The sequence below is a fragment of the Acidobacteriota bacterium genome (assembly GCA_028875575.1).
In the GTDB taxonomy this organism is placed as follows: Bacteria; Acidobacteriota; Terriglobia; order Versatilivoradales; family Versatilivoraceae; genus Versatilivorator.
This window is the reverse complement of record JAPPDF010000035.1, coordinates 1-57167: the sequence shown is the minus strand read 5'-3', so window position 1 is coordinate 57167 and position 57167 is coordinate 1. Positions and strand designations below refer to the sequence as shown.

At 63.0% G+C, this 57167-nt stretch carries 53 protein-coding genes and 2 tRNA genes (1 of these 55 running past the window's edge); 35 read left to right on the top strand and 20 right to left on the bottom strand.

Going from position 1 to position 57167, the window contains the following annotated elements:
- The 6 genes from der to OXI69_04745 form a co-directional block, all read left to right on the top strand.
- On the top strand, window positions 1-175 hold the final stretch of the coding sequence (gene der, locus OXI69_04770) for a ribosome biogenesis GTPase Der (GenBank protein MDE2665440.1). The gene continues 1148 nt to the left of window position 1, outside the view; only the last 175 of its 1323 coding nucleotides appear in the window; its start codon lies beyond the left edge, outside the window; its stop codon occupies window positions 173-175.
- A 174-nt stretch (window positions 176-349) separates the two neighbouring features.
- Entirely contained in the window at window positions 350-814 is a 465-nt protein-coding gene (locus OXI69_04765; protein MDE2665439.1) for a MerR family transcriptional regulator, read from the top strand.
- Between the two features lie 15 nt (window positions 815-829).
- Window positions 830-906: transfer RNA gene (locus OXI69_04760), tRNA-Pro, on the top strand.
- Between the two features lie 20 nt (window positions 907-926).
- Entirely contained in the window at window positions 927-1691 is a 765-nt protein-coding gene (surE, locus tag OXI69_04755; protein MDE2665438.1) for a 5'/3'-nucleotidase SurE, read from the top strand.
- An 8-nt stretch (window positions 1692-1699) separates the two neighbouring features.
- Window positions 1700-1776, top strand: a tRNA-Pro gene (locus OXI69_04750).
- Window positions 1777-1854: 78 nt separating this feature from the next.
- On the top strand, window positions 1855-2874 hold the full coding sequence (locus tag OXI69_04745; GenBank protein ID MDE2665437.1) for a phytanoyl-CoA dioxygenase family protein: 1020 nt from the start codon (window positions 1855-1857) through the stop codon (window positions 2872-2874).
- Window positions 2875-3145: 271 nt separating this feature from the next.
- On the opposite strand, the gene OXI69_04740 is transcribed toward OXI69_04745, so the two are convergent.
- Window positions 3146-3538 carry a hypothetical protein gene (locus OXI69_04740; GenBank protein MDE2665436.1) on the bottom strand — a complete coding sequence of 131 codons (393 nt, stop codon included), beginning with the start codon at window positions 3536-3538 and terminating at the stop codon, window positions 3146-3148.
- 230 nt (window positions 3539-3768) lie between these two features.
- On the opposite strand from OXI69_04740, the gene OXI69_04735 reads away from it, so the two are divergent.
- From OXI69_04735 to OXI69_04720, 4 genes are all read left to right on the top strand, one after another.
- Window positions 3769-4578, top strand: coding sequence for an RNA polymerase sigma factor (locus OXI69_04735; protein MDE2665435.1), 810 nt, complete (start codon window positions 3769-3771; stop codon window positions 4576-4578).
- Between the two features lie 131 nt (window positions 4579-4709).
- Window positions 4710-5141 carry a hypothetical protein gene (locus tag OXI69_04730; protein MDE2665434.1) on the top strand — a complete coding sequence of 144 codons (432 nt, stop codon included), beginning with the start codon at window positions 4710-4712 and terminating at the stop codon, window positions 5139-5141.
- Between the two features lie 43 nt (window positions 5142-5184).
- Window positions 5185-6114 carry a M23 family metallopeptidase gene (locus OXI69_04725; GenBank protein MDE2665433.1) on the top strand — a complete coding sequence of 310 codons (930 nt, stop codon included), beginning with the start codon at window positions 5185-5187 and terminating at the stop codon, window positions 6112-6114.
- 29 nt (window positions 6115-6143) lie between these two features.
- The gene (locus OXI69_04720; protein ID MDE2665432.1) at window positions 6144-8369 is read left to right on the top strand and encodes a S46 family peptidase; all 2226 of its coding nucleotides are present in this window, start codon (window positions 6144-6146) and stop codon (window positions 8367-8369) included.
- 61 nt (window positions 8370-8430) lie between these two features.
- On the opposite strand, the gene msrP is transcribed toward OXI69_04720, so the two are convergent.
- Window positions 8431-9462, bottom strand: coding sequence for a protein-methionine-sulfoxide reductase catalytic subunit MsrP (gene msrP, locus OXI69_04715; protein ID MDE2665431.1), 1032 nt, complete (start codon window positions 9460-9462; stop codon window positions 8431-8433).
- A gap of 260 nt (window positions 9463-9722) precedes the next feature.
- On the opposite strand from msrP, the gene OXI69_04710 reads away from it, so the two are divergent.
- The gene (locus tag OXI69_04710; GenBank protein MDE2665430.1) at window positions 9723-11111 is read left to right on the top strand and encodes an Nramp family divalent metal transporter; all 1389 of its coding nucleotides are present in this window, start codon (window positions 9723-9725) and stop codon (window positions 11109-11111) included.
- A gap of 32 nt (window positions 11112-11143) precedes the next feature.
- Here the strand turns inward: OXI69_04710 and OXI69_04705 are convergent, their stop codons facing one another.
- Window positions 11144-12211 carry an alcohol dehydrogenase catalytic domain-containing protein gene (locus OXI69_04705; protein MDE2665429.1) on the bottom strand — a complete coding sequence of 356 codons (1068 nt, stop codon included), beginning with the start codon at window positions 12209-12211 and terminating at the stop codon, window positions 11144-11146.
- 272 nt (window positions 12212-12483) lie between these two features.
- On the opposite strand from OXI69_04705, the gene OXI69_04700 reads away from it, so the two are divergent.
- From OXI69_04700 to OXI69_04685, 4 genes are all read left to right on the top strand, one after another.
- Window positions 12484-13449, top strand: a complete 966-nt coding sequence (locus OXI69_04700) for a peptidyl-alpha-hydroxyglycine alpha-amidating lyase family protein (protein ID MDE2665428.1) — start codon at window positions 12484-12486, stop codon at window positions 13447-13449.
- 409 nt (window positions 13450-13858) lie between these two features.
- Complete coding sequence (locus OXI69_04695; protein ID MDE2665427.1) at window positions 13859-15076, top strand: multiheme c-type cytochrome; 1218 nt, start codon at window positions 13859-13861, stop codon at window positions 15074-15076.
- 24 nt (window positions 15077-15100) lie between these two features.
- Window positions 15101-15718, top strand: coding sequence for a NapC/NirT family cytochrome c (locus OXI69_04690; GenBank protein ID MDE2665426.1), 618 nt, complete (start codon window positions 15101-15103; stop codon window positions 15716-15718).
- On the top strand, window positions 15715-15927 hold the full coding sequence (locus OXI69_04685) for a hypothetical protein (GenBank protein ID MDE2665425.1): 213 nt from the start codon (window positions 15715-15717) through the stop codon (window positions 15925-15927). The genes OXI69_04690 and OXI69_04685 overlap by 4 nt, the downstream gene beginning before the upstream one ends.
- Before the next feature lie 381 nt (window positions 15928-16308).
- Here OXI69_04685 and OXI69_04680 read toward each other — a convergent pair whose 3' ends face one another.
- The 3 genes from OXI69_04680 to OXI69_04670 are packed head-to-tail and all read right to left on the bottom strand — an operon-like array spanning window position 16309 to window position 19045.
- The gene (locus OXI69_04680; GenBank protein MDE2665424.1) at window positions 16309-17310 is read right to left on the bottom strand and encodes a dipeptidase; all 1002 of its coding nucleotides are present in this window, start codon (window positions 17308-17310) and stop codon (window positions 16309-16311) included.
- 5 nt (window positions 17311-17315) lie between these two features.
- Window positions 17316-18461, bottom strand: coding sequence for an FAD-dependent oxidoreductase (locus OXI69_04675; GenBank protein MDE2665423.1), 1146 nt, complete (start codon window positions 18459-18461; stop codon window positions 17316-17318).
- A 53-nt stretch (window positions 18462-18514) separates the two neighbouring features.
- The gene (locus tag OXI69_04670) at window positions 18515-19045 is read right to left on the bottom strand and encodes a hypothetical protein (GenBank protein MDE2665422.1); all 531 of its coding nucleotides are present in this window, start codon (window positions 19043-19045) and stop codon (window positions 18515-18517) included.
- 228 nt (window positions 19046-19273) lie between these two features.
- On the opposite strand from OXI69_04670, the gene OXI69_04665 reads away from it, so the two are divergent.
- The 6 genes from OXI69_04665 to OXI69_04640 all read left to right on the top strand — a co-directional run bounded on the left by OXI69_04665 (window position 19274) and on the right by OXI69_04640 (window position 26213).
- Window positions 19274-20533, top strand: coding sequence for a sialidase family protein (locus OXI69_04665; protein MDE2665421.1), 1260 nt, complete (start codon window positions 19274-19276; stop codon window positions 20531-20533).
- A 77-nt stretch (window positions 20534-20610) separates the two neighbouring features.
- Complete coding sequence (locus OXI69_04660) at window positions 20611-21228, top strand: BON domain-containing protein (protein ID MDE2665420.1); 618 nt, start codon at window positions 20611-20613, stop codon at window positions 21226-21228.
- 104 nt (window positions 21229-21332) lie between these two features.
- Window positions 21333-23057, top strand: coding sequence for a hypothetical protein (locus OXI69_04655; GenBank protein ID MDE2665419.1), 1725 nt, complete (start codon window positions 21333-21335; stop codon window positions 23055-23057).
- Window positions 23026-23904, top strand: a complete 879-nt coding sequence (locus OXI69_04650; GenBank protein ID MDE2665418.1) for an amidohydrolase family protein — start codon at window positions 23026-23028, stop codon at window positions 23902-23904. The genes OXI69_04655 and OXI69_04650 overlap by 32 nt, the downstream gene beginning before the upstream one ends.
- A gap of 2 nt (window positions 23905-23906) precedes the next feature.
- Complete coding sequence (locus OXI69_04645) at window positions 23907-24683, top strand: SDR family oxidoreductase (GenBank protein MDE2665417.1); 777 nt, start codon at window positions 23907-23909, stop codon at window positions 24681-24683.
- Window positions 24684-26213: a M81 family metallopeptidase gene (locus tag OXI69_04640; protein ID MDE2665416.1), complete on the top strand. Its 1530-nt coding sequence runs from the start codon at window positions 24684-24686 to the stop codon at window positions 26211-26213.
- Between the two features lie 17 nt (window positions 26214-26230).
- On the opposite strand, the gene OXI69_04635 is transcribed toward OXI69_04640, so the two are convergent.
- Entirely contained in the window at window positions 26231-27271 is a 1041-nt protein-coding gene (locus tag OXI69_04635) for a hypothetical protein (GenBank protein MDE2665415.1), read from the bottom strand.
- Between the two features lie 292 nt (window positions 27272-27563).
- Here OXI69_04635 and OXI69_04630 point away from each other — a divergent pair, with 292 nt between their 5' ends.
- The 6 genes from OXI69_04630 (at window position 27564) to OXI69_04605 (ending at window position 31176) form a co-directional block, all read left to right on the top strand.
- Window positions 27564-27761: a type II toxin-antitoxin system VapB family antitoxin gene (locus OXI69_04630; protein ID MDE2665414.1), complete on the top strand. Its 198-nt coding sequence runs from the start codon at window positions 27564-27566 to the stop codon at window positions 27759-27761.
- A 62-nt stretch (window positions 27762-27823) separates the two neighbouring features.
- The gene (locus OXI69_04625) at window positions 27824-28462 is read left to right on the top strand and encodes a hypothetical protein (GenBank protein ID MDE2665413.1); all 639 of its coding nucleotides are present in this window, start codon (window positions 27824-27826) and stop codon (window positions 28460-28462) included.
- A 142-nt stretch (window positions 28463-28604) separates the two neighbouring features.
- Complete coding sequence (locus tag OXI69_04620; GenBank protein MDE2665412.1) at window positions 28605-28862, top strand: type II toxin-antitoxin system prevent-host-death family antitoxin; 258 nt, start codon at window positions 28605-28607, stop codon at window positions 28860-28862.
- Window positions 28862-29242 carry a type II toxin-antitoxin system VapC family toxin gene (locus OXI69_04615; GenBank protein ID MDE2665411.1) on the top strand — a complete coding sequence of 127 codons (381 nt, stop codon included), beginning with the start codon at window positions 28862-28864 and terminating at the stop codon, window positions 29240-29242. The genes OXI69_04620 and OXI69_04615 overlap by 1 nt, the downstream gene beginning before the upstream one ends.
- Window positions 29243-29431: 189 nt before the next feature.
- Window positions 29432-30379 (top strand): PfkB family carbohydrate kinase, encoded by a 948-nt coding sequence (locus tag OXI69_04610; GenBank protein ID MDE2665410.1) that lies wholly within the window; start codon window positions 29432-29434, stop codon window positions 30377-30379.
- Window positions 30376-31176 carry a 2-amino-3,7-dideoxy-D-threo-hept-6-ulosonate synthase gene (locus OXI69_04605; GenBank protein ID MDE2665409.1) on the top strand — a complete coding sequence of 267 codons (801 nt, stop codon included), beginning with the start codon at window positions 30376-30378 and terminating at the stop codon, window positions 31174-31176. The genes OXI69_04610 and OXI69_04605 overlap by 4 nt, the downstream gene beginning before the upstream one ends.
- A gap of 13 nt (window positions 31177-31189) precedes the next feature.
- Here OXI69_04605 and arfB read toward each other — a convergent pair whose 3' ends face one another.
- The gene (arfB, locus tag OXI69_04600; GenBank protein MDE2665408.1) at window positions 31190-31630 is read right to left on the bottom strand and encodes an alternative ribosome rescue aminoacyl-tRNA hydrolase ArfB; all 441 of its coding nucleotides are present in this window, start codon (window positions 31628-31630) and stop codon (window positions 31190-31192) included.
- 307 nt (window positions 31631-31937) lie between these two features.
- On the opposite strand from arfB, the gene OXI69_04595 reads away from it, so the two are divergent.
- The 3 genes from OXI69_04595 (at window position 31938) to OXI69_04585 (ending at window position 35294) form a co-directional block, all read left to right on the top strand.
- Window positions 31938-32498, top strand: a complete 561-nt coding sequence (locus tag OXI69_04595; GenBank protein ID MDE2665407.1) for a TlpA disulfide reductase family protein — start codon at window positions 31938-31940, stop codon at window positions 32496-32498.
- Between the two features lie 40 nt (window positions 32499-32538).
- Entirely contained in the window at window positions 32539-33849 is a 1311-nt protein-coding gene (locus OXI69_04590) for a hypothetical protein (GenBank protein MDE2665406.1), read from the top strand.
- Window positions 33850-33935: 86 nt separating this feature from the next.
- A complete protein-coding gene (locus OXI69_04585) occupies window positions 33936-35294 on the top strand; it encodes an FAD-dependent oxidoreductase (GenBank protein ID MDE2665405.1) in 1359 nt (452 codons plus the stop codon).
- A 9-nt stretch (window positions 35295-35303) separates the two neighbouring features.
- Here OXI69_04585 and OXI69_04580 read toward each other — a convergent pair whose 3' ends face one another.
- A complete protein-coding gene (locus tag OXI69_04580; protein MDE2665404.1) occupies window positions 35304-36824 on the bottom strand; it encodes a sodium/solute symporter in 1521 nt (506 codons plus the stop codon).
- A 262-nt stretch (window positions 36825-37086) separates the two neighbouring features.
- Between OXI69_04580 and OXI69_04575 the strand changes: the two genes are divergently transcribed.
- A complete protein-coding gene (locus tag OXI69_04575) occupies window positions 37087-37422 on the top strand; it encodes a helix-hairpin-helix domain-containing protein (GenBank protein ID MDE2665403.1) in 336 nt (111 codons plus the stop codon).
- Window positions 37423-37519: 97 nt separating this feature from the next.
- Here the strand turns inward: OXI69_04575 and OXI69_04570 are convergent, their stop codons facing one another.
- From OXI69_04570 to OXI69_04530, 9 genes are all read right to left on the bottom strand, one after another.
- Window positions 37520-39211, bottom strand: coding sequence for a hypothetical protein (locus OXI69_04570; protein MDE2665402.1), 1692 nt, complete (start codon window positions 39209-39211; stop codon window positions 37520-37522).
- 98 nt (window positions 39212-39309) lie between these two features.
- Window positions 39310-40476: a M20 family metallopeptidase gene (locus OXI69_04565; GenBank protein ID MDE2665401.1), complete on the bottom strand. Its 1167-nt coding sequence runs from the start codon at window positions 40474-40476 to the stop codon at window positions 39310-39312.
- Between the two features lie 134 nt (window positions 40477-40610).
- Entirely contained in the window at window positions 40611-41567 is a 957-nt protein-coding gene (locus OXI69_04560) for a dihydrodipicolinate synthase family protein (GenBank protein MDE2665400.1), read from the bottom strand.
- A gap of 162 nt (window positions 41568-41729) precedes the next feature.
- Entirely contained in the window at window positions 41730-42713 is a 984-nt protein-coding gene (locus tag OXI69_04555) for a lysylphosphatidylglycerol synthase domain-containing protein (GenBank protein ID MDE2665399.1), read from the bottom strand.
- Window positions 42714-42721: 8 nt separating this feature from the next.
- The gene (gene ilvC, locus OXI69_04550) at window positions 42722-43705 is read right to left on the bottom strand and encodes a ketol-acid reductoisomerase (GenBank protein MDE2665398.1); all 984 of its coding nucleotides are present in this window, start codon (window positions 43703-43705) and stop codon (window positions 42722-42724) included.
- A 288-nt stretch (window positions 43706-43993) separates the two neighbouring features.
- Window positions 43994-44386, bottom strand: a complete 393-nt coding sequence (locus OXI69_04545; GenBank protein ID MDE2665397.1) for a HEPN domain-containing protein — start codon at window positions 44384-44386, stop codon at window positions 43994-43996.
- On the bottom strand, window positions 44358-44753 hold the full coding sequence (locus tag OXI69_04540; protein MDE2665396.1) for a nucleotidyltransferase domain-containing protein: 396 nt from the start codon (window positions 44751-44753) through the stop codon (window positions 44358-44360). Before OXI69_04540 ends, OXI69_04545 begins: the two co-directional genes overlap by 29 nt.
- On the bottom strand, window positions 44746-45036 hold the full coding sequence (locus OXI69_04535) for a nucleotidyltransferase family protein (protein ID MDE2665395.1): 291 nt from the start codon (window positions 45034-45036) through the stop codon (window positions 44746-44748). The genes OXI69_04540 and OXI69_04535 overlap by 8 nt, the downstream gene beginning before the upstream one ends.
- 181 nt (window positions 45037-45217) lie before the next feature.
- Window positions 45218-46732: a sodium/solute symporter gene (locus tag OXI69_04530; GenBank protein ID MDE2665394.1), complete on the bottom strand. Its 1515-nt coding sequence runs from the start codon at window positions 46730-46732 to the stop codon at window positions 45218-45220.
- A 198-nt stretch (window positions 46733-46930) separates the two neighbouring features.
- Between OXI69_04530 and OXI69_04525 the strand changes: the two genes are divergently transcribed.
- On the top strand, window positions 46931-50314 hold the full coding sequence (locus OXI69_04525) for a PSD1 and planctomycete cytochrome C domain-containing protein (protein MDE2665393.1): 3384 nt from the start codon (window positions 46931-46933) through the stop codon (window positions 50312-50314).
- Between the two features lie 9 nt (window positions 50315-50323).
- Window positions 50324-51766 (top strand): DUF1501 domain-containing protein, encoded by a 1443-nt coding sequence (locus OXI69_04520; protein ID MDE2665392.1) that lies wholly within the window; start codon window positions 50324-50326, stop codon window positions 51764-51766.
- Between the two features lie 175 nt (window positions 51767-51941).
- Here the strand turns inward: OXI69_04520 and OXI69_04515 are convergent, their stop codons facing one another.
- Complete coding sequence (locus OXI69_04515) at window positions 51942-52184, bottom strand: antitoxin (protein MDE2665391.1); 243 nt, start codon at window positions 52182-52184, stop codon at window positions 51942-51944.
- Window positions 52185-52442: 258 nt separating this feature from the next.
- On the opposite strand from OXI69_04515, the gene OXI69_04510 reads away from it, so the two are divergent.
- Window positions 52443-53378, top strand: a complete 936-nt coding sequence (locus OXI69_04510; GenBank protein ID MDE2665390.1) for an alpha/beta hydrolase — start codon at window positions 52443-52445, stop codon at window positions 53376-53378.
- 84 nt (window positions 53379-53462) lie between these two features.
- Window positions 53463-54977: an FGGY family carbohydrate kinase gene (locus OXI69_04505; protein ID MDE2665389.1), complete on the top strand. Its 1515-nt coding sequence runs from the start codon at window positions 53463-53465 to the stop codon at window positions 54975-54977.
- Window positions 54978-55009: 32 nt separating this feature from the next.
- Here OXI69_04505 and OXI69_04500 read toward each other — a convergent pair whose 3' ends face one another.
- On the bottom strand, window positions 55010-56734 hold the full coding sequence (locus OXI69_04500; protein ID MDE2665388.1) for a hypothetical protein: 1725 nt from the start codon (window positions 56732-56734) through the stop codon (window positions 55010-55012).
- Between the last annotated feature and the right edge of the window lie 433 nt (window positions 56735-57167).

The window sequence follows — 57167 nt, the reverse complement described above, 5'->3', positions numbered from 1 at the left end:
GCGATACATGACCCAGGTGCACGATTCTCCGCCGACTTTTGTACTCTTCACGGCTCGGAAATCGCCGCTTCACCCCTCCGTTCAACGATACCTGGTCAACCGGATCAGAGAGCGCTTCGGGTTTGTGGGCACTCCGGTGGTATTGAAGCACAAGGTGGAGAGGAAGGCGGGCTGAGTGTCCAACCATCTGTCGCTGGTCGGGGGAGTGACCCGCATGGCCGGTCGATTCTGAAATGTCGGCATTGGGTCGGGAATTCGACACCCACGGGCAGTGACCCCATGACGGTTTTGTTTTCAATAGCATAGTGTTGCAGTAGTGAGCAGGACCGAAAGGACTGTCGGCTCGATCATGCCGGAACGATCTCTGAAGCTAGTGAATCGCCAGCGAGGAAGCACGGATTCCGAGGCTTCGGTCGAAATTCCCGACAAGTTGTTTTTCAGTATCGGCGAGGTGTGCAAGCTGGTGAAGGTGGAGCCCTACGTCCTGCGTTTCTGGGAATCGGAGTTTCCGCGCCTAAAGCCCGCCAAAGGGCCCAACGGCCGCCGCATGTACCGCAAGCGGGATATCGAGACGGTTCTAACCATCAAGCACCTCCTCTATGACCAGGGGTTCACCATCGCGGGGGCACGGAAAGCTCTCGCCTCCGGAGCCGCTGCCGGCGGGCCTCGCAGGGGCGATCGGGAATCTCCACGGGAGCCGGAAAGACCTCCTTCGGAGGCGGCATCCAGCCCTTCCGCGGGCGCCGCGGAGAGGGTCCGCACGCTCGAGTCGGAGCTCCGCGCCATCTTGACAATCCTGAATCGAAGGTGTTAGATTCCGAGTCGGTTTCGGGACGTAGCGCAGCCAGGTAGCGCACACGCTTGGGGTGCGTGGGGTCGGAGGTTCAAATCCTCTCGTCCCGACCATTTTTCTTCAGAGTCCATCATTGGCTGCAATCTTACTGACCAACGACGACGGGATCCACTCCGCAGGAATCACCTCACTGGCTCGCTCTCTTTCCCACCTGGGACAGGTCATAACCGTGGCGCCCGACCGGGAGAGAAGTGCCTCCAGTCAGGCCCTGACGCTTTGGCGGCCCATCCGATACGAAGAGGTTGGAGTGGATCGCTACTCGGTGGAGGGTACACCGGCGGATTGCGTGATCATTGCCCTGAACCACATCCTCCCGAGCAGGCCGGATCTGGTGATCTCGGGAATCAACCGGGGCTCCAACCTGGGCCATGACATCGCCTATTCCGGTACGGTAGCGGGCGCTATGGAAGCCGCCAGGCACGGGATTCAGGCGGCAGCCGTCTCATTGGGGAGGCAGGCGGAATTCGACTTTGAAGAGGCGGCCCAGTTCACGGCCCATCTGGCCGGACAATTGCTGAACAAGCCGCTTCCGCGGGGTTTCATCCTGAACGTCAACGTTCCCGCCGGAAGATGGCAGGGAGTGCGGGTGACTCGCCAGGACACCAGCCCCATCGGCAACCTGATCGTGGAGAGCCGGGACCCTCGGGGCCGGAAATACTTCTGGCTGGACCAGGAGCTGGAACCCCGAGACCTGCCGGCTGACGGAGACTCCGACTACGTGGCCGTCCGCTCCGGCTGCGTTTCCATCACACCGCTCAAGCTCGACCAGACCGCCCTGGAGTTGAGTTCCGAGTTGAAGTCCTGGGCGGAATTCCTTTCACCGGCAGCTTGCCGCTGATTCAATGACGGGGCGTGGCTCAGCCTGGTAGAGCACCTGGTTCGGGACCAGGGGGTCGGAGGTTCAAATCCTCTCGCCCCGACCATTTGAATCGGTGAGTGCCGCTGAACTTCAATCCTCTGACAGCCGCCGGAGGCCGGAAAACCCCAGGACAGGGAACCCCATGGCCGATCTCTCCCTAGCTCCTCTCCAAGCGGTTGAAACCTCCACAAGAGACCACGCCGTCCTGTCCCAACAACTGCAGGCCGAGGGGTACCTGTTCGTTCGGGGACTGATCGATCCGGGAAAGGTCGCGCGGGTGCGCTCGGATATTGGGCAACTGCTCATCCGACATGGCTTTGCCGTCGACGATCCGCAACAGGAGTTGAAGTGGTCGGGCAGGATGCCGGAATCCACTGAGCTGACTCCCAGCGGTCCCGTCGGCCGCAGGATCGGCGATCTGCCTTCGCTGACCGAGATGATCCATGACCGGGAGCTCTTCAGGTTCCTGGGGGCGCTGTTTGACGGCGAGGTCTTCAGTTGGGTCGAGAACGCCGACCGCGTGCGGATCATCTTCCAGGATCTCTCGCCCGCCAAGACCCGAGGCCAGCACTTCGACTACGTCACTCCGGCCCACCAGGACGGCTACCATTTTCGGGTGTCGTTCGTGACCTGCTGGGTCGCCTTGATGGACATCGACCGGACCACCGGCGGGCTGGCCCTCTGCAAGGGGTCCCATCGAAAGGGAGTCCACCAGCACTGGTACCGGGGAGCCCATTACCTGGGGATCCCGCAGAACCCCGACCAGGCCCGGGAAATGGCTCGCATGGGAGCCATCCCGGTAGCCGGCGAATCGGCTCCCGACGACTCGCCCAAGACCTGGTTGCGATCCGACTACCAGGCCGGCGACGTGCTGATCTTTCACCCCCACATGATCCACTGCGGACTTCCCAACCGGTCGCCTCAATTGCGGGTCTCGGCCGACTTTCGCTACCAGCGCCGTGGCGATCCCACCGTCTGGCAATCCGGCTGCCGCCTCTTCGAATGCCACAAGTTCCTGGACGAATCCCGCGCCTGCCTGGAGGGGATGGACATCGAGCAGGGCGTGGCCGACCGGGCCTGGGAGCTGATGCGCCGCCACGGGCCCAGTCCGGATATGGACCTCCCTACCCAGGCGCGGCAGATGGTGAGTCGCGTCACGTGACCGGCCGCTTCCTCGGGAGCGTCGGCACTCACCAATCTTCTGGTTTCGAGATCGTTGTCCCCGGAATCCGTTCCGGAAACTGCGCGGCCTTCAACATTGCTCGGTGGATGTGCCTCCCATAAGTTGCAGCATTCTTCAATTTTGGGGCCATCTGCCACCGCCCAGGACATACGACAAGCACCGGTTTCTTCCGTTCAATAGTCACCAATCGAATTGGCGTAATTAAATCGGTATCGTTGGATATGACGGTGGCCATGTCGAACAATCCTCTTCAGGCATCGTTCAACAGGTGCGCCGCCAGGTTAACGTCCGAGCCTTTCTCTTCCATCGTGTAGACCTCGGCAATCAACGCATCAGGGAGCGCTCGGTTTCTCTTTCGACGTTTCTTCTTTCCCCTTGTATCTGTTGGATAACTACCCACAGGTAGAATCTGTGAACCTGAAACCGGATGATTGCCGGCGGGCAGCTCTACCGGTGTCGGTGTGTCAATTCGTTTATCGGCGACCGGCAGGTTTGTGAGCGGCCGCCACGCCGTCTTGGCAAGAAAGCTTCCGAAATGGACTGTAACGAGGGGCAAAGTGTTGAGTGCACTCAAATAGGCGTGTTGACGGGCCGACGCCCCCGGTTTCGATGCTCCGGACACTCGGGCGGTGAAGTAGTTCACCCGGTCTACCGTACATCCGGGTGGGAGCACCTGCTCGGCGAGTGCGACAGGATTGAGCTACTTGAATGGTGTTCCCTTTAAGGCTCCGCAATACAGGTTGAATCCGTCAACATAGACTCTCACTCGCAAAGTTTCTCCCCCACAAAAAGCAAGGGCCGCTCCGTGAAGCGGCCCTTGAGCCGACAGCGCGCTGTCGGCGGGTACCTACTTGGAACCATACTTAGGGATTGATGAATGTGCAAACTATTCTGAAGTCAGGGCAGCGTTTCCTGCTTGACTCGGGATACATCCTCAAGCGTAGCTCGATATGCGTCGAGCAGTGTTTTCGTCGCCGCCGCCGGCTGAATTCGGGGCAATACCCTTTTTGCCGCCGCCACGTAGGAGCGAAAGGCAAGCGGGAGTATCGAAGACGTTCCTACGCAACCGGGCGGGGCAAGTCCGTGGCCGGGCGCAAAATACTGTCAGAAATTGCTCCGATGAATGACTACCTATATATGGAGCAAGATTGGTTCCGGCCCGGTGCAAAGTCTACCCAGGATGATCTCTACCAAGAGGTTGCCAAAGCCTATGGAGCCGCGCTGGACCGATTGGCCAGAGCCTATGAAGCTGACGCCGACAAGCGGAAGGATCTCCTACAGGAAATTCACTTTGCACTGTGGCGAAGCTTCGCAGGTTACGGTTTCCGATGTTCACTTCGTACTTGGGTCTACCGTGTCGCTCACAATACGGCTACATCGTATGTCATGCGGCAGCGTCGCCGCCGGTCTGAGACTCTCATCAGTCTGCAGGAGATCGAGATGATTGCGGATAGCGAGGAAGTCGATCTGGCTGCTGACCGACACAAGACCCTGGAGAGGCTTTTGAACTTGATCCAGCGGCTCAAGCCGCTCGACCGCCAGGTGATGCTATCGTACCTCGAGGGAGTGGACGCTGGGTCGATCGGTGAGATCGTTGGTATTTCACCAGCCAACGTCGCAACAAGAATCCATCGATTGAAGAGTATTTTGATCAACCGTTTTCGCCGGAGAATGAAACCATGAGCGGTGGAGCTTCCGAGCATGATGTGAGGACTGTCTGGCAAAACCAAGAGGTAGATACTCGCCCACTTTCGCTAGATCAGATTCGCAAGAAAGCACGGCAGTTCCAGTGGCGCATCCGTTGGAGGAATCGGATGGAATACTTGGCGTCGGCTATCGTGGTGTTGTTATCTGGATACTTTATTTGGAGCGTGGACGATGTAGTAGTGCGGACGGGATTGGGTTTGTTGGTTGCTGGTACTTTGTATATGGTGTACCAGCTTCAACAGCGAGGTGAAGCTCAAATGCTGCCGGCCGACCTTGGCCTGAGAGCCTGTCTCGCCTTCCATCGAGCAGAACTGGTGCGGCAGCGAGATCTGTTGCGGGACGTTTGGCGTTGGTATCTGCTGCCATTCGCACCGGGAATCATAACGATTTTCGTTGCAGCGAGCGGGCTAATGCTTTGGACTCAGTGGATTGGGAAGGTCGTGTTTTTGGTGGGTTTTTTCTGGTTGGTCGCCATGTTGAATCAGTGGGCGGCTCGCCGGCTCCAACGCGAGATCGACGCTCTGGATAAAGAGTCGTGAGCTTTCCGCTAAGTCCCGGCCGGAACGTTGAGACAGCACTGTCATGACCGAAGCACCCGTAAGCCGATTCAGATCCCTGTTGCGTTGGGCTCTGCCCGTCCTGCTGGCCGTCTTGCTGCTTCCCTCCTGGATACTTTTCTTCTCCAGAGGCATGCTGGCCGTCTACGGCTGGCTGGCGCTCATCAGCGTCGGCCAACTCCTCGCTCCCCTGACCATTCTGGTACTGATGATGCATGCCATCCGCAAGCGTCGCTTCAGCCGGCCGATGTGGGTCGCTTCGGCCCTGGCGCTGGTGGCCCTTTGGCCCGGTCTGTGGAGTTTCGGCGTGCTTATGATGGCTTTTCCCTACGATATCGAACGGTCGGTGCCGCCGGCGACCGTTCGCCTACCCTCCAACGAGCCTGTCCGCGTTGCCTGGGGAGGTGATCGCCTGGCTGTCAACTATCACGTATCGACACCCGATCAACGCTGGGCTTATGATCTCGTCGTCGAACCGGCAGCGCACGGCTCGGAAGATCCGGAGGACTACGGTTGTTACGGAACGCCGGTGGTTGCGCCCGTGTCCGCGCGGGTGCACTACTCCACCGATGGAGCGCCCGACCATACGCCGGGCGCTGTCAGCAACGACATGCAAAACCCGACCGGCAATACGGTCGTGCTCGCTCTCGACACGGAGACCTATCTCGTCATCGCGCACCTCAAGACAGGTAGCGTTCTGGTAGGGGCCGGGGACCAGGTTCAGGAGGGCGAACCTATCGGTGCCTGCGGCAACTCGGGCAACACCAGCGAACCCCACATTCACATCCACCATCAACGGCAGGATCCACGGAATCGCCCTCTCAACTTCTCCGAAGGACTGCCACTCTATTTTCGCGACCACGACGGAGCGGCTATGCCGGAGGGTGGTGTCAAAATCAGCAATGGAAAAGTCACTTTGGCCGGAGCCAAGGTGAAACACTCTCTGACCGAATGAGCTTACAATCAACCGCAGAGGTTCCTTCCATGAAGCAAGCGGCTGTCTCTTGCCTGGTTCTCCTGGTCTCTCTCGTTTTCCTTCCTGCCATTATCCTGGCCGAAGAGGGTATGTGGAGGCCCGGGCAGCTTCCCGCCTTGGCAGAAGAGCTGAGGTCCTTGGATCCGGAGGTGGATGCCGTGGCCCTGTCGGACCTGACCGGCCACCCCATGAACGCCGTGATCTGGCTGGGCGGCTGCACGGCCTCCTTCGTCTCGCCCCAGGGCCTGGTGATCACCAACCACCACTGTGCCTACGGGTCCATTCAGCACAACTCCAGCGAGGGACGGAACCTGCTGGAGGAGGGCTTTCTGGCCGGCGGCCGGGATCGGGAGCTTCCGGCGGCTCCGGGAACCCACGTCCTGGTGACGGTGGCGGTGGAGGACGTCACCCGCTCGGTGTTGGCGGCGGTTCCCGATGGAGCCGGCCCCCGGGAACGCTATCAGGCCATCGAAGACAGGCAGAAGGCCCTGGTTGCCGAGTGCGAGCAGGACCCGGGGCATCGATGCCGAGTGGCCGCCTACTCCGGCGGGCTGGAGTATGAGTTGATCAAGCAGTTGGAAATCCGGGATGTTCGCCTGGTGTATGCACCGGCACTTTCAATCGGCAAGTATGGGGGCGACATCGACAACTGGATGTGGCCCCGCCACACCGGGGACTATGCCTTCTATCGCGCCTACATGGGCCCGGAAGGGAAGCCGGCGGACTATGCGGAAGTGAATGTTCCCTACCGGCCCCGGCATCACCTGAGAGTCTCCACCCGGGGAGTCGACACCGGAGACCTGGTCCTGGTGGCCGGCTATCCGGGGGGCACCGACCGTTACCGCCTGGCCAGCGAGGTCGAGGGGGTTATCCGGTGGGATTACCCCCGCCGCATCAAGGCCTTCCAGCAGTGGCACGACATCATCGAACGCACGGTGGCCGGCCGGGAAGACAAAGCCCTCAAGTATGCGTCGCTGCAGGCCAGCCTGAACAACGTCATCAAGAACTACAAGGGAATGCTGGAGGGTTTCGCCAAGAGCGATATCCTGGAGCGAAAACGGGCCCTGGAGCGGGACCTGCAGGCCTGGATCGAAGCCGGTCCGCCTTCGCGGTCCGGGATGAAGACCGCTGCCGGCGATCTGGGAAAACTGGTGGCCGAGTCCCAGTCCGGGCGGGAGGCGGCCCTTCACTACGACTTTCTCGGAGGCCGGTCTTCGCTGCTGAGAGCCGCCCGCAGGCTGTACCGGCTCAGCCGGGAGCGTCAGAAACCCGACGAGCACCGGGAACCCGGCTACCAGGAACGCGACTTGACCCGCATCCGAGAGAGGCTGAAGCGCATCGATCGGACCTTCGATCCGCAGGTGGACCGTGCCTGCTGGCGCCAGTTTGTCCTGGACTACGCCAAGCTCCCGGCAGAACAGCACGTCCAGGCCTTCGACGACTGGTTCGGGATTCGACCGACCGGGGTGCAGGAAGCCAAGCTGGACCGGCGCCTGGACGAGATGTATGGGCAGACCCGACTGGGGGATCTTGAAACCCGGATTTCCTGGATGGAGGCGGCGCCCCGGGACTTCGAAGCCAGCCTGGATCCCTTCATCCGGATGGCCGTCAGCCTCTATGACAGCGATATGGAACGCGAGGAGAGCGACAAGGAGCTTCAGGGACGATTCGACCAGGCACGGCCGCGCTTCATGGAGGCCCTGATCGCCTACAACCAAAGCCGGGGGAAGTCGGTCTATCCCGACGCCAACTCGACCCTCAGGGTCACCTACGGCACGGTCAAGGGGTACTCAGCCAGGGATGGCCTTCGCTATCTCCCTTTCACCACCCTGCGCGGCATCCTGGAGAAATACACGGGACAAGAACCCTTCAATGCCCCCCTCGGACAGCTCAAGCTGATTCGCGGCCGGGAATTCGGCGACTACTACGTGAAAGCGCTGGATTCGGTGCCCGTGAATTTTCTGAGCACCCTGGATGCGACCGGAGGCAACTCGGGCTCCCCCACCTTGAACGGGCGCGGGGAGCTGGTGGGACTGCTGTTTGACGGCAACTGGGAGAGCATCGTTGCCGACTGGGATTTCATTCCGGCCATCACCCGGTCCATTCACGTGGACATCCGTTACGCCCTCTGGATCATGGAGCACCTGGACGCAGCCCACCACCTTCTGAGCGAGATGGGGGTGAAGGCCGTCTCCGCGGACACAGAGTCCCGTCCGGAGCAGACCGGGCGGTAAAATCCTTGGGTGGTGGAGTCGGACTCAGCGCAGGACGGTGAAAGCGGCGGGAGCCGCTCCGTCAGCGGGCAGTCTGCCCGCGTCTCAGAGAGCGCTGGGGCTTGGTGGGTTCGTCCGGGTAGAGGTGCCCCACCTGGTCCGCGTAGCCGTTGAACATCAGGGTGGGGCGCCGAGGTCCCCGGCGCGGCGCCGCGTTGGCCACCAGCATGTAGTCCCATTCCTGGGACCATCGGGGATGGGGAACGTTGGGGTTCACGTTGCTCAGGTAGCCGTACTCGTGCTGGTAAGGCTTGGCCGACCAGAAGGTCCCCGGCTTCTTGGCGACCAGCTCGATCTTCACGATGGACTTGGGTGACTTGTAGCCGTACTTCCAGGGCACGATGATGCGCACGGGGGCCCCGTGCTGTTTGAGCAGAGGCTTGCCGTAGACTCCGGTCACCGCCAGGGTCAGGTCGTTCATGGCCTCGTCCAGGCGCAGGGCTTCGTAATAGGGCCACGGGTAGTGCCTTTCACTGAGTCCCGGCATCTGTGCGGGCCGGTGGGCGGTAATGAAGCGGACGTGTCGGGCCTTGGCGGTGGGCTGGACGTCCTTGAGCAGCTTGCTCAGGGGGAATCCCGTCCAGGGAATGTTCATGGCCCAGGTTTCCACGCAACGAAAGCGGTAGACCCGCTCTTCCTGCTCGAATCCGAACAGGTCGTCCAGATCGAAGGTGCGGGGCTTTTGACACTCGCCGCTCACCTCAACCTTCCAGGGCTCCACTTCAAACCTGCTGGTATATTTCCAGACCGGTCCCCCGCGATTGGGCAGAAACTCGTAGAAATTGTTGTGGGTGGCTGCCACCAGGCGGTCGGTCAATTCGAGGTTCGGGGGATCGAAACCGGCGTTGCGCTTGGCCGGGAACACCTCCGGTCGCTCGAAGGGAAGGGCCAGGGGGCCGCCTTCCGGAGGCGGAGGCGGTTGGGAGCAGCCGAGGGAGGGATACAGGCAGGTGCCGGCGCCAGCCAGCAGGGCCGTCTGTACGAACCTGCGGCGGTTCAGGAACACCGATTCCTCTGTCGGCTCCAAACGCGGAAGCTGAAGGACTTTGCTCACCGTGTTACCTCCACTGTTTCCCGATTGGGGGCCGGGGCATCCGATCGGCGGCTATGACTGTTCCTCCGGCGAGGATGGAATCAGCGGGAAGCCGCCGCCCCTGATTGAATCTTAGCACGTGAGATGGATGCAGACTGCCGAATTGCAGTTGGCTGGCGACGGACAGCATGGAGGCTGCCCCGACCCGCTCAGCTCCAACGAATGACAGCTTGCGGGGCCGCCCCTCAGACCCACAAGTGGGGAAAAGGATTCCCACCCAGGTGCATCGAAGGACCACCAAGAAGATGACGCCAACCGGCCGATCCGCCGACAATGGGCCTTCAGAGACCCTTCCTCCTCCCAGGCACTTCCTGGGTCGTCTTCGCCAGGTCGGTCCGTCTCTCATCCTGACCGCGGGGATCGTCGGCTCGGGCGAGCTGATCGTGACCACCACGCTGGGAGCCAGGCTGGGCTTTGCAGCGCTCTGGCTGATCCTGTTGAGCTGCGCCTCCAAGGTGGTTCTGCAGGTGGAGATCGGACGCTACGCCATCTCCTCGGGAGACTCCTCGCTCAGGTCGGTGGACCGGATTCCGGGACCGCGCTGGCGAGCCTCCTGGGTGGTTTGGGGCTGGCTCTTGAGCACCTTGATCTCCGCCAGCCTGGTGGGAGGGATCGTCGGCGGCGTGGCTCAATGCCTCCACCTGATCCTTCCACACCTGAGTGTCACTGCCTGGGGAGTCCTCGCCTGCCTGGTGACCTTGGGGATCCTGCTCAGCGGCGGCTACAGCGTGGTGGAGCGTGGGGCCATGTTGATGGTGGTGGCTTTCAGCCTGACCACGGTGGTGGCGGCAGGGGCCCTGCAGTGGTCGGGCCACGCCCTGTCTCCCGAAAATATCTGGGAAGGGCTGACGTTTCAACTACCGGCCCAGGGGGGGCTGGCCCTGGCTTTTGCCCTGTTCGGGCTGACCGGGGTGGGTACGTCCGATCTGTTTGCCTATCCCAACTGGTGCCTGGAGAAAGGGTACGCTCGCCATATCGGACCCCGCAGCGGCCGGCCGGACTGGAACAAGCGAGCGCGGGGCTGGATCCGGGTGATGCAACTGGATGCCTTGCTGGCCATGGGCATCTATACCACCATCACGGTTGCCTTCTACTTGCTGGGAGCCGCCGTTCTTCACGGCCAGGGCCTGGTGCCCGAGGGCGGCCAGATGATCGCTACCCTTTCCAGGACCTTTACCGGAATTTTCGGTCCCTGGGGCTACTTCGTTTTTCTTACCGGAGCCCTGGTCACCCTCTACTCCACCCTGTTCGCCTCGGTGGCGGCCAACGCCATCATGGGACTGGATTGTCTGACCGTCTTCGGCTTTCTTTCGCGTGATCGCCCGCTGCAGCGGATCCGCTGGCGAAGGGGTATGCAGGTCTTCTGGGCAGCGGTTTTCGCCACCATCTTCCTGGCTTTTCCGGAACAGCCGGTTCACCTCATCGTTGTGGGAGGCGTGGTGCAGACCGGCATGTTGCCCGTGATTGCCTGCTCCATCCTCTACCTGCGCTACCGCCGGCTGGATCGCGGGATCGGTCCCTCCCCCTGGATCGACTGGCTGCTGTGGCTGTCCGCCGGACTTACGCTCTGCGTGGCCTCTTATACGCTGTTGGGGCACCTGGGTGGATGAGGAAGAGGAGAGGGTGGTGAATCGGCCGGAACTCAGGAACCGCTTGACGGGGTTGCCGTCTGGCCACTGGCTTCCCGTCCGGCCGGCGTCAGCAGGACGGCCCGGCCCAGCACCTTGCCGGACCTCAGGTCCGCCATGGCGCGGTTGATCTCCTCCAGCGGATAGGGGTGGGTGACCAGGGGTTTCAACTTGTTCTCCGCCAACAGTCGGGCCGCACCTACCAGGTCCTGCAAGCGGCCGCAACGGGTGCCGACGATTTCCAGCTCATTCTGTGCCAGCCGTTTTCCGTTCAGCCCGTAGGTCTCGGGCGTGTAGCCGACCACGGTGAGGCGTCCCCCGGGGCGAAGGCCGTCCACCCCGGCTGCCAGGGTCTGCTCCACCCCGACGCAGTCAATCACGCCGTCGGCCCCCTCGCCCCGTGTAAATTCCCGGATGGCCTCCTGGACGTCCGTACGGGTGGAGTCGATGGCGAAGTCGGCTCCCATCCGGATGGCGAAATCGGTCTTTTCCCCGACCCGGTCCACGGCCAGGACGCTGGCACCGGCCAGTTTGGAGATCTGAATGGCCGAGAGGCCCACGCCCCCGGCACCGAAGATGACGATGCGGTCGTTCAGCCCCACTCCGGCCCGGTCCACGGCGTGCAGGGCCGTGATGCGGGCATCGGCCAGCACGGCCGCTTCCGCCCAGGGGATGTTGTCGGGCAACGGGACCAGTTGTCGGGCCGGAATGGCCAAAAACTCTGCGTGGCCGCCCCGGTCCTTGGCTCCCAGGACTCCCGTCATGTGGGGACAGAGTTGTTCGCGGTGGGTCCGGCACAAGCGGCAGCGGCCGCAGGTGGAGAAGTTGTAGACCACCACCCGGTCCCCCGGCTTCACCCGGGTGACCCGCTCTCCCACCTCGAAGACCACGCCGGCCACCTCATGGCCCAGGATGGCGGGGAGTTCGGGGGTGTAGCCGAACCCGTCCACGATTTTGAGGTCGGTGCCGTCGGTGCCGCAGGCCATTACCTGGATCAGGACTTCCTCTTCCCCGAAAGAGGGCCGGGGCCTTTCCTCGATCTCCAGAGGCCGGCCCAGTTGTTTGAGAACGGCCGCGAGCATCACTTCCCTCCTTGATCGGGCCTGCCGGGGAGGCTCTCTCGCCTGTTTCAGGCTTCAACGGACATCGGAACGGTGCCTCGAAAGCGGTGCGGGTTGGTTGCGAGCGAGTTTAGGGGATGGCGCCGCCGGGTGTCAAACCGGGGCACCCCATGGATTGCTCCTCCGTCGTTGACACTCCCGTGTCAACCTCCTAGTATGGCCTTTCCGGCCCGTTCCACTCAGCGGCAATTGCTGCAGGCACGGGCCAATTCCAACAGGGAGGAGCGACACCATTGAAACTTGGATCCGGTCAGTTGACATTTGAAGAGGCGGAGGGTTGGGCCAGGCTTCCCGAAGGGTGGGACCTGGGAGAGGTCCCCGGGATTGCGGTGGACTCCCGGGACCGCGTCTACGCTTTCTGCCGCGCCGAGAATCCCGTGGTCATCTTCGACCGGGACGGCAGCTACCTGGACTCCTGGGGGAAGGGGCTCTTCGTGAGGCCCCACATGATCTTCATCGGCCCCGACGACTCCGTTTACTGCGTGGACGACAACGGGCACCGGGTTCACAAGTTCACGACGGAGGGAGAACTGCTGATGACCCTGGCGCCCACCGGCGGAGTGGCCGACACCGGCTACAACGGCACCGACGTCCAGTCCATCCTGCGTTCGGGTCCCCCTTTCAACACTCCCACCGATGTGGCCCTGGCTCCCGACGGCAACCTGTTCGTCTCCGACGGATACGGCAATGCCCGGGTTCACAAGTTCAGCCCGGATGGCCAATTGCTGCTCTCCTGGGGAGACCCCGGAGATGGACCCTCTCAGTTCAGACAGCCTCACGGCGTCTACGTGGGTCCGGAGGGAAAGGTCTATGTGGCCGACCGCCAGAACTGCCGCATCCAGATCTTCTCGCCCGAGGGAGAGTTTTTGGACCAGTGGACCGAAGTGTGGTGGCCCAACGATCTGTGCCAGGATCGGGAGCAGAACTTCTGCGTGGCCGAGATCGGCGGCATCTTCATGTACGGCCGCGAGGCCCGGCTGGACAAGCCCGCCGCACGCATGACCGTCAGGTCAGCCGACGGAAGCATCCTGGCCGAGTGGTGCGAGGAGGACCCCTACGGCACGGGACGCTATTTCTCTCCCCATTCGGTGGCGGTGGACTCCCACGGAGACATTTACGTCGGCCAGGTCACCTTTTCCTACACCAAGCGCCAGGCCCCGCCCGGCTCCAAGGTGCTGCGCAAATACGTGAGGCAGTAAGCCTTGAGGCTGGTTTGGCCTGAAGATCCCGGTGAGGCAAGCGGCCATCCGCCCAATCCGGCAACCCGTCAGTGAACGCCAGACCCCGAGCGTTGAACCGCCCGGGGTCTTGTCGTTTATGGCCTGTTTTTTGGACGGGGACTGTCCTACTTTTCCATGTCTGTTCTGATTTTCGAACCGGGTTCCGGCGATGGGTTCCGGCCGGAGCGGCAGCTTGCCAGTCGGTGCCACTTCCGGATCAGGTTGCGGAATCGCGCGCGGCATATTATGTAATGTCCATGGGAACGCCAGTCGAGGGCGGGGAACGCAATTCCGGAGAATGACCGGAGGGCGTCAACCGTGGTCCTTTACCGGCCGGAAAGGAGCAAGACCAGTGTGCTGGAAACGCGGATGCCTGCTGGTGGTCGTTCTGGCGCTGGCAGCCTGTGGCGGCGGAAAAGATACGCCCCGCGCCGCTTCGGATTGTGTCCAGTGCCATCGTGACGTGACGCCCAACATCGTCACCGATTGGGAATTGAGCCGGCATAGCACGGAAGGCGTGGACTGCTCCCTTTGTCATGGAGACAAGCATCGCTCCGCGGACGATGTGGCGTTGGTCAAGACGGCGACGCCCGAGGTCTGTGCAACCTGCCATCCGATCCAGACCAGGCAGTTCGAAGGCGGCAAGCACGCTCTGGCCTGGGTCAGCATGAACGCCATGCCGACGACGCATTGGCTGCCGATGGCGATGACCGAAGGCATGAAGGGCTGCGGCGGTTGCCATCGTCTGGGGCTGAAGAGCGAAGAGGAAATCCGGGAGTTGAAGGCGGAGGGGGTGATGTTCGGGCTCGCCTCCTGCGACGTCTGCCATACGCGCCACCTGTTTTCCGTCAAGGAAGCTCGCGAGCCGCAGGCATGCCGCACCTGCCACATGGGCATCGATCACCCGCAATGGGAAATGTACTCCTCATCCAAGCACGGCGTTCGGCACCTGCTCAAGCAGACCGGAACGCTGCCGAAGGAGGCCGCGGCGCCCACCTGCCAGACCTGTCACATGCCGCAGGGGAACCACGGCGTACGGACCGCCTGGGGCTTCCTGGCGGTGCGATTGCCCTTGCCGGAAGATCCGCAGTGGGCGGCGGACCGCACGACCATTCTTCAGGCGCTGGGGGTCCTGGACCCTCAGGGGAAACCGACCGCGCGTCTGGAGACCGTCAAGCAAGCGGACGTCGCCCGGCTGACCCACGAGGAGTGGCAGGCGGAGCGCGACCGCATGATCGAGGTTTGCGAGCAGTGCCACTCGGCGAACCTGGTGCGGGCGGAGCTCAAGAAGGGCGACGAGATGATCCGGGAGACCGACCGTTTGCTGGCCGAGGCGATTCGCATTGTCGGCGCACTCTATCGGGACGGGGTGTTGCGCAAGCCGGATCACTATGCCTACAACTTCCCGGACTTGCTGGCTTTCCACGATGCGCCCTCGGTGATCGAACAGCGACTCTTCAAGATGCACCTGGAACACCGGATGCGAGCATTTCAGGGTGTGTTCCACAACAATCCCGATTACGCGCTTTGGTACGGTTGGAGTGAGATGCTGCAGGATCTGACCGAGATCAAGACGCTGGCGGCGGAGCTGCGCAAGAGCCGGTAGCCGAGGCCGCGGGGGCCTTTTCCAATGACCGGTTACGCCATAAGCCTGGGTTTCCTGGCGGTCGTGACAATCGCCCTGATCGGGTTTCTGGTGCGCAGGCCCGAGTCGACCGGCACGCTCGGGGGCAGGATACTGGCATTCCTGGCTCTCTTCATTCTGCCGGGGCTGCTGCTTCTGGGTGGTGCCGGACGACATTACGAGCAGGCAAAGTCGACTCGGTTCTGTCTCTCTTGCCACATCATTCAACCCTATGGGGAGAGCCTGTATATTGACCATGCCGCCTTTCTTCCCGCATCGCACTATCAGAACAAGCGCATCCCTGCCGACCGGGCCTGTTACACCTGCCACACCAACTACACCATGTTCGGCGACTTCGATGACAAGATCCGTGGCGTGAAGCACGTGTGGCACAACTTCTGGGGCTCGGCATCCGACCCTGTGGAGTTGTATGAGCCCTATGAGAACCGGGCCTGCCTGGAGTGCCACGACGGGGCCAGGTCCTATGAGGAGCAGGCAGTCCATGCTCCTTTTCGAGCCCGCCTGCTCAGCGGCGAAAAGTCATGCCTGATGTGCCATAACCTGGTTCACGAGGTCACAAAGCTGGACCGGTTCGGGCGATGGGACCCGGAGGCGGCGCCATGAGCTTCTTTCGACTATCGGGGGTACGATCGGGGTTGGAGGGCCGGTTGCAACTGTCCGGACTGCTGATCGCAGCGGGGCTGGGAATCGAAGTGGCCACCCTCTACTGGAACCATCCGGTTTCGTTCTTCCTGTTCCTGTGCCTGGGGAGTCTGCTGGTGGGTGCCGGGATGCTTCTCTACTTGTGGTCGGTTGTGACGCGCAGCGAGTGACTGTGCGGAGAGAAAGCCGGTTGTTTCGCCAAGGATTGAGTCGACGATCTCTTCGTTCCTTGAACAGACCGAGATCTTTCGACAAGTCCTGGCAAACATGAAAGCCTATTGCAAAATTCGGCAGCGGGACGTTTACCGGGAATGGCCACAAAAGTCACAAAAACACAATTTGTGCCTTTTGTGCTTGGACAGCATTTTGACCAGGTCGCACCCGATATTGAACAAGGTAGAACCTCAGGTTTGCGTGCAAGATTACCTGCCCCGCTGGGAATTTTGCAAAAGGCTCAGGAAAGCTGCCAACCGCTGATTCCAGCGCCCTGCTAAACGCGGACATCCACTCTACCTGCAGTGGTGGACGACCTGTTTCCAGGTTCCCCTGCTTCAGGGATTCCACACCTTCTCGAAGAGCTTCAGCCAGTTTCCGCCCAGCAGCTTGGTGATGTCTTCGGCGCTGTAGCCGCGATTGGCCAGTGCCTCGGCCAGGTTGGGAAACTCCGCCGGGGTGTCGATCCCCTTGGGTTGAAAGTTGATCTCGGTGTAGGGTACCGAGCCGTCGGCGAAGGTGGAGGGGAACTTGGTGCCCTGCTGGGAGACGATGAAGTGCCAGAACTCCAGCGGCTGATCGTGGGTGGAGTCGGTTCCGATGGCTACGTGGTCCAGGCCGATCCGCTCCACCATGTTGTCGAGGGCGTCCACGAAATCCTCCAGCGTCGAATCGTATCCCTTGGGGAGGAAGGGAGTGTATGAGGTGGCGCCCACGACACCTCCCTTTTCGGCCAGCAACTTGAGCGCGTCTTCCTCCTTGTTGCGCGGGTGGTTGTAGAAACTGCGGGCGTTGGCGTGGGTGATGGCGACCGGCTGTTCCGACATCTCGATGGCTTCCATGGTGGTCTTGGGGCCCACGTGGGACAGGTCGATGAGGATGCCCAGCCGGTTCATTTCACGCACCGCATCCACGCCGAAGTTGCTCAAGCCGCTGTCGAATCGCTCCCAGCAACCGCTCCCCAGCAAATTGGTCTCGTGATAGGTGAGCTGGATGACCCGCACCCCCAGGGCCAGGAACAGTCCGAGCCGGTCCAGCTCGTTCTCTATGGGCGAGGCATTCTGAAATCCCAGGATGATCCCGGTCTTTCCCAGCTTCTTGGCGGTGTGGATATCGGCCGTCTCCTTGACCTGCAGGATGTCCTGGCGCTCGCGAAAGCGCCGCATCCACTTGGCCAGGTGAGCCATGGTCTGCTGGAAGTTCTCCCAGGTGGCCACGGTGGCGTTGATGGCGGTGATGTTGCCGGCCCGCAGGCGCTGGAAGACGGCATCGCTCTCCCAGTTGCTGATGCTCAGGCCGTCGATCACGATGGCTTCGTCGTAGACCTTGCTGGCGTCCATAACAATCACTCCTTTTCTTCCTGATTGAACCGGCTTCCAATCCGGAACAGATCCCCCAGGGGATTCTCCCGGTCCTCCAAGGCATCGGCGATCACCGGCCCGATGGAGCCGCCGAACTTGAAGCCGTGGCCGCAGCCGCACCCGGCGATCAGCACCCGTTCCCGCCCCGGGGCCCAGTCGATGACGAACTGCTCGTCTTCCATGTCGGCCCTGTTGGTGTAGAGACAGGAGCGGCCACCCGCCAGTTCTCCCCGGCTGAGAGCAGGGATGTGCCGGGCCACGAACTCCCGCGCCCAGTCCAGGAACTCGGCCGTGGGTTCACGCGAGACATCCGCGCGGGTGTCGTCCACCTTGCTGTCTTCGGCCACCTTTACCCATCCCTCGTGCAGGTAGGGAAAGCCGTACCAGAGATTGCCCGGCGAAAGAATCGACCAGACGGGAAAGCGTCCCCGCCGGAAGGGCGCTGGATCGGTGGGGACGAAGAAAGCCATCTGCTGCCGGGTGAGGCGTATCCGGGTTCTCATGGCCGGCAGCAGCTCCGCCAGCCATGGCCCGGCCGCCACCACCACCCGGTCGCAGTCCTGGCGGCCGGAATCCCAGCAAACCCTGACGCCGGCGCCGGTCTCCTCCACGGCCTCCACCGGAGTGTCTTCGCGAAGAGTGACTCCCGAGTCCCGGGCCAGCCCGGCCAGGTCCTCCAGCGCCTGGCCGCTGCGCAGGTAGCCGGCCCAGGGGTCGTAGAAGAGGCGGTCCTGGCCGGTCAGAACCAACTGGGGGAAACGATCTTCCGCCTCCTTCGCCGTCAACTCCCGGATATCGGTTGCCAGGCGGCTCAGTGTCTCCCAGCCGGTCAGGGACGGGTGCTCCGGTCCGAAGCCGCTCAGGGCGATCACCTGGCCGGTCTGGAAGTAGATGGAGCGACTGGTGCGTTGGTGCCACTCCTGCCACTGGACGGCGGCCCGGGTCGCCAGCTCCACGTAGGTCTGGTGCGGGTAGTTGGTGCGGCGAATGCACTTGGAAACGTCAGTGCTGGAGGCCTCGGGGTTGGGGATGCGGCCGCGCTCGAACAGGGTCACCCGGTGGCCGCGACGGCGCAGCTCCAGCGCGGCCGCCATGCCGAAGATGCCTGCTCCGACGATGCCAATGTTCATGGAGGCATTCATGAGTGTGGGGAATGATTTCGGTTGCAACCGATGGTCAGAGACTACTCAGCCTGCTTCCCGGTGCGAACATGTTCGGCGCGAATATCCAGGAGCACGGTGCCCGCACGGTCCTTCATCATAACCGTCGACTCGTATTTCCCGTCGCTGGTGAATCGATCCACAATTTTTCCTTCGACGCCTGCGCCGAAATCGACGTACTTCCAGGTCATGGTCGAGGTTGCTTCGACCCAATCGCCAATCCAGAAGCTGTGCGAGCCATCGGAATTGAAGGCCCACTTGTGGTACTTCCTGCTGCCGGAGTCATAGCGATGTATCTCGCGCGTTTCATGGGCGCCGCTCCGGCTGGACGCCTGCTGAAAATGGCCGTCCAGAATCCACACCGACGTTGAAGTGCCCGAAAGTTCCTCGGACTTGGGCGACCAGGCTGCAGGCTTGAGAACGGTGTGGGACTTCCAGGTGCCGAGCCATTTGTTCAGTATCTTCGCAGCGGCTGCCTGCGGTGGGGGTTCCGCGGTGGCGTTCAATGCCATTGCGACACCAAGCAAGGCCGGCAGTATCCACAACCGTTTCATTTTTCTCTCCTTGTCGGCGAAGCGCCTGATTTGAGCGGGACCGGCAATTGTCCGTCTGAACCCGCACTTCCCACCGGGGCGCCGGGGCGCCATTGTAACGGTGAATGGCAGTTTATCTTCAGTGCCTTGGCCAGCGCCATTTAAAAGGCTCGTGGGTACAGACTGTGCTAGGCTTTGATGGCCTTGATTCCTTCTGTTTCCATTGCCCGTTCCCTCATGGGTGCCCACATGTTTTCTCGAACGCTAGTCCCCTTTTTCCTGGCTGCCGCCATTCTATTGCCCGGTAGCCTGACCGCCCAGGAAAACCCGCTCACCAGCCGGGCCGCCCCTTCCCTGGATTATGCGATCCGCGTGGTCGAGGCCGAGCCCTATCTGAGGCCCGGAACCAACATGCCGGGCGAGGGGGATTTCAGGCCGGTGCACCGGGAGCTGGGCACCCTGCCGGCGCAACGCCTGCGCCTGCCAGTGCCAGGCTCCACCTGGCGGCTCGACGGCCGGGTGGTCAGGACCGAGGATGGAACCCTCTACGCTGGCTTCGGCACCTATCTCTACCGGTCGGATGATGACGGCAGGAGCTGGACCGGCAGGCGGCTTGAGGGGTTGCCCGACACGGGGGGCGAACCGGTTGCCGCCCAGGCCTTCGGCGCGGCCGGACCCTACATCCTGGTCTGCCACGCCGCCACCGGTCTACCGCCCGTGATGTCCGAGCTGGTGGAAAATCCGGCGGTCACTGCCGGCAAGCACGAACTGCGTCCCCTGGTGGTCTCCCGTTCCAAGGACGGCGGAGAGCACTGGGAGAGCAGCCATCCGCTCAGCCCGCCTCCCGGCTATCGAGCGCTGACCGGCGACGGCAACTCCATCATCGCCCTGGGAGACGGAACCCTGCTGGCGGCCCTGGACGCCTACAATCCCGGGTTGGAGGGGGAGCACTCGGATCGCTTCGCTGAAGTGTTTTTGCGCAGCCGGGACCAGGGGCTCACCTGGGGAGAGCCGACCCTGATCCGGGGAACCGCCGCCGAAACCGGCCTGGTTTCCCTGGGGGGGCTGCGGGTGCTGGCAGCCATACGAGGCGTTCCCAATTCCCGGCTGGGCGGCAAGACCATCCAGTTGGCCAATTCCAACGACGGCGGACGCACCTGGCGCCACTTCAGGCCCTTGACCCGGACCTTCGGCCAGGCTCACGGCACCCTGGCTCCTCTTCCCGGGGGAGGGATCGTGGCCGTCTACGAAAACCGCTACCCCTACCATAAAGGGGGCGATGTTCGGGCCAGGATCAGTTGGAACCGGGGCAGGTCCTGGGAGCCGGAGGTCTACATCCTGATGAAGGGCCACGGCTACGGCAGTGCGGTAGCCGGCAGTGACGGGACCATCATCACCGTTGCGGGCGATGGCGCCCTGGGAAGGAATGGCCGGCCCGGGAGCGAAGGTCACACGCTGCAGGCCGTGCGCTGGAAGCCGTGGCGCAAGAGCGGCAGGATCGTGCACTGACCCGGTCGTTGGGAACGTCAACCCCGGCACGCTCTCCAGGCTTGTGGCCCGCCCCGAGGAGATCTCAGGGAGAAACCATGCGGCAATCGAGCGCTTTCGCTGGTCTGGCCGTGGCAGCGGCTCTGCTGTGGTGGGGGGGAGTCGGTCAGGCCCTTCCCCAACAGCCGGTCCGGGCACAACTGGTGGAAAAAATCCAGAAGGTGCTGGCGGAGCTTCCTTACTACGGCATGTTCGACCACCTGGTCTTTGAACTGGAAGAAGACCGCGTCACTCTGGGCGGCTACGCCTTTCAAACCGTCTTGAAGACCTGGGCGGAGCGGGAAGTGTCCAGAGTCGGAGGCGTGGCAATGGTGGACAATCAGATCGAAGTGCTCCCCGCCTCAACCAACGACGACCGCATACGCATGGCCGTCTTCCGGGCCATCTACAAGGATCCGGACCTGGCCGGCTACGGGTTTGGCGGCGAGACCTGGAGAGCCTTTACTCGCAACGAGCACGAGGTCCTCTACTTTCAGCGAGAGCCACTGGGGATCTATCCCGTACACATCATTGTCAAACACGGCAATGTCATCCTGGTGGGTCTGGTCGCCAGCCAGGAAGACAAGACCCTCGCCGGCATCAAGGCCAACGGGGTCAGCGGAGTCTTCTCGGTGACCAACAATCTGCGGGTCGACACCAGGATGCAGTCGCCGTAGAACACGGGATCGAAAAACCCCGGCTTGGGGGCGACGCCTCCTCTGCGAACCGCCTGCCGAGCTTCCTGTTGCATGTCCCATCCGATTGGGGAAAGGAGAACTCCATGATCAGAAGAGACTTCGTGAAGCGCACCCTGGGTGCCGGCCTGGTGTCCAGCCTGGCGGCTTCCGCTGCCACGGCCGGCCCAGCCGTCGCTGTGGCCAAGCGCACCAGTTCGGGGAGAAGAAAGCCGCGCATCCTCTACTTCAACGACAGCCGGCACGATCTGGTCTACCACTACGAGCCGCCCATGTCCAAGCGCCAGTTCCAGGCGCCGGTGGACGAGTTGGTGGGTACTTCGGTGGAGGCGGTCTGTCTGGGCCTGGGCGACGGGCGCACCGTCTTTCACGACACCAAGGTGAGCGAGGTGTGGGGGGACCCGGTGGACAAGTGGACCCACGCCGTCTTCCACCGCGCCGGGCAGAACGTGCGTGCGGCCCTGGACCAGGGCGTCGATCCGCTGGGGGTCTGCTGCGAACGAGCCCATGCCAAGGGGATGCTGCTCTACCCCACCCTGTTGCTCAATCAGGGACAGCGCGGCGCCTCCATCGAGGAGGATGTGCGCACCTCGAAGTTTCGCCTTGAAAACAGGCACCTGGAGATTGGAGCCAAGGGAGATCTACCCAATTTCCCGGGGGCATCCAATCTGGATTTCAAGCACGAGGAGGTACGCAGTGAGCGCTTGGCGCTGATTGAAGAGGTGGCCCGGAATTACCCCATCGACGGCCTCGAGCTCCAGCTCAACTACATCAGTCCGGGACCCTACTTCTTTCACCCCAGCGAAGTGGCGGCAGGCCGCCCCCTCATGACCGCCTGGCTCAAGAGGGTCTATGAGGCACTGAAGGCCGACGACCCGGAACGGGAACTGGTGCTGCGCGTTCCCAACGACATCGACCAGGCCTATTCCCTGGGACTCGACTACCGGGAATGGATCCGGCAAGGTATCGTCGACGTTCTCGTGGGGGAGACCTATTGGGGGCGGCTGGACACCATGGCCGATTTCCGGCCGCTGGTGGAAGCCGTCAAGGGGTCCGACTGCCGCGCCTTCGCCACCATCAACAGCATTGTCAGCTCCGACCGCCTGCTGAGCGGCACCATCGAAATGACGCGGGCCACCGCTTGCAATTACTGGCAGCAGGGCGTCGACGGGCTTTACCTGGCCCAGTGGTTCGCGGGAGCCAACTGGCCCTATCGGGCCGATTTCTACGCCCAGTTGCGGGAGATCGACCATCCCGACATCATGGCCCCCAAGGACAAGTTCTATACGGTGATGACCAAGGGGGACTACGGGGGGACCCGGGGCATCCCGGCCTCCGAGGCGCAACCGACCTTGCCGGTCGAGCTGAAACCCGGCCAGACCAGCAGGGTCGAGTTCACCATCGCGGACGACCTGATGCACTGGGACCGGGAGGGCATTGTCCGGGAGGTCCTGTTGCGTCTGCGCATCGGGGTCAACGAGCGGGAACGGCTGGCCATCAGCCTCAACGGCAAGACCCTGCCGGATTCGTCGTTGAAAAAGATCAACCAGATGTACAAGATGTACGCGCCCGCCAAGCGGATCGGAGGCTACTGGTTTGTCTACAAGCTGGATCGTCAATACTGGCCCAGGCAGGGGAACAATCTGCTCGAGGTGACCCTCACCCATCGGGACCCGGACCTCGCTACCGGCCACGTTCGGCTCGGCGACATCGAACTCGAGACCAAGTATCTGATCAGCAGAAACTTCTGGGTGGACGACGATCCAGATGTCGGCCCCTATGAAAAAACGGGACGCAACTCCAGGCGTTAGCCCCCGCTCGCGGATCGACAGCCACCAACACTTCTGGCTGGCCGACGGCTTCGACTACCCCTGGATGGATCGAAACAATCCGGTGCTGTTCCGCGACTATTTGCCGCAGGACCTGGCGCCGGCACTCGAGCGCCACCGAATCGATCTCACCGTGGCCGTTCAGGCTTCCCCGAGCCTGGAGGAAACCGAATTCCTGCTGACCCTGGCGCAAGAGCACTCCTTCATCGCGGGCGTGGTCGGGTGGCTGGACCTGGAGAGCCGGGACTTCCCGCGGCAGTTGGACACCTACAGGAAGCGATCGGGATTTGTCGGGGTCCGGCCGGCAGTGGAGTTTCTGGAAGACGACCGGTGGCTGCTGCGGCCACGGGTCCTCGACAGTCTCAAGAGTATCGCTGACCTCCAGGTTCCTCTCGACCTGATCGTCTGGCCCAGGCATCTGCCCGTCGTCATTGAATTGCTGGAGCGCATCCCGGGGTTGCGGGCCGTGGTCGACCATCTGGCCAAGCCCGACATCACGGACCGCAAACTGCAACCCTGGCAAAACCATATGGCCGAGATCGCGTGCTATCGGGGTCTTTACTGCAAGCTTTCCGGGATGGCCCCCCACGGGGGGCCGGCTCCGGACCTGGCCAGGCGGGCGCAACCCTTCGTGGATCACGTGCTGGGTTGCTTCGGCGTGGAGCGGGTCATGTTTGGCAGCGACTGGCCGATTTGCCTGAACGGCAGCAGCTATGAAGAGGCGGTCGACCTGGTGCGCACCACGCTGGCTTCCGGTTGGAGTCCATCGGTCGAGTCGGCGGTGTTTGGACGGAATGCGGCCAGGTTCTATGGGCTCGAGGATGAATGAGCATGCCTGACTACTTGAGCCGTCAGTTCGGACTGGAGGGGAAGCGGGCCCTGGTGACCGGAGCCGGTCGAGGCATCGGACAAGCGGTGGCTCTAGCACTGGCCGGCAGCGGTGCCCAGGTGGCCGTGCACTACCGTCGGTCCAAACAGGGGGCAGAAGACACGGTCGATCGGATCAGGCGAGCCGGGGGAAAGGGATGGACTGTACAGGCGGATCTCGAGGGCTCGGCCGGAGCCCGGCATCTGCTGGAGCAGGTGAGTCGGCGCTGGGACGGGCTGGACGTTCTGGTCAACAACGCCGGGGACATGGTGAGCCGAAGCCTGCTGCAGCAGGCCGAAGACGACTGGATCGAAACGGTCTTAAGGGTGAACCTGCACAGCACGCTCTACGTGACTCGAGAATCCATTCCCCTGCTGCAAAGAGGTTCCGATCCCTCCATCATCAACACATCCTCGATTTCCGCTCACACCGGTGGCGCCGGGCGCGTTGCCATCTATGCGGCAGCCAAGGGGGCAATTCTCAGCCTGACTCGGAGTCTCGCCAAGGAACTGGCGCCCCGGGTGCGAGTGAATACCATTTCGCCGGGTGTCATTCTGACCGATATTCATGACCGCCTGAATACCCCTGAAGCGCTGGAAGCCCTTGCCCGCCAGACACCTCTGGGCCGAAACGGCCACCCCGACGAATGCGCCGGGGCGGTGCTCTTCCTGGCAGGAGCGGCCTCTTCGTTCATTACCGGACAGGTCATCGAGATCAACGGTGGATTGTGGATGGGATAGATGAGCCTGCGAATCGCTGTCGCTCAGATTTCATCCGAGTCCAACCATTTCGTGACGGGTCTGGCCGGGCTGGACTTCTTTCGCACCACCGGCTACCTGCTGGAGGGCCCCGAACTCCTGGACCTGGGCCGGTCGGACACCGAGGTCGGCGGTTTTCTTTCCATCCTCCAGTCCGAGGAGCAGGTCGAGGTGGTCCCGCTGGTGGCTGCCCGGGCCAACTCCGGCAATCCGCTTTCGGCGGAATGCTACCGCTCCCTGAAGCGGCTGCTGCTTGAAGGGTTGCGCCGGAATCGGCCCGTTCACGGCATCCTCCTCTCCTGTCACGGCTCCATGGGGGTGCAGGACCTGGACGACCCCGAGGGGGACCTGGCCGGAGCCCTCCGCGATATCATCGGCCCCCGGGTTCCCCTGGCCCTCACGCTCGACCTCCATGGCAACCTGACCCGGTCCATGGTTCAGTCGGCGGATAGTGTGGTCGGTTACCATCCCTATCCTCACCGGGACGCCTTCCAGACAGGTCAACACGCGGCCGGCCTGTTGCTGCGGGCCGTCAAAGGTCAGAGCCGCCCGGCCATGGCGCTGGCCCGCTTGCCCCTGATTCTGACCAGCTTCAACGCCTCCACCGAGGGGGACGGCCCCTTTGCCCGGCTTCGGCGTGAAGCGGACCGGATGGAGCAGACGCGGCCGCAGGTGCTCTCGGCCTCGGTCTTCAACCTGGGCGCCTATATCGACGTTCCGGAAATGGGTTGCAGCTCGCTGGTGATAACCGAGGGCGATGAGGCCCTGGCCGGGGAGTTGGCCCGCCGGCTGGCCCTTCGCCACTGGAACGAGCGCGAGGCCTATCGAGTCGAGCCACTGACCGTGGCCGATGCCGTGGAGCGCGGACGCCGCATTCAGGGAGGCCCCGTCCTCCTGCTGGACACTGCCGATACCACCGGGGGCGGCGCCGCCGGCGACGGCATCGCGCTGGTCCGAGAGCTGATCGGGCTCGGCGTCGAGGAGTCCTGCCTGGCCATGGCGGTCGATCCCCAAGCCGTTGGCGACTGCTGGCATCGGGAGCCCGGCAGCCGGTTCCAGGTGGAGTTGGGACACCGCCTGGACCCCCAGTGGGGCAAGCCCCTGGCGCTCGGGGCGATGCTGCGGCGGAAGTCGGAGGGCCGCTTCCGTTACCGGGGCGGCATCCTGGGAGGCACCGAAGTCTCCATGGGGCGCTCGCTGGTCCTGCAGACCGGCAACCTCCAGTTGCTGGTCACGAGCCGTCCCACCTACGAATGGGCCGACGAGCAGTACCGTTCGCTGGGACTGGATCCCCGCCAGGCCAAGTTTGTCTGCGTCAAGAACATGATGAACTTCCGGGTGGGCTACGCCGGCATCATGAAGGACTTCTTCGTGGTGGCCGTTCCCGGACCCACGCCCGCCGATATGCGCATGCTGCCCTTCCGGCGCATTGGCAGGCCGGTTTACCCGCTGGATGCCATGCCCGAGACCATTGAGCCTGAGATGACGCTTCGGCGCTATCCCGGTCGGTGACGACTGGCGCTCGTCGGTCAGGCCGCGGATTCGCTCTTGAGAAAGGCCTCCCGCTGGCGGCGAAAGAAGTTGACGAGGTGGTAGCCGGTCAGGTAGCTGAACGGCGGTCTTCCCCCGGTATAGTGCCCGCAGGGAAGAAAGACCTTTTGCACCCGGATTTGCTCACGCTCCACCTGGTCGAAGAGCCGCCGCGAGAGGTCGGGAGGGAAAGACAGGTCGTAGAGGGTCGAAAGCATCAGCATGGGGCGTGAATTGCCTCTGAGCCTGGAGACGTAGGCAATCGGGCTCAGCGCCAGCCAGGCTTCGCGAACTTCCTCCAGGGTCATGTGCCGTTCCAGGGTCTTGCGGATATGGGAGGTGGTGATTCCCCGCCACACCACGTCTCCAAAGTAACTCGACACGTGGTTGAAGGCCCCCAGGTCGAGCCGCGGATCGTGCACAAAGGCCAGCCAGCCCACGCAGGAACCGATGCTGGTTCCCAGCAGCCCGATGCGACGAATCCCCTGGACTGCCAGCCAGTCGGCGGCTCGACGCACGTCCAGGACTGCCTGCCGGACTGCCTGGATGGTGCGGCCGATGTTGGGGCCCACCATGTAGTCGGCGCGTTCCAGGCCGTCCGGGCGGCGCCGGTCGTGGTAGGGCAGGCTGAGACGCAGGGCGCCGACACCGAAGCGCTGCAATGCCTTGCAGAGTCCGACGTGGGCCTGCTCGTCGCCGTTCCACTGTGGAAGGACGATGGCGGCCATCTCGCCTCCCGGATAGTAGCGCGCATGCACGGTGTTGTTTTCGGGATAGGGCGTCCGGATGGCGCTGGGAAAGCGCAGCCAGAAGCCGTCGAAATCGAATTGGCCGGGCTCGGAGGGTGGAGGGGCGAAGTAGGTTTGGCTGGCGGCCAGGGCCTGCCGGTTGTGCTCTTGAATGCGTTGGAGCGGGTCGCCGCCCGGGTGCGCGCCACCGAGGAATTCTTCTCCCCATTCGAAGGGTCTGACCAGGCGGCGGTCGATGTCCCTCTGGTGGAACCGCCTCTCCAGAGTGTGAATGAGTGGGCGCAGGAGCATGGAGTCGGGTTCTCTCTTGTCCCAATGCTGCAGGGACTGTGCAGGCCCTGACCTCGGGCGGCGGTCCCAGCCGAGTCCATTGCTCTGCGCCGCCGCGGAGCCGCGACAAGGCTATGCCAACGAGCCATGGCCATCAAGCCCAATCGGTGGAGCAATCACCGGGCATTCCTGCTGATTCTTCGAAGACTTTCCGAACACCAACCAGGAATGAATGCCATCACCAAGATGTTGTAATCTTAGATGTATACGACCCATGCGGCGCGTGGTTAACACCTTGAGACAGGGGAATCGGATGAAAACTACCGTCAACATTGATGACCGCTTGCTGGAAGAAGCTCAACGCCTTACCGGCCTGACGAGCAAGTCGGCACTGATCCGGGAAGGGTTGGGTGCGCTCAATGAGCGTGAAAGCGCTCGGCGGTTGGCGCGTCTTGTCGGAACCGAGCCACAACTGAAATCGGTCCCGCGCCGGCAGGTTCGCTTGAGATGATTCAGGTCGGTACTCGGTCTGGATTCGCCATCTGAGTGCCGAGCAATTTATGGGAAGGGACTATGAGGGTTTCGGTTACCGAGCTGGCCGACTTCAGGAGGTTCAGGGAAACCGACCAGGCGTTCGAAGAGTGGTTGGCGCGCTGGAAGCGACTGATTCCTCCGACGCCGGCAATGCGGGCCGGCACCAGGTTTCACAGGTTTCTGGAGACTGGAGGTCGCGACTACGCCGACCGGATTGTATTCAAACTGGATTTCATTCCGATCAAGCCCGATTCCTGCGAGGTGTCCTTGTCCCGGGAGTTTGCCATTGGCGGGGAGACTGTGAGGCTGGTTGGCCGTCTGGATGCCATTCGGGGCAAGACCATTCTGGATTACAAGTTGCTGAGTCGTTACCCCAAGGTGGAGAAGTATTCGGGGAGTGTTCAGTGGCGCTCCTATTTCGTGCTCTATCCGCAGGCGGAGCGGTTTCGGTATCAGTTCTTCATCCGCGGTTATTCCGGGGACCCTCAAGTGGTTGTGGTGCGGGGCGTTCGGGAGTGTGCCTTCTCCCGGTATCCGGCTGTGGAGGATGACGTGACCGCATTGTTGGGGGACTATCGAGCCTTTATTCGCGAGATGGAAGCCATAGGCAAGATTACCCCGGAAGATCATGCGGCCCGGCAATCGCGTCGCCGCAGGTCGAAACCGAAGTCGGAGTGACAGCGGCTTATCGGTAGTTAACGCACCGGAGGGTCAATCCAGGGATGGGTTGGGAGGAAGGCGACAAGCGGTTGAAGTATCGCTTCGATTCCCTTCTTCCGGCTTGACAGCCTTAGCTAGACTTAGCTATATTGGATTTCCCATGAAGAAAGTCAACATGCACGAAGCCAAGTCGCAGCTCTCGCGGCTGGGAAAGTTGGCCTGGGACGGCGAGCAGATCGTGATCGCCAAGGCCGGCGAGCCTTATCTGCGCCTGGTGCCCTACCGTGAGCGGAAAGTCAGGCGCAAACCTGGGGCGCTGAAGGGACAAATCTGGATTGCTCCGGATTTTGACGAGACTCCCCAGGAAGTGATCGATTCGTTCTACAACTCCAAAATCTTTCCGGACGAAGACGAATAGTGGCGCGTCTACTGCTGGATACTCACACCGTCCTATGGTGGTTGACCGACCCCGATGAACTACACAGAGACGCTTTTCAATCCATTGAGTGCCAACAGAACGAGGTTTTTGTCAGCTCGGTCAGCGGCTGGGAGATCGCCGTCAAGCGGGCGCTGGGGAAACTGAAGGCTCCAGATAATCTGGAAGCGGCGGTCAAGGCACAAGACTTCATCCCTCTGAATCTCACGTTTCTTCACGCCGAGCAGGCGGGCGCGCTTCCGCCGCATCACGGAGACCCGTTCGACCGAATGCTGATCGCGCAGGCTCAGGTGGAGGGACTGATCCTCGTCACCCGGGATATTCGAATTCCCCGCTATGGGATTCGCACGATGAGCGCCTGAAATAAGTCAGGAGTTTGAAGGTAGAAGTAAGAAAAAGGAAGCGGGAAGTCGGATCTGCCGGATCAAGGAAATGAAGAACAGACAGCAGTGACTCTAAACTTCTCACTATGTCCTTCCTCCTTCAAACTTCCTCCTTCAAACTTCAAACTTCCCCCTTCAAACTTCATCCTTCAAACTTCGCGAGGCGTGATGGTTGACGTGGTGGGATTGGGGTGTTGCTGCTTCGACCTGCTGGGTGTGGTGCCGCACATGCCGGGGCCGGATGAGGAGATCCGCATGCTCGAGACCCGGCAGCAGGGAGGTGGCGAGGTGGCCACCGCCCTGGTCACCCTGGCGCGATTGGGGTGCTCGGTGGCCTGCGCCGGCAAGGTCGGTGACGACGCCTTCGGCAACTTCATTCGCAGGGAACTGGATCAATTCGGGGTCGACACCAGCCACCTCCTGGTGGAGCCAGGCGCTCTCTCCCAGGCCTCGGTCGTGCTGGTGGACCGAGCCACCGGGCAGCGCAGCATTCTGGCCTGCGTGCCCACCTTTAGCGAGTTGCTGCCGTCGCAGTTGCCGCCGGGGTTGATCGAGCAGGCCAGGGTCCTGCACCTGGACGGGATTCACCGAGCAGCCGCAGTGGCAGCCGCCGGGCGGGCCCGGCGGGCGGGGGTGCCGGTGGTGCTGGATGCCGATGTTCTGGCCCTGGAAGGCGACATCTCCGAGGTGCTGCGGCGGACAGACGTCCTGATTGCCTCGCTGGCCTTTGCCGGCTCTTTTGCCAAAACAGAAGACCCGGACCGGGCCATCGACCGCTTGCTGGACTACGGACCTTCGGTGGTGCTGGTCACCCTGGGGGAACAGGGCTGTCGCGGACAGGCTGAGGGGCGGAGGTTCCAGCATCCCGCCTTTCCGGTGGAGGCGGTGGATACCACCGGGGCGGGCGATGTCTTCCACGGTGCCTTTATCTACGGGATGCTGCAGCAGTGGGAACTGATGAAAACGGTCGAGTTCGCCTCGGCGGTGGCGGCCATCAAGTGCAGGCGGCTGGGGGGCCGAACCGGCATTCCCGATCGACAACAGGCCCTTCGATTTCTCCGGGACAGGAATTCACGCTACTTTCAAACGGATGGGCCGGAAGGGAGCCAGCCATGAGCAAGGAACGAACCGTCGACGTCGGCAAGAAGGTCCGCTACGATCGCATTGTCAATCCCGGTACCGGCAAAACAGTGATGATCCCTCTGGACCATGGCGTCATCCTGGGCCCCATGGCGGGTATCGAGGACCCCCGTGAAACGGTGCGGCGAGTGGTGGCCGGGGGGGCCGACGCCGTCATCTTCAACGCGGGAATGGCGGGGAACCTCTACCCCAAGTACGCGAACCGCTGCGGCTCGGTCTTCAATCTGAGCAATATCATCACCGGCGAAAACGACCTCACCCTGATCAGCAGCGTCGAGTACGCCCTGAAGCAGGCCGCCGACGCCATTTCGGTTCAGGTCATGGTGGGCTCGCCCCACGAGAGGCACATGCTCGACAACTTCCGCCGGGTGACCGAGGAGTGCCAACGCTGGAGCCTCCCCCTGCTGGCCATGATGTACCCGACCGAGGAGCTGCTGAAGCAGCGTGGCGCCGAGGCCGAGTTGCTGGCGGCTCGCGCCGGGGCCGAGTTGGGCGCCGACATCGTCAAGACCTCCTATACGGGAGACCCGCGGACTTTCGAGAAGCTGGTGGCCACCTGCCCGGTACCGGTGGTGGTGGCGGGGGGACCCAGGAAGGGGACCACCCTTGACATGCTGGAGATGGTCAGGGCGGCCATGGATTGCGGAGCCGCCGGGGTGGCTCTGGGGCGAAACGTCTGGCAGAGTTCCGACCCGGCCCGAACCACCCGCGCCTTGGCGGACATCATCCATCGGGGGAAGAAACCGGACGAGCTTGAGGGTGCATGGGAGTGAGAGGGAGGTTAGCCTACTCCTCAGGCGGCGTGGTGCGGTCCTTCTTCAGCCGCCCCCTGCGCTTCTTGTCGGCAAGGCGGCGCTCGCGGCTCCCTCCGGTGGGTTCGGTGGGGAGGCGCTTGCGGGGCCGGGCCAGAGCCTCCCGGATCAGGGTCTCCATCCTGTCCAGGGCTGCTTCCAGGTTTTGACCCTGGAGGCGATGCTTGCCGCTGACGACCCGCAGATTGCCCTGCCGGTCGAGCCGAGTCGCCAGCTTGGTTCGGATGCGTTCCACCGAGGGATTGCCGATTACTTCGGCGGCGCCTTCAAGGTCCAACCGAAGGTCCACCCTGGTCTCCACCTTGTTGACGTGCTGGCCTCCCGGCCCTCCCGAGCGGGAGAATGTCGTACTCAGCAGTCCGGCAGGCAGCAGACGCCTCGGTGAAATCCGCAGGTCTCGCAGCTTCGATGCCATCTCAACTGTCTCTCGATCGATGATTCGGTCGTTCAGCGATAACAGGATTGTTCCTTATGGGAGAGTATCACCCGGCCTGTCTGTCGCATAGTTTCTGAGAGGGGGCCCCACCTTTTTGAGCCGATTTCGGTGTTGGCGAATCTCTGCGCAGAGCAGGCAGAAGGGTTGAATGAGGCCACCTCCGCTCGCCGGCCTCCTGACGATTTCTGGCTGGAACAACCATACCTGAAGCCTTATGCTAGAGTTTTTTGGTGGCCGTTTCCGAGGTGAGACACCTTTCCATCCTGGTGCCAAGTCGACTGCGATCATGACATTCCAGCTATCTCACCCCATCCTCCGCTTTCTGACGGTGGCAGCCTTGGTGCTGTTGCTGCTCCCCGCGGTCAGTCTCTCCGGTACTGCCGAGAACCGAAGGCCCGATCGCTCGAAAAGGCTGAGGTTCGAGCGACCGCTGCCCGAGTTCGAGCTGAAGGACCTGAAGGGAAGGACCTGGACGCTGTCTGACCTGAAGGGAAGGGTGACCCTGATCAACGTCTGGGCCACCTGGTGCGCTCCCTGCCGGGTGGAGCTCCCCTACGTGCAGAGGCTCCACGAGGCTTTCGAGAACGTCCCCGGGTTGCAGGTGCTGACTCTCAACCTGGACGAGGACCCAAGACTGGTCCCGGGATACATGCAAGCCGGCGGTTACACCTTTCCGGTGATCCGCTCCTTCCAGTTGGCCGAGAAGATTCATCCCGTCAGCGAGGTTCCGCAGAACTGGCTCATCGATCCCAAGGGGAGGCGGTCGGTGCAGAGCTTGAATGGGCATGGGGAAGTGTGGCTGCGGCGGGTTCGGGCCCTGATGGAAAGGGTGCTGGGGAAGCCGTAGTCTCAAACACGCCCGGACTCTCCTCAAGGAGGCAAGCGTCATGCTCAACCGCAGGGAGATTCTCAAGACGGCCCTGGTGAACCCCTGGTGGGCCGGCGAGCCCTACGCCCAGGCCACCCGCGGATTGCCTCCGCTGAAGATCCGGGAGGTCAAGGTCATCGCCACCAGCCCGCGGCCCCACTATTCCTGGGTTTTCGTCAAGGTCATCACCAGCGAGCCCGGACTCTACGGGCTGGGGTCGGCCAACAACGCCTACCTTTCCTGGGCCGTCAAGGCCGCCATCGAAAAACACCTGGGTCCCTTCTGGGTTGGCAAGGATCCCGAGCGCATCGAGGACCTGTGGCAGTGGACCCATGTCCGTTCCTACTGGCGCAACGGAAGCGTCACCAACGTTGCCCAGGCGGCTCTGGATATGGCCCTCTGGGACATCAAGGGCAAGCGGGCCAACATGCCGCTCTATCAGCTTCTGGGCGGAAAAGTCCGGGACGCGGTGCCTCTCTACGCCCACGCCAGCGGCGAGACCCCCGAAGCCTGCGTGGAAGGTGTGCAGTCGTACATGGAGCAGGGTTTTCGGCACATTCGTGTTCAGATGGGAGGCGGCTACGGTGGAGGCGGCTTCGTGCCGCCGGGAGAGGGGAGCCGACCCGAGAGCGGTTTCCGGGGTCCGGCCTTCGACGAGGAACGCTACCTGGAGACGGTCCCCAAAATGTTTGAGCAGGTGAGGGAAAAGCTGGGCTGGCAGGTCAAGCTTCTCCACGACGTCCACGAACACCTGACGCCGACGCTGGCCCTGGAGTTCGCCAGGCGCATGCAGCCCATTCGCATGTTCTTTGTGGAAGACATTCTCCCGCCCGAGCAGATCGATTACTTTCGGCAAATCCGGGCTCTCACCTCCACCCCCATGGCCATGGGGGAGTTGTTCACTCACCCCCATGAATGGCGGCCCCTGATTTCCGAGCGCCTGATCGACTTCATCCGTTGTCGGGTCTGCGCCATTGGAGGGATCACCCAGGCCAGGAAGATTGCAGCTCTGTGCGAGCAGTTTGGGGTCCGGACGGCCTGGCAGGAAGGCGGCGAGAACGATCCGGTGAATCAGTTGGCGGCCTACCACGTGGACTTGACCATCCCCAGCTTCGGCATCCAGGAGGACAATGTCTTTCCGGAAGAAGTTCACGAGCTGATGCCGGGGACGGCCCGCATTCGCGGCGGCTACCTCTACGGCAGCGACGGTCCGGGCCTGGGCATCGACATCGACGAGGCCATGGCCGGCCGCTACCCCCTGGCGGACGACCACCGCAACGCCGATTGGACCACGGTCCGGGCAGTGGACGGCTCCCTGGTGAAGCCTTGAGGGTCCGTCACGGTATGCACCTGCGGTTTGGTCATCAAGAAATTTTCGAGCGATAGCCACCTGGGCGCCAGCCCCTGGAATGCTCCATGCCCAAGAGAATAGCCATCATCGGCGCCGGGATCTCCGGCCTGGGGGTCGCCTGGGCGCTGAACAGGCATCCGGACCGATTCGACTTTCGGCTCTACGAAGCCAACGACCGCATCGGCGGCAATGCGGTTACGGTCGACATGCCTCAGGCGGATGGGACTTCCATCCCCTTCGACATTTCGGTGACTGCCTGCATCCCCAGGGTGTATCACCACATCGTTCAATTCATGAAACAGCACCGGATCCAACTCATCGACACCAGGTTCAGCTACAGCGTGAAGTATCAGGATGAGATCTACGCCCACGATCTGGACACGACCATTCGGCGGAAGCTGCAGCCGGAGATCGTCAAGTTTCAAAAGGTGCTTGCATTTCTGAAGACCTTCAATTGGCTGAATCGCTCCAGGTCCACCCTTCTGGCCATGCTCAATCCCTTCAACTACGTGAGCATGGGGACCGTCCTCAACTGGGGAAGATTTTCCGGGGACTTCCGGTACAAGATCCTGAAACCCATGTTCGTGAATTTCCTGATGGCAACCAACGTGTTCGACATGCCGGCAGCGCTGTTCTCCTACTACCTGGAGTTTTTCGATATCGAGCGCGCCACCCCCATGAAGACCTGGGATCAGGGCACCCGGCGCATCTATGAGGCCATGTCAGCCGATTTCAGGGAGAAGATTCTGCTGAACTGCCCGGTGCGAAAAGTGTATCGAGGGGAGACGGGGGTAAAGGTGGAGGATGCGCAAGGCCGCACCACAACCTTCGATGAAGTGGTATTTGCCTGCAATGCCAATCAAACCCTGATGATGCTGGATAAGCCGACCCGGTTCGAAACCTTCCTCCTTTCGACCATACGTTACGAAAGCGAGCTTCATAACCATACGATCGTTCACTCGGATGCGTCGGTTCTGCCCGAGAACGAGGCCCGGCCGCTGGAAACCCGAAGCAACCACATCGAGCAATACGGAGCCAGGCCCGACAACTACGAAATCACCTACATCATGCACAACCAGCAGCCCTGGGCTCACAACTCGGACAAGCCCTGCCTGGTGACCTACAATCCCCTCAAGCCGGTGGATGAAGGGAAAATCATTCGGAAGCGGTGGTTTCAGCACATCGTTCACGATGTCCGGCATATTGCCCTGCTGGTGTTCTTGTTCCGGTTCATTCAAGGGAAGCGGAGATCCTGGCACTGCGGGGCCCACACGCTGATCAACAGCCAGGAAACCTGCTTCGTGACAGGTCTTGCCGCAGCCAGACAGATGGGCGCCGGTTATCCCTTCGAAGATCCCGAAGCCAGGAAGTGGTTCAATTTCTACGGTCAAACCCTGTACGGCTGGCGATTCAGGCGGATCTGAGCGGGTGTCTCATCTGGAATCCCGGGGCTTGCGGATGTCCGGGAGGATCAGACTGGCGGCCCAGCCGACGGTAAAGGAGACCAGGTTGGCCAGGAAGAGGGTCAGCCAGGGATGGAAGGGGTAGCGCAGGGTCTCGGCGAGCTGGGCCGCCCAGGCCATTCCCAGCTCGGCGCCAGCCCAGGCAAGGGCCTGGTCGATCAGGGTCCAGGCCGAGATCAACACGCCGCAGGCCAGGCCGACATACACCCCCAGGGCATGGGCCCGCTTCACGAAGAAGGCCAGCAGGAACATCCCGAACAAACCCCCGCCCAGAATCGAGAAGACGGTAAAGCTGAACTGCAGCGCCTGCTCCACGCCCAGCAGCAGCACCAGTCCCACCCCCAGGCCGAGCAGCCCCCAAAAGGCCGAGGCGGCCCTGCCCAGGATCAACTGGGAGCGGTCGCTGGCCTTGGGCCGGAAGTGGAGGTAGAAGTCCCGCACCGTGACCATGGCCATGCTGTTGATCATGGTGTCCAGGCTGGACATGGCCGCGGCGCACATGCCGGCCAGGATGACCCCGGTCATCCCCGCCGGAATGTGGGTCACCACGAACCAGGGGAACACCTCGGTCTCGCTGGCCGCGATGTGGGCCGGCAGCTCGGCGGGGTGCAAGCTGTAATAGGAAAAAAGTAAGCTGCCGATCAACATGAAGAGGTTCCAGGTCACCACGCAACCGATGGCTCCGAACCAGATGGCTTTCTGGGCTTCGCGAGTCGAAGGCGAAGCCAGGTACCGCTGGGCGGCATCTTGCTGGACGGTGTAGTTGCTGAGGAAGCCGAAGACGCCGTAGGCGACGGTGACCAGCACGGTCATTTCGCTCAGATCCAGCGACCAGTCCACCATCCTGAACTTGTCCGATTCATTGGCAACACTCAGAAGCTGGGAGCTTCCGTCCTCTCCGAACCACAGCATGGCCAGACAGAAGAGTCCCCCGCCGAACAGGGTCACCGACTGGATCACGTCGGTCCAGATCACGGCCTCCAGACCCCCCAGTATGGTGTAGACCAGGGCGATCACGCCGCTGACCAGCACGATGGTGAAGGGGCTCCATCCGGTCATGGCGCTGATGGCCTTTGCCATCAGGAACAGGACCAGTCCGGAGCGGAACAGACGGCTGATCAGGTAGAAGCAGGAGGTGTAGCAGCGGGCGCCGTAGCCGAAGCGCTCCTCCAGGAACTCGTAGGCGCTCATGCGGACGCGCTGCCGGTAGAAGGGGATCACCACCAGGGCAATGAAGATGGCGGCCAGCGGAAACATCATGTTGCCGAGATGGGGTCGCCAGTCACCGCCGTAGGCCTGTCCCGGTAGGGCAATGAAGGTCGCAGTGCTGATGGAGGTTCCAAAGAAGGAGCAGCCGACGGCCCACCAGGGGATGGACCGCCCGCCGATGAAGTAGGCCTCGGTGTCGGTCTGCCGTCGGGCCAGGCGGGTTCCCAGCCAGGCGACCACTGCCAGGTAGGCTGCGACCACGATCCAGTCAATAGGGGCCATGGGTTAACTCAACCGGTCAGGTGGAACGAAAAACAGAAAGGGGAAGCGGCCGGACCTTCCCCCTTCCCGCGGCCTTTTTCGTTGACATCCCCAAAGGCCGGATATAGCCTAGCGCTCCTCCCTCAAAAACCATACACCTTCCATCACTCGGCAGTGAGGTACGCCTTTGCGACCTGCGCTTCAGGGCCGCTTGTCCGGTTTGCGCCCGAGTGCGTCCGCGGGCCGATGCTTCCCTGCCAACCGAAGCAAAAGGGGGATCTGCATGAGAAAGCACACTTTGACGATCGTCTGTTTGACCTTGCTGCTCGCTCTGGCGAGCAGCGCCGGCCCGACTCAGGCGGAGCCGATCAAGAGTCAAGCCAACACGCCTCAGAAGAATGGGGCCGGGAAAATGCCTTCCAAGGCCGTCGACATCAACACGGCCACCGAAAAGCAACTGTCCTCGCTGCCCGGGATCGGGCCCCGAATGGCCAAGCGGATCATCGAGGCCCGGCCCTTCAAGTCGATTCAGGGGCTGAAGCGGGTGAAGGGCATCGGTGACAAGAAGTTCGAGCGGCTCAAGTCTCACGTGGTCTGCGAAGCCAAAGCGAGCCAATGAGGCCGCACCTCTGTATTACTTTCTGCCCTTGGGCCCGGCGATCTGCCGGGCCTTTTTTTGCCGACCTAGCCGTCGCAGCTCTCCACTCCCGACGCCATCACCAGAGCACCACCAGGACCAGGTAGGCCACCAGCGCCAGAAACAGACCGTTCCAGGTCGAGGGTTGACCGTACCAGGGCAATCCGCCGGGCGGGACGTCGAAGGGGTACTCGGGCGCAGAGGAAAGCTCCTGGCGCGATTGCTCCAGCCAGCTTCCCCGGGTTGCTGCCAGGGGTTCAGGGACCCAGTCCCGGCGCTCGGAGGGATCCCGATGGCCAAAGCGGACGGTGAGCCCCCGCAGCTCCCGGCCCGACATCCATCCCCATCGCCAACTGAGCCCCACCATGGTTCCGGCGGTAACCAGCGGGCTCCAGAGATAGGCCCACCAGGTATTGGTCCACCACAGGGGCAGGGGCCATTGCAGGGCTTCTCCCAGCAGGGCGCTGAGGCCGTAGCCGATCCCGGCCAACAGGCCCGCCAACCCGGCGCGGCGATGGACCGGAGTCAGGGTTCCCATGACGTACATGGTGAACAGGGGCATCACGGTCACGCTGGTGATGCGCAGATAGAATCGGACCATGCCGTCCTGCAGAAAGGGAATGTAGAGGAAAGAGGCGGCGATGATGAAGGGTGTCGCCCAGCGGGAAACCCAGAGGTAGTGGGCGTCGTTTCGTCCCTTCACCAAAAACCGGGCGTAGACGTCTCGGGTGAAGACGGCCGCCAGCGAGGAGCCGATGGAGTCGTAGGTGGAAATCCCTCCCGCCAGCACCCCCGCCACCACCAGCCCCACCAGTCCGGGGGTCAGGTACTCCTGCACCAGGAGCGGGTAGATCTGGTCGGGGGCCGGAAGCTCCGGCATGACCGCTCTCCCCAGAATTCCCAGGGTGATGTTGAACCACATCACTCCCACGGTCACCACGCTGGCGGTCAGGGCGGCGGTCTTGAGGTCCCACTCCGAACGGGCCGCCAGCAGACGCATGGACTGGGAGTGGTTCACCAGGCAATAAGCTATCAGGACGATGACCCAGCCGAAGATGATCAGGGGGGCCGGCACCCCCGGCTGGTCCCGGCCGATGTGCAGCATGGATTCCGCCAGTTGGGGATCGATCTGCTGGAATCGGCTCTCCAGGCCCGACCACCCCCCGACCGCGCTCCACAGAGCCCACCACAGGATGACCGATGCCATCAGCATCACGATGGACTGCAGCGCGTCGGTGGCGGCGACCGATCGGAGTCCGCCGGTGGCCGTGTAGAGGGCGGCCGCCATGGCGATGGCAGCGACCAGCCACCAGGCGGAGCTCCCCCATTGGGTCAGGATCGAGAAGGTAAGATAGAGCGAGAAGGCGATATTGCCCAGGACGTTGGTGCGGTTCTGGATCTGAATGAAGGCGCTCAACAGGCGGGCACCCGGACCGAAGCGGTATTCCAGGTACTCGGCATTGGTGAACATGCCGCCGCGGTAGAGCGGCAGGAATACGAAGTAGGCCGCCACCATCCAGCCGATGGGCAGCCCCAGCCACCAGGTCGCCAGGTTGGAGAGCCCGAAGGTATAGGCGCCGCCGACCACGGCCACGTAATCCCCGCTGTCCACGGCGGTGGCGAACATCGACAGCCCCACCATCCACCAGGGCAGGCTCTTGGCGGCCAGCAGCCAGTCGGAGGAACGCCGGGTGCGACGGGAGAGCCGCAGCCCGTAGCCGACGATGGCGCCGTTGGCGGCAACCACGATGAACCAGTCCAGCAGGGTCATGAGAAGAGGATCGAGTGTTTGGGGGAAGTGGCGACCCCGGGTTCAGCCGGAGGCCGACGGTCGTCCCTGGGGCGAAAGCCGCCGCCCGTTCGGGATAGTTAGCTGAAGTTCACCATCATGGACTGATAGATCTCGGTGGCCTGCAGGACTTGCCGGCACTCCACCCATTCCACGGCCCCGTGCGCCTGGTCGATGCTGCCGGGACCCAGCACGATGGCCGGAGTTCCCACCGAAGTGAACTTGCTGGCGTCGGTGCCGTAGGGGACGCCCGCAACGGTGGAGTTGCCCAGGACCGCTTGGGAGGCCTGGCAGGCTGCTTGCACGACGGGGGAATCCTCGGAAGTTTCCATGGCGTTGTCCAGAAGGAAGGGCTCTTCCAGGCTCACCTTCAACTCGGGGTCGGCCGCCCGAGCCCGCTCCAGCGCTTCTTCGAATTCCGCCAGCGTGTCTTGGGGGGACTCTCCCGGAATGGTGCGGCGGTCCACCTCCACCACGCACTCGTGAGGCACGAAATTCACCTGGGCGCCCCCGTGGATCACCCCGATGTTGAGGGTGGGGCCGCCGGTCAGGGGGTGGTCTTTCCGCTGCAGGCTGGGCAGGATGTCTCTTTCGATGTCGGTGATCAGCCGGGCCATCTTGACGATGGCGTTGATCCCCAGATAGGGCTTGGAGCTGTGGGCCGCCACTCCCTCCACCCGGATGCGAAAACGGGCCAATCCCTTGTGGGCGCGGATCACCGCCAGGTCGGTGGGCTCGGCCACCACCACTGCCTCCGATTTCACCGTGGCCGCCAGGCTAAGGGCGCCGCGAAAGAGATACTCCTCGTCCACCGCCCCCGCAAACTGAATGGTGCAGGGGGGGACTTGGCCCGATTCCTTGAGGCGCTTCATGGCGTGGATCATGGCCACGCCGCCGGCCTTGGTGTCGCAGGACCCCCGTCCGTAAAGGAGACCGTCCCGTATATGGGGCTCGAAGGGAGGGATGGTCATGACCCCCACCGAGGCCGTGTCCATGTGACACTCGAACAGGAGCACCCGTTGGGGGTCCCGGCCTTCCAGGGTGCCGATGAAGTTGCTTCGCCCCGGCAGCACCTCCCGGGTTTCGCAGCTCATTCCGGCCGCGTCGAAGAATTCGGAGAGGTATTCTACCATCGCCGATTCGCCCCTCTGGCCGCCGGGCAATCCGGGATTGACGCTTTCAATGGCCACCACGTCCTGCAGCGTGGCCAGCACCTCGTCTTGGCTGCGAGTCCAGGTTTCCCCCATCGTTTCCTCTCCTTGTGCGGATCTTCGGCTCGGACCACCGGTCCGGCCCAATCCTAGCAGTTTCTGTTCGTCAACGGTTTCCGCAAACGGAGCTCCCGGACGACTTCTCTTCTCGGACACTTGCCCGAACGCGTTCAGGCAGACCCCTGGACCCTGGGCACTCCGGCCTGAAGGAGCATTCGGCGAGCCGCTTCCCGGTAGCGTTCCCGGACGTCGCGGGTGGGAGGGCGGCAGCGGCTGGAAGGCAGGCCCACCAGCTCCATGCACAGCTTGTCCAGATAGCCGTCGCCCGAGGTGTACTCCTGCTCGATCTGCGACCAAAGCTTCATGAAGGGTTGCGCTGCCCGGGTCAACATGTCCTGAACCTCCGGGTAGTCCTTCCGTTTCATTTGCTCGATCAGCCGGGCTCCCCACTCCGGCCAGTAGTTGCAGACGTGGACCTCGAAGCCTCGGGCCCCCAGTATGTGGCTTGCCACGAAGTGCATCTGGTTGTCGATCACCGAAAACCGCCGGCCGTAGGCTTGCACCACCTGCTCGAAGGACATCCAGTTCGGGTGGGGCGTGGCCCACTTGAGACCCACCACGTTGGGTATTTCCGCCAGCCTGCCGACCAGGCCCAGAGAGACCCCGGTGCTGGTCCAGAAGGTGTTGTAGACGATGATGCCGACATCGGCGGCTTCAGCGGCCGCGACCACGTATTCGTAGAAGTCCTCTTCGGAATGGCCGAAGTAGAAGGGACAGGAGACTTGGATGTAGTTGGCGCCGAGGTCCCGGGCGGCCCGGGCCAAACGGCGCAGCTCGGCGGTGCTGGTGGTCTGGGCTCCCATGGCTACCGGGGCCCGTCCCTCCACCGCCTCGACCACCGTTTTGGCCACGACCACCCGCTCCTCAAAGGTCATGGTGGAGAAATCGCCGGCGGCGCCCCCAGCCAGGAAGACGGCGTTGCCGCTCTTGAGGCCTCCCCCCAGCAGGAAACCCACGTGCCTCCGGATTCCTTCCAGGTTCAACGACAGCTCGGCGTCGTCGTGAAACAGTGTGGGGACGGTGACGTAGCAACCGGACAAGCGTCGTCGGGCCTTATCGAAATCCATGGGTGATGGTTCTCCTGGTCAGTCTGTTGCGAACGTTGGGGATGCAGGGGCGTTCGGGGCGAAGTTCCCTCCGGCCGCTCCCTGGCGCCCAGATTTTACGTCATCCGCGGCCGAATGCGCTGTGCTGGTTTGCAAACTTTTCCAGTTTGTCCGCTATGCGGACTACTGCCGGCCCAGGGCCCACCAGCAGAGCAGGCCCACTCCGGCAACCAACAGGCTTCGCAGGCGGCGGACCAGGGAGAGGGTCACGCCTACGGCGGCGGGAAGACCCAGCAGGACAAGCACAAAGGCATAAGCCCCCTCGGCCACCCCCAACTGCATGGGAACGAACACAAAGAGGAGGCTGATGAACTTGCTGGCGGTTTCAATCAACAGCGGATGGAGCAGCGGAGGCGGGTCCCCCAGCACCGCCAGCACCCAGTACACCTCCAGTATCAGCAGCAAGTGGGCCGCAGCTTCCAACGTGACGACCGTCAGGAACCGGGCCGGCCGGTCGTAGACCACCCGGAAGAGAACCTCTTCCATCTGCCTCACCCGTTCCAGATGGGGCGTCACCCGGCTGGAAAGCCAGGGTCGCCGGCTGAGCCGTTTTAGAGTGGAACAAAAGAGATAGGACCGGCGGACGAAGGCGACTACAGCCACCAGCAGGATGCCGCCGAGCAGGAGCACGCCGCCCCAGACCGAAGCCCGCAGGGAGGGCTCCATGGGGAACTGGAGCGCCAGGACGGCAAACCCGACGGCGGCGATGGCCGCGGCGCTGAGGTTGTAGAAGAGGATCTCGGACAGGGTGGAGGCGAAGGCCTGGTGGAGAGCCAACCCTCTCCGCTTGAGCAACCAGGCCTTGGCGGGTTCCGCCAGCAAGGGTCCGGTGGAGGTCAGCACTCGTACGGCTTCCCCGGAGATTCGAATCCACAGGACATCCCGATAGGACATCTGGATGTCGAGCAGGCAGCGCGAAAACGCTGCCGCCCGCACACCCTGATAGAGGGCGTGGATACCTGCCAGGGCCGCCAGGTGCCAGCCGATCTGGAGCAACAGGGAGAGAATCCGGCCGGGACCGAGCCGGTAGACCAGGTAGCCTGCCAGGCCCAAGCCCAGCAGCATCAGCAGGGCGCGCAGGGTTCTGCGGCCGGTCGCGTGCATCATTGGCGGGGTCAGCGCGGGGTCAAGGGCCGGATGTTCTTCTCGACCCGATTCAGGGGATGACGGAAAGCTTGCCGCCGCAGCCTCTTGAGATTGGGGTAGCCATCGGCCTGCTCGCGGGCCCACTCTTCGGCGAAGCGCCCGTTGCGAATGTCCCTCAGAGTGTCTTTCATACGCTGCCTGACCTCTTCGGCGGGGAGTTGTTCGTGCCGGGTCAGCGTTCCATACTGGGAGGTAGGTGAGTGATAGCGGGTCTGCTCGAACATTCCCTCGACCGCCATCTTGTGGAAAATCTCGCCAGCCTCTCCGGAGGCGTAATACTCCAGGGCAACCAGCTCGGGAGGCACTCCCGCCTCCACCAGCACCTCGTAGGAGAGCAGCAGGGCTTGATTGAAGAGCGGCCACAAAGCCTGCTCGCCAAAGAGGTTCACGTCGGCCTCGTCCTGGAAGGTGCACTCCAGGACACCGGCGCGGGTGCACCCCACTCCCTTGGCCAGCGCCAGCGCGACTTGGCGGGCCTGGCCGGAGGCGTCGTGGCCCACGGCCACGAAGGCCGGAACGCCCTTCCCCTTCACGAACAGCTCACGCACGGTGACGCCCATGGCGCGGGGGGACATCATCACCACGTCGACGTCGGGAGGAGGCTGGATGCACTTGAAGCGGTAGCCGTAGCTGCTGGCGAAGTCCAGCACCTGCCCGCCGCGGATGTGCTTCTGCATGTGCCGTTCGTAGACCTGCTGCTGGATTTCGTCCGGTATCCCCACCAGCACCAGGTCGGCCCTGGAGGTCGCCTGAGCGATGGAGAAAACCGGGAACCCGTCTCTTTGGGCTTCCTGGTAGTAGGCATCCCGGCGGTTGCCCACGATCACTTCCAGCCCGCTGTCCCGCAGGTTGCGGGCCTGGGCGCTCCCCTGGTTGCCGTATCCGATCACGCCGATGAGGCGGTCTTTCAGGGGAGCCAGGTCAACGTCTTCATCGAAATAGATCTTGCGCACGGGTTCGCCTCCTTATTCAACAGAGCCTTTTGCAAAATTCGCAGCGGGGCAGGTCACTTTGTCGGCAAACCTGAGTATCTGCCTTTTTCGATATCGGGTGCGACCTGGTGAGCCATGCGTGTTAAACACAAAACGCACAAAAGTCACAAAGCGAATTTTCTGAGATCGTTCTGCTCTCTATGTGTTTTTGTGCCTTTTGTGGCCATTCCCGAAAACGATCCCGCTGCCGAATTTTGCAAAAGGCTCAACAAACTTCCCTGTTCTGTTCTCCCCGTCCCTCAATGGAATTTACAGGTGATCCCCTGCCCATAGAACGACCGCTTCAGCAATCTCAACCGTTTCCCTGTACTCCGACTCGGTTACCGGTCTGGCGAGGCCAGGGTAACGCGTAATCAGGGCAAATGGTGTTAACTCTTCCGCTTTGCGAACCTCATCCGGGATGGTTTCTCCGGCTTCTTCCAACAGTGACAGAAGACGAGTCAAGTCGTGCACGTATGGGAACTCGATATTTCGCCGGATCATCATGGCCTTGATTGCCTTTTCCGCTGCCTGCTGGGCCTCAAAGCACAGGTCTTCCAGATAGGCCTCAGCAACACGGTTCTTCGCCAGGGCCAGATTGCTCCTGGCGCGGTTCATCCATTCCCGCGGGTCATCAGGTGGGAGACGCTCGGGACGCTTCATACACTACCCTTCCTTCCTTGAGGGCGGGCTTGATGACCAGAGCGTGACTGTCCTTGAAACGCTCCACATCCCCAGCGTCGACCACGAGCGCGTCAACCGCGGCTCCTACCCCGTGCAGCTTTCGGTAGATGCGAGCCATGAGGTGGAGTGCGTCCGCTCCCCGCTTAATGATGAGAAGGTCCACATCGCTGTTGGGGTTCATTCGTCCCGCGGCGGCCGATCCGAAGAGAATGATCTTTTCCGGCTGGGCCACATCCACGATTCGCCGGATGATGTCGTCCAAGGTCTTTTGTTCGAGTATGGGACTACTTTCCGTTGGAGCGAGGCTGCGTCTGAACTCCCTTGATCCTTCACCAGCGCTAGACATGGACGGCCTCCCGCTCGACGTACGGACGCAGTTCCGCCCGCAGCGCCTTGTGAGTTACCAGATCGACGGAGCGTCCCAGCAGATCCTCCAGGTAAAACTGGGTGCCGAAATAGCCCTTGGAGGTTGCCGGTCCGTCGAAACGAACCAGGATGTCGATGTCGCTGTCTTCCGATGCCTGGTCGCGAGCCACGGAGCCGAAGAGGACGAGATCGGTGACCCCGAACCGTTGCGAAAGGGTCGCCTTATGCGCTCGCAGCACCTTCAGGACTTCATCTCTGGTCATTGGTGTTCCCGTGGAGTCGTCGAGCTCCCTTTGGCTGAACCGCCGTCCTGACCCGGCTTGGCGAGGCTTTTCCCGAATGCCCATTCTATCACTCCCGGCCTCGCCTGATGGTCGTCGGCCGGGATCCGTGCCGAGCGCGGGAATGGACATCAGCATGTAGCCTGGGGCCCGAGCCTGACGATCAACCCGGAGAGTCTTCCATCTGCCGGTGCTGGCCCCACACCAGCCCCTTCAACCTGGACTCGGGCGGTGCCTGGAAATAACGGCTGGCCAGCCAGCCCACCGCCACCGTGGGCAGGCAGGTGAAAGCGCCGTACCATTGGCCGCCGACGTGGGTCCAGGCCAGGGCCAGGGTCAGCGAGCCCGCCGCCAGGCCGATCAGCACGCCCGCCGCATTGGCCCGTTTGGACAGCATTCCCAGCAGGAAGATGCCCAGCAGCAGACCCAGAAAGGTTCCCGAAAGGCTGATGATGAGCTGGTAGACCTCGGACTGCTGGTAGAGGATCAGCACCGCCGCCACAATGCCGCCGGCGCCGAACAGGGCGCAGAGCAGGCGGCTGAACCCCACCTTGAGCTGGCGGTTGGACATCCAGTCGCAGACCACGGTGGCGGTCAGGGCGTTGATGCCGCTGTCGATGCTGCTCATGGCCGCCGCAAACAACCCCGACAGCAACAGCCCCAGCAGGCCTACCTGGGCGATCTCGGTCAGCACGAAGTTGGGCAGGATCTGGTTCTGATGGAGCGGGGGGAAGCCTGCGGCGGCCCCCGGGACGTCCTGGTGGTAGAAGGCGTACAGGGTGGAGCCCACCAGGAAGAAGATCAGGCATACGGCGCCCGACATCACCCCGTTGACGATCAGGGAGCGCTGGGCCGCGCGCGGCGTGGGCATGGACACGTACCGCTGCACCGCCGTCAGCGTCACCGCGTACCAGGGGAAGAAGGCGAACAGCCCGATGGCCAGGGAGGAGTAGACGTTGTCCACGCCGGGCGACATGTCGAAGCGAAGGTCGAACATCTCGAACTTGCCGTGGGTCTGCCCCATCTCGATCATTCCGGCCCAGCCTCCGTCGATCCGCCCCAGCGCCAGCCACAGCACGGCCAGCATGCCCCCTCCCAGGGCGACGGCCTGAAAGATGTCGGTCCAGATCACGGCCTTGAACCCTCCCAGGGCCGTGTAGAGGGTGGCGAAGGCGCCGATGCCCACCAGAAGCCAGGCCGTGGTGGCAAGGTCGTCCGTGCTCAACCCCAGCACCGGCTCGATGACGTGGCTGACGGCGTAGAGCAGATTCCCCATCCAGGCGAACGTGTAGATCATGAAGAGCGAACTGCCGATCAGCCGGATGGGGCGGTTGAAGCGCAGCTCCAGGTATTCGTAGGCGCTGGTCACGCCCAGGCGGTGGAAGAGCGGCACGAAGATCCAGCCCACCACCGGCACCACCAGGAACGGAATGGTGATGATGGCGAAGTAGATGTGGAAATTGCCGAAGGCCGCCTGGGTGGGAAGGCCCACGAAGGAGTTGGAACTGAAGATGGAGGCGAACATGGAGAGGCCCACCGGCATCCAGGACATTTTCCGCCCCCCCAGGAAAAAGTCCTCGTTGGAGTGCTGCTTGCGGGCGAACCACAGGCCCAGAGCCAGCACCGCCACCAGGTAGCCGCCAAAGAGGGTCCAGTCCAAAGGGTGCAGGAGTCCCAAGGGCTCAGCTCCAATCCGATCCGAATTCGGTCAAGGCCGTCAGCCCCGGGATTCTAGAAACGCCCGTCGTGCGAGTCAAGCGGCTCGTGGCCTGCCGAAAAGCGGCCTTGAGCCCCCGCATGGGCTTGGTTAGACTATGCATGAGGCGCCGGAGTGTCGGGGACTCGCGGACGCCTCTTCCCACGGAGAACCCTCGGCATGTCGTTCCATCGGCTCAGTATCGCCGCCTGGCTGGTTGTTTTTTCGGCGCCGGTCGGGCTGGGCGCGTCGGATTCCGGCCAGGCCGAGTTTTTCGAGAAGCGGATCCGGCCGCTGCTGGTCGAACGCTGCCATGCCTGCCACAGCGGCGAAACCTCCAGTCCCATGGGAGGGTTAAGGCTCGATTCGGCCGATGCCATGCTGGCAGGCGGAAGCCGAGGCCCGTCCGTTACTCCCGGCAGTCCGGAAGAGAGCTTGCTGATCCGGGCCGTCTTCTTCGAGGACGCAGATCTCAAGATGCCTCCCACGGGCCGGCTGAGCGATCGGGAAATCGCCGACCTGGTTCAGTGGGTGAAGTCGGGGGCCTTCTTTCCCCAAGCCGAATCGACCTCGACCGACCAGGGTGGAGGTATCGACTGGGAAGCAGGCCGCCAATTCTGGTCTTTCCGGCCCATCGAGCCCCCCCGGCTTCCGGCGGTCGAAGATAGCCGCTGGGTTTCCTCTCCCGTCGACACCTTCGTGCTCTCCAGGCTGGAGGCCAAGGGACTGACGCCGGCCCCGCCCGCCGACAAGCGAAGCTGGCTCCGCCGGGTGACCTTCGGTCTGACCGGCCTGCCGCCCTCGGCGAGCGAGGTCGAACGGTTCGAGGCCGATCATTCCCCCGAGAGCTTTCGGAAGGTCGTGGACCGGTTGCTCTCCTCTCCCCACTACGGTGAGCGCTGGGGACGCCATTGGCTGGATCTGGTCAGCTTTGCCGAAACCAACGGTCACGAGTTCGACCACACCAAGGCCGATGTCTGGCGGTACCGGGACGCCGTCGTTCGGGCCTTCAACCAGGACGTTCCCTATGACCACTTCGTTCGCGAGCACCTGGCCGGAGACCTTTTGCCGGAAAAGCGCTTGGGGCCGGACGGGATCCACTGGGAATCTCCGGTCAGCACCAGTTTTTTCTGGTTGGGGGAACGCCTCAACGGCGCCATTGACTCCGTCAAGGCCCGGGCCGACGAAGTCGACAACCAGATCGACGTTCTCTCCAAGGCCTTCCTGGGCTTGACAGTAGCCTGCGCCCGCTGCCACGACCACAAGTTCGATCCCATTCCCACCGCCGACTACTATGCCTTGGCCGGGGTTCTGCACAGCACCGATTTCGCCCAGGCGGTCATCGATTCGGCCGCCCGGCGGCAAGAGATTGCCTCCCTCCGGCGGCAGATCCAGGATCGGAACTCCGGTATGGAGGCTCTGCTGAAACCCGCACGCTGGAGCATGGCCCGCCAGATCGAGCCCTACTTGCTGGCGGCGGCCGAGCTGGCCTCCCCTCGGACCTCGGCCGAGCCCTCCGCGGTGGCTGAGCTGGCCGGCCGGCGTCTGTTGGATGCCGGCCTGTTGCAAGCCTGGGTGGAGACCCTCCGGCAGGCCTGCGGGGAGCCGGAGGATCTGTTCTACCCCCTGGCCGCCCTGATCGACGGACTGGCCAGCCGCCGTTTCGGCTCCTTTGCCGAGGGGATGGAGGCCGTTCGCGGCCAATTGGGCGGGAAGTTTCATCCGGATCGGAATGACAAGGCCGCAGGTCCGGAGCGAGTCGATGTGCTCTTCGAGGATTTCGGCAAACCGGACTTCGAGGGATGGACCGTGCGGGGACAGGCCTTCGGGACCGGACCGGCGCGGGGGATTGCGTCCAACCAACCACTCCGCGACTTTCAGGGCCAGTCCCTGGCCAACTCCTTTGGAGCTGGATCCGATCGATTCATGGGCAGCCTGACGTCCCGCAAGTTCACCCTGCCCGAGCTGCCCAGGGACTACCGGGATCATGGCATCTACCTGCATGTGAGGCTGGCCGGCAGCCAACCGGAGGAGTCTTCCGGCGGCCAACCCTTCCCTGCCCTGGCCCTAAGCCTGATTGCGGACGGAGTGAGAAGCTCGACCTACGTTCCGCAGGGCAGTCGACTGCGGTGGAAGACCTCCCGCATGACCATTCAGGTGGGACGAATCTGCCATTTCGAGATCCTGGACCGCAGTGCCGGCGGGCATATCGTTGTGGACAAGATCGTCTTTTCCAACTCCAAGGAACCTCCCCTCTACCTGGATGCACCCCACCGGGACCTGCTGCAAAGGATCGTCTCGGGGAACCCCTCCTCACTGGATGCTCTGGCCCGAACCTACCGGGACCTGTTCCTGGAAGCCCTGGGCGCCCCGGCCCCATTGGCTCCCGGCCACCGCTGGCTGCTGGCCTCTCTCAGTCCCGGCGGCCGCCTGGAAGACCTCGGCGCTCTCCTGTGGCGGGAAGAGCGGGATGCGGTGGCACGGATGCAGGGTCAACGCCAGGTTCTGGACGACCGGGTGCCGGCCTCCCGATTCGCCATGAGCAGCCAGGACAGGGATCCACGCAATGTGCGCGTCCACCTGAGAGGGGATCACAAGAACCTGGGCCGGGAAGTGCCGCGCCGCTTCCTGCAGATCCTGGCAGGGAAGGATCAGCCCCCCATCCTGGAAGGAAGCGGCCGGCTGCAGTTGGCCGACCGGCTGGTCGACCCGCGGAATCCTCTGACGGCTCGGGTGATGGTCAATCGCATCTGGAAACACCACTTCGGGGAAGGCCTGGTGCGCTCGGTGGACAATTTCGGCAAGCAGGGCGACCGGCCCAGCCATCCCGAGCTGCTGGATTATCTGGCCCATCGCTTCATGGGGGAAGGGTGGTCGGTCAAGGCCGTCCAGCGCCTGATTCTGCTGAGCAACACCTATCGGATGTCCGGTGGGAGGGACGCCCGGGCGATGCAGCTCGATCCCGACAACCGGCTTCTCCATCACGTCTCCGTACGCAGGCTGGAAGCCGAGGCGGTCCGCGATTCCGTGCTGGCCGTGAGCGGCAATCTGGATCGGCAGTTGTTCGGTCCCAGCGTGCCGCCCCACATCAGCCCCTACCAGGACGGCCGCGGCAAGCCCAAGTCGGGGCCGCTCGACGGGAACGGCCGGCGCAGCCTTTACGTTCAGGTCCGCCGCAACTTCCTGACGCCCCTGTTCCTGGCTTTCGACTATCCGCCGCCCATTTCGACCATCGGGCGCAGAGGAGTCTCCACCGTTCCCTCCCAGGCTCTCATGATGCTGAACAACGAGTTCATTGCGGGAGAAGCTCAGGCCTGGGCCCGGCGCATGGTCGTGGAGGAGACCGACCCCGGCCGGCGGGCCGCGCGCATGGTCCTGGAAGCCTACGGACGACGCCCGGAGCCGCGAGAGTTGAAAGACTTGCTGCAGTTCGCGGCATCAGCGGAGGACCGCTACCGCAGACTGGCCGAGAAGGAGAAAAACGGGGAGAGCGTGGAACAGCGGGTGTGGGCCGATCTGGGGCACGCCTTGATAAACTCGGCTGAATTCATCTATCTGCGTTGAGGGACTGACATGCATTGGCCAAATCCATCCTCGCCTGCGATCACCCGCCGCGAAATGCTGTGGCGGTGCGCCAACGGCTTCGGCGGGCTGGCCCTGTCCTGCCTCCTGGCCGAGAAGCAGGGCCTGGCGGCCGGAACCTCGACCTCTCCGCTGGCTCCTCGAGTCACTCACCACCCGCCCAAGGCCAAGTCGGTGATCTTTCTCTTCATGGACGGGGGGCCGTCGCAGATGGACACCTTCGACCCCAAGCCCAGGCTGCAGAAGGAGAGCGGCCAACCCATCCGGATGGAGACGCCGGCCACTGTTTTCCAGATCAGCCGAATGGTGCTGGGATCGCCTTACAACTTCAAACGCTACGGCCACTCGGGCGCCGCGGTCAGCGAGCTCTTTCCCCATCTGGCCACTTGCGTGGATGACATGACCTTCGTTCGGTCCATGGTGGCCGATCACTCCGAGCACACCGCCGCCAACTACTTCATGCACTCCGGGACCGGCTTTCAGGGCCGGCCCAGCCTGGGGTCCTGGGTAACCTACGGCTTGGGAAGCGAGTCGGACAACCTCCCCGGTTTCATTGTGCTGGAAAGCGAAATGATTCCGCCCGGAGGCCTGGACCTGTTCGGCAGCGGCTTTTTGCCGGCCTCCTACCAGGGAACCCTCTTTCGCAAGGGGCGCCACCCGATCGCGGACATCCGGCCGCGCGAGGCTGCCCCGGAGCTGCAGCTCGACAAGCTGGACCTCATCCGCAAGCTGAATGCCGGGGTGGTGGACCGCTTCGGCGCAGGCAGCCAGTTGGAGGCCACCATCGCCAACTACGAACTGGCCTTCCGCATGCAGTCGGCGGTCCCGGAGCTGCTGGACCTCGGCGACGAATCGGAAGCGACCCGGAAGCTCTACGGACTGGATGAGCCCGAAACCGAGGAATTCGGCCGGGAGTGTCTGCTGGCCCGCCGCCTGGTGGAGCGTGGTGTCCGCTTCATCGAATGCCTCAGCCCCCAGCGGCGGATCGACCGCTGGGACCAGCACATCCGTCTGGAAGAGCGCCACCGCATCAACGCCAAGGCGACCGACAAGCCCATTGCCGGGCTCTTGAAAGACCTCAAGGCTCGCGGGTTGCTGGATGAGACACTGGTCGTCTGGGGCGGCGAGTTCGGGAGGACGCCCACGGCCCAGACCCCGGATAGCGGCGACCTCTCCCAGGTGGGCCGGGACCACAATCCCTTCGGCTTCACCATGTGGTTGGCCGGGGGTGGCGTCAAGCCCGGAACGATCTATGGAGCCACCGACGAGTATGGCTACTACGCGGTCGAGAACAAGGTGCATGTCCATGACCTGCATGCCACCATCCTCCATCTGCTGGGTCTGGACCACACCAGGCTCACCTACCACTTCAGCAGCCGCGACATGCGCCTCACCGACGTGTATGGCAACGTGGTGCACGACATTCTGGTGTAGTGGCTCTTTCGGACTTCCGGAACGGACTTGCAATTGCGGAGTCGAGAGGCAAATGGGGTCAAATCACGTAGAAGGATTGATTGTCTGCTCCGGGAACCACGCTTGGCGGGATGCGAGCGTCGAAGGTAACGAACCGGCCTTGCCGTTCGACAGCCAGCGCCAATGGATCAGTCAGCTATTTCGTCCGCAGCCGGTCGATCAGTTCGTTGGTGACGACAACGCCACGTTTGGGGAACGGTCGAAAGCCGAACTCGGCGCAGAGCTCCTCCGCTCGGCTTCCCGGGTCGTCCCGTTCCCTGGGAACCAGAGATTGCCGGAGTAGGTTCGATACCACCGCACCGGCCGATTTCGACTCGCGTTTTGCGACTTCCTTGACGGCAATCAGAAGGTCGTCGTCGATATTCAGGGTGGTTCGCATGGTTGAATCTCCACCGGAAGACTTTGAATAACGATGCTACTACACATGCATCACGCATCAATACTCCGCGATTGGTTAGAACCGTTTTAGGGTAAGCCCTGGTTGCAAAGCACCAACCGAGTTGGGCATGGACAGACAACGGTGCTCTGACCGTCGTGGCTGGCGGTGCGCGGAACCGAGGTTGAAGGGGGCCTGAAGGACGTTGACTTCGTCCAGGGTTCAGTGTGGTTTTCCGATTTTGTCGAGGGAGGAGGAGAGGTGTTTCGGAGAATTTTTCTGAGAGCCGGCGTTCCGGCAATGCTTCTGGCAGCGCTCTGGGCCTCGCCGGCCTGGGGGCAGCTTTCCCCCAGGGCCGCCTGGGCGGCCACCGCATTCAAGAACTACCGGGTGCAGCCGGACATCACTTATCTCACCGCCAGCAACTGGCGGGCCGAGCTGGATCTGTACCAGCCGACCGGTCTGAGCGAGCCCGCGCCCACGCTGGTCTACTTTCACGGTGGCGGCTGGTACACCGGCGACAAGGACGAGCCCATACTGCGGCTTCTGCCCTACCTGGAGATGGGGTGGGCGGTGGTGAACGTCGAGTACCGGCTGAGCGGAGTTTCCCTGGCGCCGGGGGCGGTGGAGGACTGCCGCTGCGCCCTGCGGTGGGTTGTGGACAATGCCGGCCGGTACAATCTGGATCCCGACCGCATCGTGGTCTCCGGCCATTCGGCCGGGGGGCACCTGGCCCTGACCACCGGCATGCTGACGAGTGAGGCCGGACTGGACTACCGCTGCCTGGGGAAGGGAGAGCCCAAGGTGGCGGCCATCGTCAACTGGTACGGCATCACCGACGTGCTGGATCTGATCCAGGGAGACAATATTCAGCGGTACGCGCTGCGTTGGCTGGGAGTGCGGCCGGACAGGGAGTCGCTGGCCAAAAGGGTCTCTCCGCTGACCTACGTCCGCCCGGGCCTGCCCCCCATCCTGACGGTTCACGGCGAGAACGATCCGCTGGTCCCCTACCAGCAGGCCGTTCGGTTGCACGGGGCCCTGACCGAGGCCGGCGTCCCCAATCGCCTGGTGACCATTCCCGAGGGACCCCACGGGCCCTTCAGTCCCGAAGAGACACTGCGGGCCCACACCATCATCACTGAATTCCTGGAGCAGCACGGCCTGACCCGGGTGGAAAGGGCGGGGGCGGTCCGGTAGTCCGGATCGGCCTTCCCCGGAGCCTTCCACCCACCGCCCTGTCTCCGGTCATGCGCCGGTTTCCGGGCTGAGAACCGAGGACCGATGAGCACCGACACTGTCCAGCCCGGTCGCCCTCCCTACCTGTTGGGGATCGACCTGGGAACCTCGTCCTGCAAGGTGTGCGCGGTTGACGCTTCCGGCCGGCACCTGGGGGCGCGTAGCGCCGGCTATCCCACCCTCACCCCGCGGGCCGGCTGGGCCGAACAGGATCCCGACCACTGGGTGCCCGCGGCTATCGAGGCTACCCGCCGGCTTTTCTTGGAAAGCCCTGTCACACCCGATCAGGTCGGAGGTATCTGCCTTTCCAGCGCCGCCCACATTCCGGTGCTGCTGGATACCGGCGGAAATTCCCTCAGAAACGCCATCCTCTGGTATGACCAGCGCTCCCTGAACGAGGTGGAGGAGCTGAAGTCTCAGCGTGGCGAGGAGATCTTCAGGTTGTCTCACAACAGCGTCTCTCCCACGTGGACCCTGCCTCAGCTACTGTGGGTGCGACGGCAGGAACCGGAGGTGTGGTCCAAGATCCGCCGGGTAGTCCTTTCCAAGGATTACCTGTCCCAGTGGCTCACGGGCCGCTGGACGACCGATCCCGCCACCGCCCTGTCCTCCATGCTCCTGGACGCTCATACTGGAGGTTGGTCCGAGCCTTTGCTGGAGCCACTGGGGCTGACGTCCGGTGTGCTGCCCCGGGTGCTCCCTTCCACGGCCAAGGTCGGCTCGCTGGCGGCGGCTGCGGCCGAGGCGCTGGGAATCCCTTCCGGGGTGCCGGTGATCAACGGGACCCTGGACAGTGCGGCTGAGACCTACGGAGCCGGGGTGGTGCGGCCCGGCGACTGCCTGCTGAGGCTGGCCACGGCGGGAGGAATTCACCTGGTGCTGGAGGAGGCTCGTCCTCACCCCGGGCTCATCAGCTACCCTCATCCCGTGTCTCCCCTCTGGTACTCTCAGGCCGGCACCAACTCCTGCACTTCAGCCCTCCAGTGGGTGTTCCGGAGCGTCGGCTCCGGCCGGCCGGGAACCTTCCAGGAGTGGGATCCGGATGTGGAAACCGTTCCGCAGGGAGCCGAGGGGCTGTTCTTCCACCCCTACCTTTCGGGCGAGCGCTGCCCCTACTGGGACGGCCGGCTGCGGGCCAGCTTTTCCGGAGCCACCTTCGGCCATTGCCCCGAGCACTTCGTTCGCGCCGCCTACGAGGGCACGGCCTTCTCCCTGCGGGACGCGATGGGCGTGCTGGATGACCTGGGCGGCCCGGGGGGAACCATCACTGTGGTGGGCGGCGGTACGGCGGGCAGGCTGTGGACCCGGATCGTCTGCGACGTGCTGGGGAAACCCCTGCAGGTTTCGCGGGTGACGGATTCCGCATACGGCGCGGCGCTGCTGGGACTGGTGGGCATCGGCCTCTACCCGGATGTCTCCCAGGCGCTGGCCGGGTCCCGGCAGGAGCTGGAAACCGTTTCACCCGATCCGGAGCGGGCCCGAGGCTACATCGCGCTCTTCCAGCGCTACCGGGAGATCCAGCAACAACTCCAACCGGTCTACCACACCCTGGCCGGCTGAGGCCGGCGCCATCCCATGGATCTCACCAGCCCTCAATACTCAATGGGCCGCTCTTCGAAGTGGCGGTGGCGACGATAGGCCACTCTGCAGTCGACGCGGTCCAGGGAGAGGTTCCCCTTGATGTCGCGATCCCGCTTCAGGACGGTGACCTTCAGGGTGTTGCGTCCCTTCGTGGGCGTGAACTCCGGACCCAGATGGTAGTCGTAGCCGTACCCGTAGGGTCCGATGGAATGGGAGAGGGAATCCTGGCCCACCAGCCGATAGGTCATGTCCACCTTCTGCAGGATGGAATCGGGGAGTACCTGGCCATTGAACTCGACCCTGACCTGATCGATGGTCGGGATGATGCCTCCGAGGCGCACCCTCAGGACCACCGAGCGAACCCGTCCCAGCTTTCGCCAGTGCTCGATGTCATCGGCCATTGGAAAGGAAACCTCGGCCGACGCCCCTTCGGCAATCTCCTGGGGTAGACCCTGGGTCCTGTCGGACAGCCAGTCCATGGAGGTGTCCCGTTCCTTGCGGGTCCGAACCATGTAGAGCTTGTCGGCAGTGGCCAACAGTTCCGGGTGGGGCAGCAGGCGCAGGGTATCGTATTCCTGGGCCGTCCAGGGCCATCCCTGGGGGGTCCAGAGGTGGTCGGCCATGGCGACGCCGTCCACTCCCTGATCGTAGGCGGTGGCGGCGCCGGCCCAGACCATTTCGGGGGTGGCCCATCGGGCAAACTGCCGGCCCAGCCCATTGTGCATGGAAAAGTAGGCACGGGTTCCGGTCCCCCGGGTGAGCTTCACCACCTGGGTGCAATCCACGTCCTGCACGATGCCCTCGTCCTCGGTGTAGCTGCCCTCGCAGAAGAGACCGTCCACCAGGTTCTCCGAAATCCAGGTGGGGACCTCGTAGCCCACCAGCTTCCAGGCGTCCGGGTGAGCCGGGACGCGGGCGTAGATGCGCTTTCGCCGCCCTTGCGCCTGCTGGGCCTTGTCAGCCACCTTGCGCAGTTCCCGGATCCATCGGGTCATCACCGGGGCCAGCTCCCCGGCCTGGTCGAAACGGCAGAAGGGCGTGGACGAGGTCAGATTCAGCTCGATGCCATCGGTTTCATAGCGGGAAAGCAACTCCTCGAAAACCGGAAACCGTTCCTCCCGCACCGCCTTGTGCATGAAATTGAAGCGCGTCTTGTTGATGTCCTTGGCCCGGGGATCGGGATCATCTCCCACGTGGAACCGCGGGTTGTCCATGGCGAAGGCCGACCATCGGCCCAGGCCTTCGTTTGCTTCCCGGGTCCCTCCCTGCAGGCTCACCCAGGTACTGGCGATCATCAGAATTCCCTGCTGGTGACAGCGGTCCACCAGGATCTTGAGGGGATCGTGGCCGTCCTCGACGAGCTGCTTCAATATCCGCCCCGCCCGATACCAGACATAGTGAGTCCATTGCTTGACCTCCGCTCCCCACATCTGAGCCACCTTGCTGTCATAGAGCATGGTGCCCCCTTCGACGCCGGCGAAATAGACAAAGGCGTCCACGCCGCTGCTGGCGAGTTGGTCTACGATGAAGGCGTGATCGGACGGGGTCACCGGGGGTTCGAAGCAGTAGAGGTCGGCGGCGTGGCGCCCGTCGTCGAAGAAGAAGACACGCGGATCCCCGGAACGCCGGGAGTCCTTGGAGGGTGACGGACCGGCTGCCGCCGCAGTGACCAGAGGTGTGGCCAAAGCTCCGGGTGCCGCGGCGCCAACGGTTCTTAAGAAAGTTCGGCGTTTCATGGTCGGTTTACTCCTTTGATTGTCACAAACTTGGACTCCAGGCGGCATTCGAGCCATTCCGGCCTGCCGGACCGGATGGTCTCCATCCAAACGCCGCATGTGAGAGCCCTCATACTGCCCTCTGCCCCGTCCCAAGGCAAGGAGTAATTGCCCCCCACCGCATCAGCCTTCGCCATTCGGCTCGGCTTCTGCGACTCCCCCTCAAGGGGGGAGTTATTCTCGCGTTGCAAACCGCAAACATCCTTTACACATAAGGCCGGGAACATGGTTTACATCCCGCCCAGCAATCGGGCAAGAAGTCTCGTGCTGGCCTCAAGAATCACTCCCCCCTGGAGGGGAGTCGTTGAGAGGTACAGACCGCATTCATCCTTTACACCCTAAACCGCAAACATGGTTTACACGCTGATAGGGTATCGATCGAGGAGGATAGAGC

Bases quoted from the DNA above. Each gene is read 5' to 3' on its own strand.
- OXI69_04765 (MDE2665439.1), top strand. From the start codon at position 350: ATGCCGGAACGATCTCTGAAGCTAGTGAATCGCCAGCGAGGAAGCACG.
- OXI69_04745 (MDE2665437.1), top strand. From the start codon at position 1,855: ATGGCCGATCTCTCCCTAGCTCCTCTCCAAGCGGTTGAAACCTCCACA.
- OXI69_04735 (MDE2665435.1), top strand. From the start codon at position 3,769: ATGAATGTGCAAACTATTCTGAAGTCAGGGCAGCGTTTCCTGCTTGAC.
- OXI69_04730 (MDE2665434.1), top strand. From the start codon at position 4,710: ATGGAATACTTGGCGTCGGCTATCGTGGTGTTGTTATCTGGATACTTT.
- OXI69_04725 (MDE2665433.1), top strand. From the start codon at position 5,185: ATGACCGAAGCACCCGTAAGCCGATTCAGATCCCTGTTGCGTTGGGCT.
- OXI69_04720 (MDE2665432.1), top strand. From the start codon at position 6,144: ATGAAGCAAGCGGCTGTCTCTTGCCTGGTTCTCCTGGTCTCTCTCGTT.
- OXI69_04705 (MDE2665429.1), bottom strand. From the start codon at position 12,211: ATGCTCGCGGCCGTTCTCAAACAACTGGGCCGGCCTCTGGAGATCGAG.
- OXI69_04690 (MDE2665426.1), top strand. From the start codon at position 15,101: ATGACCGGTTACGCCATAAGCCTGGGTTTCCTGGCGGTCGTGACAATC.
- OXI69_04685 (MDE2665425.1), top strand. From the start codon at position 15,715: ATGAGCTTCTTTCGACTATCGGGGGTACGATCGGGGTTGGAGGGCCGG.
- OXI69_04680 (MDE2665424.1), bottom strand. From the start codon at position 17,310: ATGGACGCCAGCAAGGTCTACGACGAAGCCATCGTGATCGACGGCCTG.
- OXI69_04675 (MDE2665423.1), bottom strand. From the start codon at position 18,461: ATGAACATTGGCATCGTCGGAGCAGGCATCTTCGGCATGGCGGCCGCG.
- OXI69_04670 (MDE2665422.1), bottom strand. From the start codon at position 19,045: ATGAAACGGTTGTGGATACTGCCGGCCTTGCTTGGTGTCGCAATGGCA.
- OXI69_04665 (MDE2665421.1), top strand. From the start codon at position 19,274: ATGTTTTCTCGAACGCTAGTCCCCTTTTTCCTGGCTGCCGCCATTCTA.
- OXI69_04660 (MDE2665420.1), top strand. From the start codon at position 20,611: ATGCGGCAATCGAGCGCTTTCGCTGGTCTGGCCGTGGCAGCGGCTCTG.
- OXI69_04655 (MDE2665419.1), top strand. From the start codon at position 21,333: ATGATCAGAAGAGACTTCGTGAAGCGCACCCTGGGTGCCGGCCTGGTG.
- OXI69_04650 (MDE2665418.1), top strand. From the start codon at position 23,026: ATGAAAAAACGGGACGCAACTCCAGGCGTTAGCCCCCGCTCGCGGATC.
- OXI69_04645 (MDE2665417.1), top strand. From the start codon at position 23,907: ATGCCTGACTACTTGAGCCGTCAGTTCGGACTGGAGGGGAAGCGGGCC.
- OXI69_04640 (MDE2665416.1), top strand. From the start codon at position 24,684: ATGAGCCTGCGAATCGCTGTCGCTCAGATTTCATCCGAGTCCAACCAT.
- OXI69_04635 (MDE2665415.1), bottom strand. From the start codon at position 27,271: ATGCTCCTGCGCCCACTCATTCACACTCTGGAGAGGCGGTTCCACCAG.
- OXI69_04630 (MDE2665414.1), top strand. From the start codon at position 27,564: ATGAAAACTACCGTCAACATTGATGACCGCTTGCTGGAAGAAGCTCAA.
- OXI69_04625 (MDE2665413.1), top strand. From the start codon at position 27,824: ATGAGGGTTTCGGTTACCGAGCTGGCCGACTTCAGGAGGTTCAGGGAA.
- OXI69_04620 (MDE2665412.1), top strand. From the start codon at position 28,605: ATGAAGAAAGTCAACATGCACGAAGCCAAGTCGCAGCTCTCGCGGCTG.
- OXI69_04610 (MDE2665410.1), top strand. From the start codon at position 29,432: ATGGTTGACGTGGTGGGATTGGGGTGTTGCTGCTTCGACCTGCTGGGT.
- OXI69_04605 (MDE2665409.1), top strand. From the start codon at position 30,376: ATGAGCAAGGAACGAACCGTCGACGTCGGCAAGAAGGTCCGCTACGAT.
- arfB (MDE2665408.1), bottom strand. From the start codon at position 31,630: ATGGCATCGAAGCTGCGAGACCTGCGGATTTCACCGAGGCGTCTGCTG.
- OXI69_04595 (MDE2665407.1), top strand. From the start codon at position 31,938: ATGACATTCCAGCTATCTCACCCCATCCTCCGCTTTCTGACGGTGGCA.
- OXI69_04590 (MDE2665406.1), top strand. From the start codon at position 32,539: ATGCTCAACCGCAGGGAGATTCTCAAGACGGCCCTGGTGAACCCCTGG.
- OXI69_04585 (MDE2665405.1), top strand. From the start codon at position 33,936: ATGCCCAAGAGAATAGCCATCATCGGCGCCGGGATCTCCGGCCTGGGG.
- OXI69_04580 (MDE2665404.1), bottom strand. From the start codon at position 36,824: ATGGCCCCTATTGACTGGATCGTGGTCGCAGCCTACCTGGCAGTGGTC.
- OXI69_04575 (MDE2665403.1), top strand. From the start codon at position 37,087: ATGAGAAAGCACACTTTGACGATCGTCTGTTTGACCTTGCTGCTCGCT.
- OXI69_04570 (MDE2665402.1), bottom strand. From the start codon at position 39,211: ATGACCCTGCTGGACTGGTTCATCGTGGTTGCCGCCAACGGCGCCATC.
- OXI69_04565 (MDE2665401.1), bottom strand. From the start codon at position 40,476: ATGGGGGAAACCTGGACTCGCAGCCAAGACGAGGTGCTGGCCACGCTG.
- OXI69_04560 (MDE2665400.1), bottom strand. From the start codon at position 41,567: ATGGATTTCGATAAGGCCCGACGACGCTTGTCCGGTTGCTACGTCACC.
- OXI69_04555 (MDE2665399.1), bottom strand. From the start codon at position 42,713: ATGATGCACGCGACCGGCCGCAGAACCCTGCGCGCCCTGCTGATGCTG.
- OXI69_04545 (MDE2665397.1), bottom strand. From the start codon at position 44,386: ATGAAGCGTCCCGAGCGTCTCCCACCTGATGACCCGCGGGAATGGATG.
- OXI69_04540 (MDE2665396.1), bottom strand. From the start codon at position 44,753: ATGTCTAGCGCTGGTGAAGGATCAAGGGAGTTCAGACGCAGCCTCGCT.
- OXI69_04535 (MDE2665395.1), bottom strand. From the start codon at position 45,036: ATGACCAGAGATGAAGTCCTGAAGGTGCTGCGAGCGCATAAGGCGACC.
- OXI69_04525 (MDE2665393.1), top strand. From the start codon at position 46,931: ATGTCGTTCCATCGGCTCAGTATCGCCGCCTGGCTGGTTGTTTTTTCG.
- OXI69_04520 (MDE2665392.1), top strand. From the start codon at position 50,324: ATGCATTGGCCAAATCCATCCTCGCCTGCGATCACCCGCCGCGAAATG.
- OXI69_04515 (MDE2665391.1), bottom strand. From the start codon at position 52,184: ATGCGAACCACCCTGAATATCGACGACGACCTTCTGATTGCCGTCAAG.
- OXI69_04505 (MDE2665389.1), top strand. From the start codon at position 53,463: ATGAGCACCGACACTGTCCAGCCCGGTCGCCCTCCCTACCTGTTGGGG.
- OXI69_04500 (MDE2665388.1), bottom strand. From the start codon at position 56,734: ATGAAACGCCGAACTTTCTTAAGAACCGTTGGCGCCGCGGCACCCGGA.